Here is a 57,671-nt window from a genome sequence, read left to right on the forward strand (position 1 = left end):
AGGATAGAAAACGAAAACTCCAGACTTTCGCCAATTTTGATCTGAGGATTTAAGATTTTGAAATCTTTTAATAAAATTCCTGCATCGTCTAATCCATAATGTTTAAGGATATCGGCATGGCCTTGTTTAAGTAGCGTACGGCAACCATGTTTAATAATAGCATCTGTTTCGGCCCCCAAGCCCGACCAGTTTTTAGCTATATTTAAAACAACATGGGGATGATCTTTAGCAATATCGTTCAAGCTATTGGCAACGCTCCGCCTTACATATTCTGATGGATCTGTTTTAAGATTTTCCAGTATCGGTAAAATGGATGTCGGGTCTTTTTTCAGAAATGGAATACCCATGGCCCAAGGTAATCGTGGACGGCTGCCTTCGCTGGCGAGCCTTCTCACTTTATGGTTTTCGTGCAGCGACCATTTTTGCATCTTTAAAATCATCTCATTTCCGTATTTTAAAATAAAAGGACGAACGGCAAATTCGCAGCTTACAAATTGCGTAACAAATTCGAGCGCTTCAACTGAACCTTCTAAATCATCAATGCCATAGGTTTCGATATAATCAGGTAAAAACATATAAGCCAGGCCATCTTCCCCAATACCCTGAATCCTTAATTGTGCAATTGTTTTTTTAATGAGCACAATCGTTTGAGGATAATCTTCAGGTAAAAAATTGTGTAATACCTTTGAGGTGTGCTTCATCCGTTCTTTTAGCTCTTTCGATTTAAATTCGGGTGTGAAAATCTTTTTAATAAATATCTCTTTTTCGAAACCCGGTATGGTAACAGTCAACGCATGCGTTAATCTATCATAAAAAGAAGGTGAATATAAATCTTTAAGCAGGCTGGCCATATGGTTTGGTAATTAATTAATATAGCGCTAATTTACTAAAAAAATTAGTATTTTTAAGTAGCTCACTCAAATAATTATTTCATCGTATCATTTTTACGTAGCGTTTAAGAATTTCAGCTTTTTCTTTGGCACATTTGTTTATCATAAAAACGACGAAATGAATACAACAAAAATAGGCTGGATCGGGTTAGGGAATATGGGAATCCCGATGGCAGAACAATTGATAAAAGGAGGTTATGCGGTTACGGTTTACAACAGGAGCAAGGATAAAGAAGTTTCGCTGAAAGAAATGGGCGCATCAATTGCTAAAACACCTAAAGAGCTGATTGTAACCACTGATGTAATAATCATTATGGTATCTGATGATGCCGCAATTGATCAGATTTTTAAAGGAGAAGAAGGGCTTTTTAGTGTAGAAACTTCGGGCAAGATTATCGTGAATATGAGCACGGTTTCTCCTTCAATTTCAAAGGAAATGGCCATGTTGTGCAAAGCAAAAGGAAATTTTTATTTAGATGCGCCAGTTTCAGGAAGTGTGAAGCAAGCAGAAACCGGTCAGTTGGTGATTATGGTTGGAGGTGAAGAATCTGCTTTTAACCAGGTAAAACCTATCCTCGAAAAAATGGGAAAACTGGCCAAACTTGTTGGTGGAAATGGTGCAGGGAATAGTGCAAAGCTGGCTATCAATTCACTTTTGGCCTTGTACGCACAGGGCTTGGCCGAAACTGTTCTGTTTGCTAATGAACAAGGGATTAGAACCGAAGATTTATTAGAATTGATTAATAATGCAGCCATTGGCAATATTTTTACCAAAATTAAAGGTGATGCTATTATTGCGGATAATTACAAAGCTGCTTTCGCCCTTAAACATATTGTAAAAGATTTGAACCTAGCAAAAGAAGAAGGTATTTCATCGCCATTGGCTAAAACAGCACGGGATACTTTCGAAGCGGCAGCCTCAAAATATGGAGAAGAGGATATTATTGCAGTAGTTAAACAGCTTAAAGGATAAAGCGATCCTTTTTAATTTTAATACTAAAGTTGATAACCATAGGAGATTTTGGCTTTCTATGGTTATTTATGGGATATTACAAAGTTTCATGTATACCGTGTGAAATGAGGTAAGTTGCTATATTTTTAAGTCGCCAAAAAATACCATCGAAAGGGATGAAGTCATTTTCTTCATCTTTAAAGATATGATAATCAGGTCGATCTTGTATTCCACTTTGTACCAAGAAAAGTATTCCGCCCAATAAAACAACCAGGGTTAATCTGGTACTATTCTCTGGTCAAGTTTCAGATCGATAGGGACAGAAATAGGTTGAAAATACCATCAGGAGATATTATGCTTAATGAATGACGATATTTTTAATTAGACGCACTGTTGAATAGATGCGGTTTATATCCTGCAGTATTCAACAGCATTTTTGTGATTGTCCAACAGAGAAATTACTTTTTTTAATCTTTGATCTTAAAAATTAGCCTCTATATCTATGCTATATACATTATTTATTTGCAAGTTTTGCTTAGGTGTTAAGCTTAAATCAATATCAAGATAAGAGAGAAGCAGGTCAGTGGGGATCTGGTCAAATAGTCCAGGATAAATACGTTTAAATAGCGATATTCTGTTTTCAGTATTCTGCAGTCTAAATAAGATATTTCTATTGTTTACATCAGATATGGCAGTTTGGAGAAGATAATCATTAAATAATGAATCAAGAACAGGGTACCATGCACAGCCTTCCTCCAGCTCAGTTTGGTCTATCAAAAAAACAATAGTATCCTGTATGGCAAAAAGATTGAAGTTACCATCTGTTTGTTTAAAACCATTCGGGATATATACGCTACCTTTCGGGCCCAACCATATATTGGTCTGCTCGGCCTCTTCATTCACTAAATAGCCATTAACCAGGCCATCTGCTACAATTATAATGTTACCGTTAGCAGTTGAGCTGTTTGGCTTAAAAAGCGTTTTTCCTTTGCGAATGCAGAGAAAAGCTGTATGTCTGTACATAAAGCGAATAGCTGCTCTATCTTTCTTCCGATCTAACAATGGAAGAAATATCTTTAAAAAATATTTGATGTAGCCTACTTCCATATTGATTTAATTAAGTTTTGTGGTTAACATATTGATTTGTTTTTTATCGGGTAAATCGCATCTACAAACTGATCATGCTCAAAGACTCAAATCCTCACCCGAATTAAAAGGGTATAATTTCTTGTCAGTTACCAATCATCGGCTCTTTCTCCTTCATAGGTTTTAACGGCACTGCAAGGTGCTATGGGGTAAGACCAGTTGAAAACTAATTCATCTACCCCAAGCATCAGCTTTGGAACATCTTTGCACGTAAATAAATCGATTTAGTTTTTTTGCGCGACGATCGTTTTTGGTATTATGCTAATCTTACTTAAGATCGGCTACAACTAAATTCTGTATTAAAAATTAATTTTCCTCTGATTTTGATCAAGACGTATCTTGATCTTACTCATCGCTAAAACTAGGCGGTGATGTGGGCAAAACGATAAGTTTCCAAGTGGATATTCCAGATAAAGTATGCTAATTTTTCATTGTTTTCAAAGCGTTCATATCCAGTATAATAATGTTATTTCCGTCTTTTTCAATTAAGCCCTCTCTTGTGAAATCTCCAAGCACCCTACTCAGTGTTTCTGTTGCAATGCCTATCAAGCATGCCAAATCGTATCTGGGAAGTATAAATCTATTATTCTCTGCAGACTCGTGGTTTAGTTTAGTCAGTTCAATAATTGCCTTTGCTATCCTCTTCCTTACAGAGTAATAGGCGATATTCAGTAGCTTTTCATCACGGTTATTCAGGCTATGAACAAGAGCTTTAGCAAAAAAGCTGAATATGTCTGGGTAGTCTGTAATTAAATTCTGGAAATCGGTGTAAGGGATGGTCAGTATTTCAACAGTATCGATGGCTTCTGCAATTTCCTTATTTTCAGAACCTAATAGTGCGCCCTGCAGGCCGAAATATTCGTGCGGGCCATAAATGCCGGTGATAAATATGTTGCCGGCTGAATCAGCGACATAGGTTTTTATCTTTCCCGATAAAATGTAATGTAATCCGAGCGATCTCCTTTCTCCCCTATAATAAAGAACCTGGTTTTTTTTAAAAGATCTTGGCAAACAACCTTCAAACCTTGATCTTAACCAGGATAATTCATCTCCACTTTTATAGACATTCTTTAATTGAGTATGCCGGTTTAAAAATAATTCATGTTGAAGCCTTTTTTTTCTGAGCTTTACCTCAACATGATTAAGCAGCTCGCCATCATCAAAAGGAGCCATGAGGTAGCCATCTGCGCCCAATTCCATCACTCTGCGGGCAAGGTCGTAATCCTGATTGTTCAATATCATAATAAAACTGATACCCGCAGTTTCCATAAATTTATTAACAACACGCAATACCCCAATTCCGTCCATTTCAGCTACATTTACCTCCGAAATAATTACATCTACCGGACTTTTTCTGATAATGTCGATTGCTTGCTTACCGCTATTTGTTAATTTTACATTGTATTTCCCGATTGTTAGTATTTCGGTGATTTTTATCCTTAGATCGAAATCCTCAAGTATAATCAAGATTTTAGATCCCTCCATTTAAATTTTATGTTTAATCCTGAAGGCAATAGTTTCCTTTAGATTGGCAAAACAGGTGTTAAACCTGATTTCTGGACCTTTTTGTTACGTTATTTAAAGCTTTTCGATAGACTAAATTAAGGTCTGCGAGAAAGAAGATAGACAATTGGAAATAATAGAGATAGCAAAAAACTTCAGTCGGTGGGTGGAAAAATTATCTTGACAGAAGTGTAGATAATGCTACAGGCTTTGTTAAAAAAATGATACAGTTTTTTAACAAGCATTTTTAAAAAAGGCATTTATTAAAGGTTTTTATAGGGATTAATAGACAAATATCCAATAAAAATGAGCATAAATACGCATAACTAGATTGATAATTGTCAAATTGATTGTTGATTGTGGTCAATAATGGAACATTTAGTGTTTTTTTAGGGGCTATTTAGGTAAAGCGATTTAGTATTATTATTTATATGGAATGTGTACAGCTGCATATGTATCATATGTAATTATTTAAATTTAATCTATTTAAATATAAAGTTAAATAACTTGATTGTTTAAAACGATTCTTAATTATTTTTTGGCACAATGATGCTTCTGTGCTGTGTAGGTGAGTAGTAAAGATTAAAGGACGAGGTACTGCCTACAAAAATAACCGGACTGTTTATGGTAACCGAATCTAATTTTTCGAAAGTGCTATCTTTTTTTGTGTTGTTCAAACAATGCCGAATATCAACATCGATCCGGTTAATTGAAGTGAATATGGTTAAAAGACAGCAGCTTGCGAATAAATGGAAAGATAGGTAACTAAACTGGAACATCCTGATGTGAAAAAGAACAATCCAAAGGCAAAGCAAAAGCGTAAGTGAGATGCAGATTAATAAAATAGACATTTTCATTTCTTGGAAATTGATCAGCGCAGGTAAAAATGCGAATGGCAATAGACCGATGACAAAAGCGGCGTTTCTTGTACGACTTATGGTAGAAGTATCGCAGATCCAGGAGTGCACAATAAAGGATATTGTGATAATTAAAGGCAAAAGGACTAAAAGAGCTGATTTTTCCAAATAGCTTAATCCTCTCTGTGAGGAGGCCAGGTCGCCAAAATCGTAAAGGGTAAAGATTTCAATATTAAAACTAGCAAAAAAATAATCTTCTCCAAAGCCGATCAATAGCACAAGGAAAACGGTTGTTAATATCAGGTAGGTAATAAACAAGGTTGAAATATTGTTCGTTTTATCTGCCATCTTAATTATAAATAGATTGCGTAAGGTAAGAGCAAACGGAAATATGCGACATAGGATAGATTTTGATTCTCAAATTTGCTTAAGCATTCCCTTATTTTCATTGATAAGAATTAATGCGATTAATGATTGTTGTCAAAGCCATATCCCATTCGAAAGTTGCTTATACTTGTTAGATCTGGTTGGATTAATAAAATTGCTTGATTCTAAAGATTCAATGTCTGCCTCTCTAGGCTTTAAATAATGAATAATTTTTAATTAATTAAAAATCAGTACTTTAGTTATTTTTGTAAAAAATAATGAACATAATATTTGTATCGTACGAAAATCATCGTACCTTTAGGATGTGAAAAGTAATCAAACTGAAAATAATCTGCCTGAACCTACTAAAGCTGAATTAGAAATTCTTCAGGTGTTATGGGAGTTTGGTCCATCTACAGTTCGGTTTGTAAACGATAAATTGAACGAGCAGCGCGAGGTGAATTATACCTCAACTTTAAAGCAGATGCAGATCTTAGCCGAGAAAGGAATATTAAAACGTGATGAAAGCCAAATGAAACACATTTATATTCCTGTTGAAGCTGAAGAGAAAACCAAAGTCCAGTTGTTAGACCGTTTTGTAAATACCCTATATAAAGGATCTGCTTCGCAGTTAATGATGCAGCTTTTGGGCAATGAGAAAACCTCTAAACAGGAGATAGAAGAGATAAAGCGGCTATTGGATAGCATGGAATAATTAATAATAACAGATTCTAAAGAACCACAATGATGGAACTTAAGTTAATTAACCTTTTACCCGAAAATTGGCTTCATGCCCTCGGTGCTACTTTATTCCACTCGCTATGGCTTGGGGTAATATTAGCCTTGCTTGCTGGTTTGGTTATGTTTACTACCCGAAAAGCAAGTGCTTCAACACGCTATAATCTACTCACCATTTGTTTGATGTTGTTCGTTGTGGCCATATTCTTCACTTTTTACAAAGAACTGCAAAAGCCTATAGGCGCCGCGGCTGATCAGGTTGTAATCAATCTCTCTAGTGGGGTTACCAATCAGCCCGTAATTACAAATGTGCAACACGATATGTATTCGGGATTGAACAAAATTCTTTCTTTATGGAATGCGTATGCTTATCAGATTGTACTGATCTGGTTTTTAATTATATGTGGAAAGAGCATTCAGTTAATGGTAGGTTTAAATGGTGTATATCATTTACGTAAGCATAAAACCTATGCTGCGGGTAAAAAATGGGATGAAAAGTTAGCTATGCTGGCTGAAAAATTAGGTTTAAGTCAACCGGTTAAAATGGTGCAGTCGGGTATTGCGCAGGCGCCAATGGTTGTGGGTCATTTTAAACCCTTAATTCTGGTTCCATTAGGTTTGCTTAGCGGCCTGTCAGATGCCGAGGTTGAGGCGATTCTTTCTCACGAACTGGCCCACATTAAGCGTAAAGATTACCTGGTGAACCTATTACAAAGTTTTATCGAAATCGTTTTCTTCTTTAACCCAGCGGTACTTTGGGTATCACAATTAATAAAAACAGAACGCGAACATTGCTGCGATGATTTGGCCATTGCCTGTGTAAGCGATCGCAAAAACTACGTTCAGGCCCTCATTGTGTGCCAGGAATTTAAGCAGCGTGCACCTGCTTATGCTATGGCCATAACGGGTAAGAAGGGTAGCCTGCTGCATAGAGCAAGCAGGATGTTATTCAACACCAATTCAACTTTAAACAAAATGGAAAAGACTATATTAACCATCGCCCTGGTATCGGTAGTGGTTTGCAGTGCTGCTTTTAAAAGCGTTGACCGTGCAAAAACAGTTACCGGAAAAGAAATATCCACCTCAATACAAGTTTTACAGGATACAGCAAAAAAAACTAAACCTGTTGAAGGGAAACCTGGCGATCAATTGGAAAGGGAAATCAATTCGAAAATGGACCGTCAATTGAAACAGTTGGCAGAAAATGAGAAAATTAAACGCAATGAAACAGCAGATGATGTAAAAGCGAGAATTGCTGATCAGCAAGCCAGAAAAGACGATGCTAGAAAGGCCGTAGCAGACGAGCGCATGCGGAAAGAAGATGCTAAAGCCAGAATTGCTGACGAAAAACTTAGGATAGCAGACGAGAAACTTGCAAAAGAGGATGCTAAATTGGCCGAGGAAGACGCCAAATGGGCAAAAGAAGATGCCAAGTGGACAAAGGACGCTGATAAATGGGCACAGGATGATAAAGAGGGTAGAGGAAACCGTGTACCAAGAGCACCACGTCCGCCACGCCCACCTAGAGCGCCAAGGGCATCAGTTGCGGTTCCTGCGGTCCCTGCCATGCCGGCAATTCCAGCAGTTCCAGCAGTACCACCAACTCCGCCTACGCCCCCTGTATACAACCAAAGAACAAGTACCCGAACAGGTGTACAGCGTACCGTTACTTCGAAAACCGTAACCAATGGAGACGGACATGATTATACCAACGAAATTAATCAGGAGTTGATGAAAGACGGTATCATTAGCAGTACCAATAAACTATCGTACAAGCTCAATAAAGATGAGCTGATTGTAAACGGTGTAAAACAAAATGCAGATGTTCAGAAAAAGTACAAACAACGGTTTTTGAAAAACGATAAGCATTCGCTGATGTATAACTTCCTGATTGAAAACAACAAAAACTAAGTTCTAAAAGCGCTAATCCAATTCACATCATGAAATTTAAGATCATGGCTTTTTTAGCCTTATGGATAAATATTGCCCTTACTTTTGCTCAAGCCCAAACCCCACAATCCAGAATTTATGGTCGTGTATTGGATGCCGAAGGAAAAAATATAGAATTTGCAACAGTTGCACTCCTTAAAGATTTGGCATTGGTTAAAACAAGCTTTACTGAAAATGATGGAATGTTCAGTTTTGATAAGCTCGGTTATGGAAAATATTTGATTAAAATATCGGTGGTCGGATCGCCAATATATCAAACCGATACTTTGGTGCTAACTGCCAGCCATGCTGTTATCGCATTGCCAGATATCAAGATTAAAGCTGGAGCAACCAATTTAAAGGAAGTGAATATTTCGGGACAGAAAGCTTTTGTAGAGCGGAAAATAGACCGTACTGTTGTCAATGTTGATGCTTTGATTTCGAATGCAGGTACAACCGCACTGGATGTGCTGAGTAAATCGCCTGGGGTGAACGTAGATCAGAACGGGGCAATTTCATTAAAAGGCAAAAATGGGGTGACTATCTTTATTGATGATAAACCAACTTATTTATCGGGGGCCGATTTGGAAAATTACCTGCGTTCGTTGCCTTCCTCTTCGCTTGATCAGATTGAACTAATGACCAATCCGCCTGCTAAATACGATGCTGCAGGAAATGGAGGTGTAATTAACATCAAAACCAAGAAAACCAAAACCGCTGGGTTTAATGGTGGGATTAATCTGAGTTTAAACCAGGGCGAATTAAGTCGCTCGAACAATAGTTTCAACTTTAATTACCGAAAGGATAAGATCAACATTTTTGGAAACCTGAGTTATAACCTCAATAATAGTTTTACCGATCTCGATCTGAACCGTAAATATAAAAATGATGATGGTAGTGCGAAATCCTACTTTAATCAGAATTCTTATTTCCGCAGGCATGGCAACACTTTTAATTTAAAAACAGGGCTTGATTATTATGCATCTGACCGCACAACCTGGGGCGTAGTGCTTACCGGAATGAACCGGATTTCTAAACAGGTAAACAACAATACCAGTAATTTGTCTAATGCGTCAATGCAGTTAGATTCGGTTATCAGGGCTGAAAATATCGATCAGATTAAATATCAGAATGCGGGCGTAAATTTAAATTACAGGCACAAATTTAAGCAGGCAGGACGAGAATTAACCTTCGATGCTGATTACCTGCTTTACCGGAATCAAACCGATCAAACTTATTACAACTTTAGTTATCTCCCTAGCGGAACATTAAAATACCAAGATATTTTAACAGGTAACCTGCCTTCAAATATTGATATCTACACCGCTAAAATGGATTATTCGCATCCACTTGAAAATAAGTGGAAGCTGGATGCGGGCGTTAAAACCGCTTATACCAAAACCGATAACATTGCCGATTACTTTAATACGGCAAATGGAAAAACGAGTGCTGATTATGAAAAGAGCAATCACTTTTTATATGAGGAGAATATCAATGCGGTTTACCTGAATATGAGCCGGGAAGGAAAGCGGTTTTCGCTTCAGGCTGGTTTGAGGTATGAAAACACGGTTTCTAATGGGCATCAGTTGGGCAATCTGATCAAACCCGATTCGAGTTTTAAAAGAACCTATAACAGTTTGTTCCCAACGCTTTATTTCTATTATAAGCTGGATACTGCTGGGAACAACCAACTGGGACTAAATTACGGAAGAAGAATCGACCGGCCATATTATCAGGACCTTAATCCGTTCTTTTCTCCGTTGGATAAGTTTACCTATTATGTCGGTAATCCTTTTTTAAAGCCTTCTTTTACACAGAGTATAGAACTATCGCATATTTTTAAAAATAAGATTACCACCACATTTAGCTACAGCTGGGTGAGGGACGAAGTGAACGAAACCATCGAAATTTTAAATGGCACCTATTACAGCAGACCTGCAAATGTGGGCAAAACAAGGGTGGCCAATGTTTCGGTAAATGCGGAGATCGATCTTACAAAATGGGCAAAATTAAATGCCTATATGGAGTTTGGTAAAATAGTTTCAAAAACAGATTTTTATACTGGTTTTTTGGTTACCAATGGCAGTTATTTTAGAACAAACCCCAATGTGCAGTTTAAAATCAGTCCGACATGGAATGCAGAAATAAACATGAGCTATCAGAGTAAACTTTCTAATGTTCAGTTTTTACTGGGTTCGGTGCATGAGTTTGGCGCAGCTGTACAGAAAAAACTCTCTGCAAAAAGTACTTTGAAATTAACGGCAAATGATATTTTCAGAAACCGGATATTTAATGGCGTAATTAATAATCTCGCAGCTACCGAAGCCAGCTGGACAAACAAGCAAGATTCGAGGAATTTTGTTTTGAGCTATAGCTATCGTTTTGGGAAGGCATTTTCTTCGCCAGCAAAACACGAATCTTCTGGTGCGGATGCAGAAAAGAACAGGGTGAAAAATTAACGGAACAATTCGTTCATCCTGGCTGGAGCATAGCGAAATGGAGGGATATAGCGTTGACCATTTTTTTGGAAAGCAGTGCCTGTGGTGCTTCTGGTCATCCAGTCCCGCCCTTTGCTTAATCCTGTGAAGGACAGGATAACGCTGTCGGTCGGGTTTATTTTACCCTGGATAGTAGCACTGTTTAAGATCACTAAACCCGATCGGAGCGGGATGCCAATTCCTTCTAATTGGCAGAAGCGGGAGTGGGACTGTTTTAACCTAAAAGCTTCTACAATTGCTTTCCAAAAAAATCTTATCAATTGGTCTTCATCCTAACTGGGGCGGAATATATTTTTTCTATTTCTATTGGTTGGTGTCTCACCGACCAATAAGATAACTATTATTCTACTATTATTTTGTGTATGCTGATTGTGTATGCTGATTGGGTTTCGGTCGGTGAGACACCGACCGATAGGTGAAAGCGTTGTCAACTTCCTAGCGCCTTGGCTATTAAAAGTTGGCAACTCATTTTCCTATACAAACTGGTTAAGCAGCAGCACTCCAACAAGCCCTAAAACAGAAACCAAACTTTCCATCATAGTCCAGGTGCTAAAAGTTTCTTTCAGGCTCAGGTTAAAGTATTCTTTAAACATCCAGAAACCTGTATCGTTTACGTGCGAAAACATTAAACTTCCGGCGCCGACCGATAGTACCATTAACTCTGCGGGTGCTCCGGCCCCAATTAAAGGGAGTACCATACCCGAAGCGGTTAGTGCGGACACCGTTGCCGATCCCAGGGTTACCCTAAGTGATGCGGTAATTAACCAGGCGAGTAATAATGGCGATAAATTTAGACCGCCAGTAAGCTGTTTCACCGTTTCGCCCATACCACTATCAATCAAAATCTGTTTAAAGGCACCACCAGCTGCAATAATAAGGATAATCATGGCGATGCTTTTAACCCCTTCGGCACACGATTCCATTGCTTTTGTAATGGAAGTTTTTTGAAGTGCCAGCGCAATAATAACCGAAATTAATAAGGCAGCAGTAGGATCGGCTAAAAATATAAACAGCGGTTTACCAATGTAATCTATTTTAAAACTGCTTCCTATCGTTCCGGCGATAATTAAGAATACGGGCAACAATGCGGTAATAAAACTTTTTGAAGCAGAAGGAAGGTTCTCTTCTTCGTTGATACTGAAGTGCTGAACCGTTACCGATTGATCACGTTTGAGAATCAATCGTGGGAAATAGATTCCGGCAATAACCGCAATAGGTATGCTTAAAGTTAAGCCGTAAATTAATGTTTTACCAATATCGGCATGGAAAATACCAGCGAGTGCAACAGGACCGGGGTGAGGGGGTAAAAAACCATGTGTTACCGAAAGGGCTGTGGCCATCGGGATGCCGATGTATAATTTTGATAATCCTGTTGTGGCTGAAATGGCAAAAACCAAAGGGATTAAAACCACAAAACCAGCATTGTAAAATAAAGGAATCCCCACCAATAAACCAGTTAACAGCACAGCCCATTGGATGTTCTTTTTACCAAAAGCGCCAATCAATATGAAAACGATCTTTTTTGCCGATCCGCTATCTTCAATCAATTTGCCCATCATCGCGCCAAGCGCCAAAACCATTACCATACTGCCCAGCGTGCTGCCTATCCCATTGCTGATGGAAGTCATCACTTTAGTAGCGGGCATGCCTAATAAAAGACCTGTAATAATTGCCACAGCAATCAGGGCAATCATTGGGTTAATCTTTTTCAAGATCAGCACGAAAAGCAACAGGATACCGAAAAGTAGAATCAATAATGACATTTGGTTAGGGTTTAGGGTAATTTACTTTTTAACGGTAATGGTCCTTCCGGTAACGAGATTAAATTCGTAAACCCGGTACAGGCCGTCATCACTAATCTCTATATTTTCTACCAGGCCTGTTTTGCTGAAGGTATCGGTTACCATATCGCCAATTTTCACCTCCTGAAGAACGTCGCTTGGGGTATCGTTGTTTAATCTGATCATGATGTAAAAGTATTATAATTTGCCAAAAGCTGTATAAACAGTTTTCAGTTGGCGGTTAATAGTTTTCAGTTATGTACAAATTGCCAATTGAACGCTGAAACTGTCAACTGGACTCGCTTAACTTTCAGTCCTTAAAATCTTCAGCGGTGGTTGGTTCAAAATACTTCTCGTACTTAACACACCCGTAATTACTACAAGTGCTACAATTGAACCAAACAGCAATAAGGTTGGTACAAGTGGAGGCACAAAGGCCGCATCGAAAGTGAATTTAGCCAATGCCCAGCTTCCGCTTATGGCTAAAATTAATCCGGCGCCTGCGGCAAAAGCACCTAAGAAGAAATATTCAATCGCATTTATTGCTAAAATCTGTTTTCTACTGGCACCCATAGTCCGCAATAAAATACTTTCTTTTATCCGCTGGTTTTTACTGGTTAATACCGAAGATATTAAAACAATCCAACCGGTTACCATACTAAAGCCAGCCATAAACTGAATCACAAAACCGATTTTGTTTAACAGCTCATCTAAGAGTTTTAATACCAAATCTAAATCGATGACCGATACATTTGGAAATTTTTGCACCACTTCTCCCTGGAAACGAGCTGAAACTTCGCCCGATGGTACCTTAGTCATCAGTACATGAAACTGTGGCGCTTCTTCTAACACCCCTGCCGGAAAAACTACCCTGAAATTGGTCTGCATCCTGCTCCAGTTTACTTCCCTTAAACTTCCAACAACCGTGGGGATCATCATACCCTGCACATTAAAAAGGATTTTATCATTCAGCTCAACATGAATCTGCTGGGCATAACGCTGGTCCAGTGAAATATAAACCGTTTCGTTGGGTTTTATTTTTCCGATCCATTTACCTGATGTAATTTTCTCTGCCGCGGTTAAGGTATCCTGATAAGTAGCCCTGATCTCATTGCGATAGGCCCTTCTGTTACTGGTATCTGCACTGGCTTTCTTTCCGTTAATTTCTTCAATGCGCATGGTAACTACGGGCACCTGGTTCATTAATGGCAATTTGAAAGCTTTAGTTAAACTGTCCAATCCTTCTTTTTGTGTATTCTGGATATCGAACATCACCATATTGGGCTGATTGGCGCCTGATGAAAGTGTAACGCGACTCATTAATATCCCCTGAACAAAAAACAGGGTGCAGATAAATGCGGTTGATAAACCTATAGAAACGGTAAGCATTAAGGTTTGGTTATTCGGCCGGTAAAGGTTGGCAAAGCCCTGTCGCCATAAATAAGGTGACGAATTAGGTAAGAGTTTTCTTACCAGGAACATCAATAGTTTAGACAGTATGATCAACAGCACAAAAGCGATGGCAATACTTGCGGTAAAAGCCAGCGTTTGAATCCATGTTTTCATCTGCAAGTGCGTAAAAGCTGTAATAAAGATTGCCATAAGCAGATACACCAGCCAGGTTAGCGGATCTCTTTTTCCTGCTGCTTTTTCGAAAGATATCCGGATGGCATTTAATGGCGAAATCCTTCTAACAGATAGAAGTGATGGAAGGGCAAAGAGGACCGAGATGATCAAACCCAATAAAATACCCTGGCCAACGGCGGGCCACGAAACCTGCATGGTAATCTCAATTGGTAGAAAATCTTTCAATACCAATGGAAGCAAAAATTGTATACCTGTGCCTAAAGCTGCCCCTAAAACAGCAGCGATTAAGCCAATAAAAAAGACCTGGATAAGGTAGATTAAAAAGGCATGACGGGATTTTAATCCTAAACACCTCAGCGTGGCAATCGCACTTAATTTCTCCTGGATGTACACATGGATAGCGCTACCAACACCAACACAACCTAATAGCAAAGCAATAAACCCAGATAAAGCCAGAAAACGATTTACATCTTTGAACGATCTTCCGGTCTGTTCTTTTCTCGATTCAACCGTATCGGCATCAAAACCTTCTTTTTCTAATTTGCTGTCCTGCTTTTTTACCCATTCATCTATTTTGGATGGATCGTTATACCTGAAATAAAATTTGTTATTAATCCGGCTTCCGGTTTTAATCAGATTGGTTTTATCGAGGGTTTGTAGTGGAATATAAACCGTAGGGGCAATACTTGCACCAATACCCGTTTGGCCAGGAGCTTTTGTTAAAGTGCCCAGTATGTTGAAATTGAGATCGCCGATTTTTACCGAATCGCCAACTTTTGCATTAAACTGCAGCATCAGGGTTTGATCTACCAAGGCATTTCTTCCCGATTGAAAGTGTTTTGCTGCGGTTAGCGGAATGGTTTCTATCGTACCGTAATATGGATAATTTCCCTCTAATGCTTTCATTTGTACCAAACGGCTGCCTCCACCTTTCTGGAAATAGATCATCGAAGCAAAGGTTTTCTCCTGCGATCGTTCATCGCCAAGTGTATCGAGCATTTTTTGCATCGCTTTGCTTACACCTTTCCGGCTATCTAACACCAGATCGGCTCCTGTAAGCTCTTTTGCCTGCGCATCAATATCCTTTTGCAGGTTATCTTTAAACGAGTAAACTGCAACAAGAGCCGCAATACCCAAAACAATAGCCGAAACAAAGAGCAATAAACGTGCACGGTTTTTCCTGCTATCGCGCCAGGCCATTTTAAACAGCCACGAAAACTTAATAGATTGTTTTGGGAGGCTATTAGGCATAAGTAGGGTTTTCGTCTGAAATGATTACGCCGCCTTTAATTTTAATGCTCCTAGCTGTTCTGGCAGCCAATTCAAGATCGTGTGTTACAATAATCAATGTGGTTCCGGCATCTTTGTTTAAATCAAAAAGCAATTTGATCACTTTTTCGCTGGTTTCTGCATCAAGGTTTCCGGTAGGTTCATCTGCAAAAAGAATTGCCGGTTGATTCGAAAATGCCCTTGCCAGTGAAACGCGTTGCTGTTCGCCACCTGATAGTTGTACTGGATAGTGATGCGAACGGTCGGCAAGGCCAACTTTATCCAGCAGCTCTAATGCATGGGCACGGATGTTTTTTGCTCCCCTTAATTCTAAAGGTACCATTACATTTTCGAGTGCAGTTAAAGTGGGCAACAGTTGAAAGTTCTGAAAAATGAAACCCACATATTGATTTCTGATTGCTGCTCTTTCATCTTCATTCAATTTCTCTAAGGCAATACCATTCAGTTCAACCGTTCCGCTACTGGCCCTGTCCAATCCGGCACATAAACCAAGTAAGGTTGTTTTTCCGCTTCCCGAAGGACCTGTTATGGCCACAGTTGAGCCAGCTCCTATCGAAAAATTAATGTTATCCAAAACGGTGAGTTCCCGTCCGGCACTTTGGTAAATTTTGCTTACATTTCGGATGTTCAATATGCTTTCCAATAGCTGAATTTTTAGGGTTTGCGTATAGATTGTGGCCAAACATAACTAGGCACTGCCTGTTAAGATAATGGTTTAAACAATAATTAGATATAGATTAATTAGATATGTTACGAAAACGATTAATGGGACTATTTGTTTTGAGCCTTGTACTACTGAGCTGCGGAAACCGCGAAAATAAAAGCAATACCGATAAAACTTTAGATTCGACTGACCAAAAAACGGCTACCGTACCTACTGAGCAAAAGAATATCCTCTTTTTTGGTACCAGTTTAACCGCAGGTTACGGACTCGATCCAACGGAAGCTTACCCGGCATTGATCCAAAATCGGATCGATTCTTTACAAATGCCTTACAAAGTAATTAATGGTGGTTTAAGCGGCGAAACTTCTGCTGGCGGAAAAGGGCGGATTGATTGGCTGCTTAAACAGCGCGTGGATATTTTTGTACTTGAACTTGGTGCTAATGATGGATTGCGTGGGTTGTCTGTGTCGCAAACGGTTAAAAACCTTCAGGCGATTATTGATCGGGTAAAGGCTAAATACCCTGATGCTAAAATGGTATTGGCTGGTATGCAGGTTCCGCCCAATATGGGCGCAAAATATGCTGCCGATTTTAAAAATATGTTTCCTGATCTGGCAAAGAAAAACCGAATGGCCCTGATCCCTTTTTTATTGGATAAGGTTGGTGGTGTTCCCAGGTTGAACCAAGCCGATGGTATACACCCAACTGCCGAAGGAGATAAGATCCTGGCTGAAAACGTTTGGGTTGTGCTGAAGGATTTGTTGTAAGGCGTAATATCTGTCTGACAATAAGATCCTGAGATGAACTATCATTGATGTATTCTAAAAGAAAAGTCGTCATTGCTGACGATTTCCCTCCTCGATGCAAAGAGGACTATTTTAGGGGCGATCTTCCAGTGTGCCTAAAAATGCAATAATCTGTTTGATCTCCAGCTTGCTTAAGTTCAGCTTATCAGCAGATAAAGTCTGGTTTTCAATATTGATCCCAATGCCAGCGCCACCTCCTTGGTTATAAAAATCCATCACCTGTTCTAAGGTTTTATAAACACCATTGTGCATGTATGGACCTGTTTTGGTGATATTTCTTACGGTTGAAGTTTTAAATGCATGTTTATACTGTGGGTAAGCATAAAGGGCATATCGGCCTAGATCGGGATCTATTTTTGGTTTTAAGGTATCTGTAGTAGCAGGTACACCTAAAACTTCTGCTTCACTTTTAATAAAGAGAGGTGCCTGGGTACCATTAAATAAGGGCGCAAAATGACAGCTTCCACACTTGGCTTTTCCCATAAAAAGATTAAAACCTTCTTTTTCTTCTTGATTTAACTGTTTTTTATCTCCCTGCATGTAGCGGTCAAATCGGGAGTTAAACGGAGATAACGAACGGATATAAGATGCCAATGCATGCTGGATTTTCCATGGATCAGCTTTCGTGGTTTTATCCTGATAAGCTTTTTGAAATAAGGTTAGGTAATTTTTTGATGAATTGATTCTCGTTGCAGCCTGTGTTAATGAACCGTTCATTTCCTGTTTATGATGAACCACATCAAGCGCCTGATCTTCCAGGGTTCCTGCTTTTAAATCATAAAAGAATCCGCGCTGCAAACCAGCATAAGTTAAAGTTGGTGTATTCCTGAGTAGCGATTGTCCTTTTGAAATTCCTGCTGCTTTGCTTAAGCCATCGGTAAAGGCGAGTGATTGCTGATGGCAGCTGGCGCAGCTGCGGTTATTTCCATTAGAAAGTACCGCATCATTGAACAAGATTTTTCCAAGTGCAATTTTATCATCGTTGATAAATAAAGTACTGTTGCCTACAAATTTGTTTACGTTAAAAGCGTTTACTTGGAACATACTTGTTGCATCGTCACGAAGTGCGCTGCCGCTGGTGGCAGTTGGTATTTTTTTTTCTAAACGAAGTAAATTGATGTGCTTGCTGATCGGATCAAGATATTCAGTTATAAAAGTCAAACGATCGAAATGATCAAAATCGGCATTTTTATCTAGGTAGCTTATCGCTGAAGGTACCAGTTTATCTGACGCATTGTTTTCATACTTTGCCAGTACGTTTGCTATTCCCTGTAATGCCGAAACCGTTTCGGGTATTGATTGTAAGGCGTTTGGGGTATCAAAACCAGTAATGCCTAAACTGGTAATCCTGAAAATTTCTAAACGGATAGCGTCAAATAATTGTGCATCGGTAATCTGGTACTGTTCATTAAAACGGCTAACACGTTGCAGGTTGAGCCGCATTTTTTTTACCTCATTTCCTAATTCTTTTCGGTTTTCTGTCGTTGGGTCTTCATAGATAATTTCTTCCATTACCTGAAAGCCTGTTGGATTTTCAATGAGATTTTCACCCAGTTCAATTTCATCAATTGGTGCACCATTAAGCAGTACAGAAGTTGAAGGGAAAAAATATTCGATATAATACTCCAGCTGTTTGTATTTTATTCTCGCCTGTAGAAAAGATTGTTTAATTGCTTTTTCATCCCTGTTTTGAACGGCTATCGATAATTTTTGGTCAATAATGTTCTGAAATTCAACAAGCTGTCGGTCAAAATCGGCTTTTACCAGTTCTGCATTTGATCTGTTTTCCGTTTTACAGAAAATGGATAACAGAGTAGTAAGGGTAATCAGTACAATAAAAAAGACAATTTTTTTAAGGCTAGGCATGCTTGGGTAGGAGTTGAAATAAAACAGAAAAATCCTTCCAGCGTTTGCCGAAAGGGATAAAGAAATAAAATAGGTTATTTAGAAACGCCGCGAACGATTACGACTTGTCCACCTTCGTTATTATTTACCAATCTTGTTGTACCACCATCAGCATTTTTGTATTTATCGCTTGTCCAGGTGTGTGGGTGTAAGTTAACTATGAATGTATCAGGGATACCAGTCAGTGCAGAGATATCGTACATCGCGCCATATTCCCAGCTACTTAATTGTACATTGTTTGATGGGTTGTATTTAGCGTTAAAAGTGGCATCTGTTCTGCGGTGGTTCATTTGTAACATCGGTTTTAACGATTTTGAAGCCATTGCAAATTGCCAGATGGTTCCATCATGGTCGTTGTTTTTGTAGAACGAATCTCCATCTTCCTGGATGTACACATAGTTTTCGGTTACGCAAAGGTTATCTGGATTTACAATACTTTTTCCAGGGTTGTCATTTCCGTCAACGGCAACTTCTAATTTACCTTTTAATGGATTGTTTGCATCCAATACCAGTTTATATACGCGGCCCCACATGGTTTTTCCACTTACTGGCGTAAGTTTATCGCCCTGGCTAACACCAGTTGCAGTAAAATATACTTCCCGTCCGTTTGCTGCACTGCCTTTTCTGTAATCGATATCTTCTACGCGGGCTAGCATTAAAGCTTTTTTATCAATTGTTTGTTGCTGTAACTGTGCACCTGTACTGCTTTTTACATTGTCAAGCTCCACAAATTCCACATCATAGCTTTGTCCTTTGTCCATGTTGGTTTCAATCGGATCGTTATTGCTGCGTTTCATCACATATAACTTGCCGTTTTCCAGGTCACCTTGAGTGTTAGATACGTACATGGCCAATTGTCCATCGGTTTCATCCTCACCAATCATGATAACGGTTTTGCCAGCATATGATGCTTTAGGGAGTGGCACTGCATTTTCAGCGCTCCATCTGCCTAATGCACTAACAGTTCTCTGTTTGTTCTTTTTATCTGCTGCCGCAAGGGGATCGATGGCGTGGATCATTGATTCTGCACCACTTTCTCCGGCAGTTAAGAAAACTGGTTTAGAAAAGCCATGTTCTTCTGGTGTTGCCATTGTAGCAGAACATAAACGGGTCATGCCGCCATCAGAATCTACAATATATTCTCCTTTTACAGGTTTGAAATTTTTATCTAAGTATACTCTTGATACTGATTGAAGAATTTCATGGTTATTAATCATAATAAAACCTTCGCCAGCTGGATTTTTGATAATTCCTGCTCCGTCAGGTTGTGCACCAAAGATAAAATTTGGTGATTCTGCCAGTACGTCGTCTGAGCTGATCAGTGTGGTAATATTCAGGCTTTCGAAACCAGGCATGGTTTTTACCAATGAAGGGTTTACCGAGTAATCTTTAAGTGTAATGGGACTGGTCTCTGGGTTTTCTGCCTCATTATTCTTTTTACAGGCACTGATCACAACTGCCGAAGTAACGAATGCGGCAACAGCAAGGGCTAATGCCTTTTGCTTTAATAATGTTTTATTCATAATTTTTGTTTTCCGTTTGAGGCAAAATTACATGGGCTATGTTTCCGGAAATTAAAGTATATGTTAAGCTAAGCTGCGTCTGCTATTTAGAATTGTTCTTTAGATCAACAAATTAGGTAGGACTCGATAAAAATTTCAGTTCCTATTTAACTTCAGGTATATTGCATTTAAATAATCATCCTGCAATGAAAACGCATATTGTGAAAATCTTTGTTTTCTTTCTAATGGCCTTTGCCTTCGGTTGTGGAGGCAGCACTTCAAATAAAAGAAGTAATATAGTTATTGAAACCTCTGGCAAAAACATGCTTAGCGTAAAAAGTATGCATGATGATCTTTCCGTTTTGTGGTCGGCGATTAAGGAACTGCATCCCGGTTATGGATTTTATACTTCTCCTGCAGATTTGCAAAAAGCTTACGATAGTACTTATGCCTCAATTAAATCGCCGCTTACCGAAAGTCAGTTTATTGATCAGATTTATCCTTTTATGTGTGAGTTGAGGTGTGGGCACACGCAGTTAAAGCATGCTGAAGGATATAAACCTTCTATTAATGATACGGCCTCGCATCTTCCTTTTAAGGTGCTGGTTAGAAATCATCATGCCTGGATAACTGCACATCAAACTGCGGAGCTTCATACGGGTGATGAAATTATGAATATAAATGGCATACCCGTTTCAGCAATAATTAATCGGGGTTATGGCCTGTATTGTGGAGATGGTTATGGCGAAACATTTAAAGAATTATTTTTAAGCGAATATGATGGTTTTGAAGATGCCTGTAATAAATGTTACCATTGGAAAGGTCCCTATCAGATAAAACTACACACCGTTAATGGGGGCATAAAAAACATAAATGTGAAACCTGCAGAAAGCGGGGCAGTAACAACAGATCTAACATTAAAGCCCGTTGATAATTTTGCCAACTGGACTGTTGTTAAAGGTATTTCTGATGCTAGACTGAGGTTTTTCAATTCATCATCTACAGCATGGTTTTCGGCAACTCCATTTGCTTATGCAGATACCCTTGTCTATAAAAAGGCTTTCGCGGCAATCAAACAAAAAGGAATTAAAAACCTGATACTGGATTTAAGGCATAATACAGGTGGCGATATCAGGGTGGCTACACAATTGCTGTCTTATCTTGCCGATGGACCTTTTAATGTGGTAAAAGAAGTGAAATCAAGAGTTTCCGACCTTGCCAACAACCGTTTTGCAAAATATTTTGATAGTACCATAACGCAGGGTTTTATTCAAGGCTATAAAACGAGCAGCAAAACCGGCGATTGGTATCGTATTGAAGCCACACCGGCGTTCGGCCAGATTTATGGTCCTTTTCAATTGGCAAAAAAAGATCATTTTAATGGGAAGCTCCTTGTTTTAATCGATGGTGCTACCTTTTCATCAGGAGCACTACTTACTGCTGCTTTAAAGGCCCAGCGGAAAGGCATAAAATTTATCGGAAGAGAAACCGCAGGAGCAGAAGAAGGCTGCAATGGGGTAACTCTTCAGCATTTAACCTTGCCCAATACTAAAATTGTGGTCGATTTTCCATGGATGCGCGTAATTTCGATGGCTAAAAATCCAGTTAAAGGGCGAGGTATTATGCCCGATTATGTTGTAAACTACAAACCCGAAGATGTGGTACGCAATAACGATGTAGATTTAAGAAAGGCAATGAGTTTGGTTAGGTAATAGCAGCTTTGTAATTCATTCTGAATTTTGAAAATGGCTGATGTTATTAAAAGTATAAACAATATTGTTCTCATTCTTGCCTAAAGCTTTTTAGCGTACCGTTGTTATTGAATTGCAGGTCGTAGCGCTCACGACTGCCGTTAATGCTTGATGGAAACCAGCGCATACCATTATCCCAAATAGAAATGTAGGCCGTGGTGGTAGGCTTTGCACCTTCAATCTCAGCTGCCTTTTCGTTATAGATTTGTATCACTTTTTGTGCAGCTGCGAAATTTATTTTACTCAATGGAAATGTTCTGCGTTCGATGTTTCGGGCCAGTACTGGCTTTTGCTCAGACCAGGAACCATCTTTGTACTGGTAGGCATCTACATATTTAGGGTTTTCGGGATGCTGTAATGACAGGTTAATGGAGCCATCTTCATAAAAATGGACAGACTCATAAACTACAATTTCTTTGTTGCGGTACTTTGGCAGTTTTCTTAGTTTTTCCTCTGCGCTTTCCAGCTCAGCGGCACGTAGTATTCCTTTTCTGGCTTTTATTGCTGGTTTTTCTGCATCAATATTTTTTGCCCCGGTTTGTGGCAAGTTCATTTCCTTTAAAAATTCATTTACCCTTTTTTGGATTTCCTTACTGTTTGCTGGTGTTTGCTTTTGTTTTAGCAATTCAATATCATGAAAAAGATCTTTTGCCTTTTCCTGTATTTCGGGTGTATTAACTGTATCGCCATTTATAACTATAGTTTTTTCCTGCTGTTGCTGTAAGGTTGTTGTGGTAGATGTTTTTGTATCGCCTTTATACCCTCCATTTTCTCGAAGGCCTTTTTCCTGATCATATTTTTTAACTAAAGAATCATTAGGATGAAAGGTTTCATCTACACTTTTGGTAATCTGTTTACAACCAAGGCAAAGGAAGAAGCACATCATCACCAGACAGAAAATATTGTTTAAGTTCTTCATCAGAATTCTCCTTTAAGTTCGTTCAGGTCTTTTTCAAAAGCAATTTTTTGCGGATCTTCTTTGAGGTAAAAAATAGAATAGTATTCCTGCCTAACGCTGTCCAGATCAAGTAGATCTACTACCTTTTTAATGTTTGCCCGGTGCTTGTGATTAAAATCATCGGTAAATTCGAGTTCAAAATTGATCATTGGTTGCTCGTTGATATAAGTTCCGCTTTGGCTGACTTTGAGCACCCGGGCAGTAGTATGCGTACCTTTAAATTTGATCAGGTACAATTGACTGGGTTTGCTGGTAAACTTATGAGCGATAAAAGTGCCGAAAACACGGTAAACAAGCAGCATAAAGGCGCAAGTTAATAAAGGATGGCTAATACCCATAAAACGCCAGCCCATGCCTCTGCTTTCTAAATGATAAGAATAAACATAATACCCAACAACAATGGAGGTAAAGATTAGCCAGGCCAGGTTGGTAAGAAATATGATCATTTTTTTAATGCTTACTTCTGTAGTGGCAAAAATAAAATAAGGAACTTTGTTTACCTCTTTATCTAACAGAATGCCAACTGTTTTACCTGTTTCGTAACGGCGTTCATAAGGTTTTGCATCATTTACAGTGGTTTTATGCATAATTGTACTTCCCCTCAGGTTTTTAAACCGTAAGATAAGTTCGTAGGTATCGTAAGCCGCGCCTCTTTTATATATTTTTGATGACTCCAGTATTTTGGCCTCCCGGGGTTCGCCGGTAATTTTAAGTTTTTCTATATTACGTTTAATCGAAAAGGTGCGGATCACCCATTTCTGGTAATAACCGATTAATAATATAGCCCAAAGGAGTACGGATATAGCAAGCATGGAGAGCGGATACCAGGGATTCTCGCCCATCAGGTTGGATACGCTGTCGTCTTTAGTGTTGTAATAGATCAACATGGGGAACGGAATAGCGAAAAACAACATGTAAATGATCCAGAATATCGAAAATCCTCTCATGTTTTTTAGGTTAGATCGTGAATCTTTTTATCTTTTATTTAATTGTATGTTTGAGATTTCTAATTTATTGTACGCTGAGATGTATCATTCTTTCAATTTCCTTTAACACTTCTGTTTCAAATACTTCTTGCCTGATCTGGCTTTTGCGGTTGGTGCCAAATGGCTGGCTAATGGCGAAGCTTTTACCATATTTATTCTGTTTGTGCGATAAAGCGTAATGCAACAGGCCATCTTCTTGTACATGAAGGATATGTACATCTTCGAAAGCCATAATTTTACGGGTAAATAAACCAGGGATTTTTTTGTATACCTGCCTGGTGTATTGATCGAAAATATAGGTAGCGTTAAAATGAAAGATAAAATCGTAAACCGCCGTAAGTGCCGATACAAAACCTATGGCCATTATGCCCCAATACGTATTATAGTTGAGATCGAACATGGGCGTAACTACAAATATTCCTGCTGCCAGGAGTGCAAAAAATAAAATCTTGCCTTTGTAATCACGCTCAGGCTGAAAGCTGAGTTTGCCGTTTTCTATTTTTAAATGATATGCTGCCATGTTTTATAATTTCTCCTGTTTTTAGGTATTTAGGGTTGGCCTACAGCCAGGTGAAGGGAGCAGGCCTGTTAAATGCCATAGCTGTATATTTTTAAGTTTGTGGCAAGCCCATTATCGTACTTATTTCTTCGCTAAGTTTTTGAAGGGGTTTTGCTGTAAATAAAGTTTGTGCCAGTAAAATATGTCTGGTTTTATTGTCCTTTCTCATTACCATAATGGCCTGGATACTCACGGTAATAAAATAACTTTTTTGTTTCGAGATGAGAAAATGGTCAAAATCATCAAAACTATAGCTTACAGGAGCACTGAAGAAAAAACGTTTACGCTGTATTTCACGGCTTTGGTTGTCAAAAGCAATAACACCTGTTGTACGCAAGATACCCAGTACACCTACAAAGGCAAAGAAGGCAACGTATAAAAATGTCGCCTTGCTGGTGCTATATATCAGTAGAGCGATGATGGCAGCAATACAGCCCAAAGTTATGGTATAAAATAGTCCTTTTTGCACCTTTAATTTATAAGTATTACCTTCTTGTTCGAAATATTTAAATGTTTGCATGTTGTTTTAATTATTTGAAAATGAATTCGATATATTTTAATATCGATACTTCTTTTAGCCTCATTAAAGTACTGTCCAAACCATTTATCGAAGTTCTCTTTGTGTTTCTCCCGGGTAATTTTAATCAGAGTGTTTGATTACTTAAATGAAGCAACTACCTGATGATGGAGTTAGCGCATACGTTCAATGATTATATTTTCATTTCCTTCATCATCGGCTTCCAGGTATAAATTCCAGTTTAATTTTTCGGCTATTGCTAAAAAAGTTTTAAGGTATAACTGCTGATCTATATTTTTTTCTTTGCTACAAATAATATCAATCAAATTAATAAAGCCTGTTTGCCTTTTAGATGAAGAAAAATTTCCTTCTTTTGCTTCAACCAATGTGATGCTCGTCCACGGGAAATGATCGGCATTACATAGGCTTTGATGATCTTGCTTCACAAAATTTCCGGTCTGTAACAGCACATCCATTACGCTTCCGGTTTCTGCCTTCTTTTTGTGCTGCAGGTCGCTTTTAATGCTGTAATAGTTGTATCTGTCACTCCACATCATTTTTCTTTTTTAAAGTACAGTTAACGGTAGGGTGAATGATGGATCTACTAAAAAGGCATTTTTTTTACTTCAATTTTATTATCCTTGGCATATGTTTCTGCAAGTTTCCAAAGCGTACTGTACTTCTCTATAAATACATCGTACTGGCTGGTATCCAGTTCTGTTAAGGCCTTGTTAATTTCCTGCTCCGGCTCATGATTATCGATCATTTTAGCTATTTTAAGGTGCTCGGCTTTATAGCTCGTTAAAACATATTTGTACAATGTTATTGATGCATCAAGCATGGGTTTTGTTTCTGGAGTTGGCTGTAGTTTTTTTACCTTCTCCAAGTTCTTTTCAGCTCTGGCAATCGAATTTTTCAGGTATTCTTCGCAGCTAGTAACTTTACCTGGACCAGATACGTTTTTAAGATATTTCTGGTAACCTTCGAAATAGTATGTGCCGAAGCGCGATATGTCATTCGTGTTTAGGGCTGCCTGGTCGAAATATTCGTCAGGGTATTTACCATAAAGTTGCATGCGGTGATGGTAAAAACCATCACCATTAACATGACATTTTTGATGTTGAGGCGCATAAACTTCTTTTTAGTATTTACCAACAAATGAAGACTTGTCTTCAAACATTTTACCGATCAGCGGAATAGGTTTTAATGCACCATTAGCCGCATTGATGATGCCTATAATCCAAAGAATGATAAATGCATAACCCACAAATCCTAAAAAGGATAAACTAGGTACTATACTGGCAATGATGGTAAAGGCTATATTGAAAATAATACTTACAATGGCAAGACCTAGTGATTGCCTTAAATGATATTTAAGCAAAGCATCGGCTTTATCTTTTCCAGTAAAATAGGCTACTAACCAACCAATAAGGGTGATGTAAGAAATGATTGAAAGTGTTTTGTTGTCCATGATTTCTGTTTTTTAGATTGAAAATTATTTGAGTCAAATTTGGAGTTAATCATCATTATCTAAAAGAATTGGCCACCTACAGAGCATCTACAATGTTTTAATAAAACGTCTACAATACATCTACAGGTATTTTTAATGTATTGATTATTAGTGTTTTGTGTGTTTTGTTGTTTTTTGTTTTCGTCTACAATATTGTCGCGACTTCAATCTTTATGCTAATTTTACGGTATGAAGCATCAACATTTTAAAAAGATATTTCTCTTAATCGGCATTTGCATCTGTTGTTTTATAACCTATGCGCAAACTTTATTGGATAGTACTGCACTTGAAAAGTTAAGCGATAAAGATAAACCGGCATTACTAACGCAGCTTGCGGAGCGAAGTAGAATTAATGGCGATTATAAAGCAGCGATACGAAAGGCTCAACTGAGCGCAGCTTTAGCTTTAAAATTTAAAAATTTAACAGAGGCTGTAAAAGCCAGGACAATACAGACAAGTGTATATGCCACGACCAAAGAGTTTGTTTTATCAAAAAAAGCTAGCGATACCACGTTACTCCTTGCGCAGCAATCGCGACAGCCCGTTGCAATGGCCTATGCTTATTATGCGCAGGCATTATTTTATAATGCGATTGATAATTCGGAGCAGATTACCAAATATTGTCGGCTTGCACTGAAGTCGTTGGAAAAAGTATCCGACCCTTATCTCAGCGCCAAAATATATTACCAACTCTATATGATCAACTCACGTTGGGATGATGTTAAAAATGTGAACAAGTATGCCTGGGCAGCTACCCAAAATGCTTTAAAAACCACTGATTATAACCTGTTGAGCAATTGTTATATCGCTTTATCTGTTGCTGCCGATTATAATTATGCCGGTACTAAAAAAGAAGTGTTCCGCGATAGCATCATCTATTATTTGAACAAGGCCCAAAACCTTTACATCCAGCATCCGAAATATGTTGCGCGAAAAACTTATGGTATTGCCTGTATCAACAGTGCCGATTATTACCTGAGGTATTTCGCGGATACCGATCAGGAAGCAAAAAACAATGCTATCCGTTACGCCAGTATGGCCAACGAAGTGATGAAAGGTGCAATAAACGGCGAAGAAATAAGGGCGAGTAGTTTGGGGATTCTGAGCGAATACGCCAGGAGAGATAAAAATCTAGTAATGGCGGAAGGTTACCTGCAAGAAGCCTATAATGTAATGATAGGTAAGAAAGTGCCTTATTATTATACCTTGATTAATGTGGTAACTGCACTTTCTAATTTTTATGAGCAGAATGGAAATTATGTAAAAGCACTTGAATTTCAGAAAAAAGCAACGGAATATGGCAACAAACTTTTTGATGAAAAACGGACATTAAATGCTCAAAAACTGGAGGTTCAGTATGAAGCTGAAAAAAAAAACAGTGAGGTTAAGTTATTAAAACAAAGCGAAAAATACGCACAGCAACAAAAATATCTATATTTCGGTATTGCAATAGCCTCCATTTTAGGGCTTATATTTATGTTCCGCTCTTACCACTTCAGGCTAAGGTACTCCTTACAGCGCGAGAAGCAATTGCATTTAGAAAAACAGGATGCCGAACTGCAGATGAAATTCGAAAAAGAGGAGCAGGCCAGGTTAAAGGCCGAGCAGCTGCTATTGGAAAGCCAGCAGCAACAATTGCAGAAAGAAGTAATGGCCAGCCAGTTACAGCTCGAGCATAAAAAAGAAATGCTGTTCCAGATTAAGGAAAAACTTAGTGATAACCACCAGTTCAACATCAATAAAATCTGGAATGAAGAATTGCTATTGGATAACGATTTCGAAGAAGCCAAATTTCAGATCCAACAGGTACATCCAGAGTTTTTCTCTCTGTTAAATCAACGGGCACAACAAAAACTTACGGCACTCGATCTGAAGCTCTGCGCTTACCTCCATTTGAAGATGGATACTAAAAAAATTGCCCAGCTGATGCATATCGAAGCCAAAAGTGTGCGTATGAGCCGTTATCGGATTAAACAAAAGCTGGGTTTGGGGAAAGAAGACGATTTAAACTTGTTTTTGCAGAATATAGGTTAAAATATAATCTAAAATTAAAAGGCTGTATCATAATATATAATTTCGTTCTATTTGTCACGTTGAGCCTGTCGAAACGCCTTTAAAAAGGTCCTTCGACAAGCTCAGGATGACAATTTTAGATTTATGATACAGCCTCTTTGGTATTAATTTTTAGCCAGTGTTGGGCTTGGCTGGTAATAAAACTCCTCTTCTTCAAAATCTTCGTTTGATTTATTCTGAATGGGAGATGCAGGAGTTGGTTCATCTAACCTCACAACCGGGCCATCTTTTGCCAGTTCGCTACCGGCCACTTTCGATTTGAATATTGGCCACAATAGCTGTGCATACCATTGGTCGCCTTCATAATGTGAAATGCCATAAGCCTTAGGGTATTTTCTGCTAATTAAAGCTGTCCCAAAAATAATATCCCATAAGAAAAACATATTGCCAAAGTTACCCTTGTAATAACCCACGCCATCATCTGTTGTCGCTGCATGATGCGCATGGTGGGTAGCAGGTGTAGAAATTGTTCTTTCCAATACCCAGGCCAAGGGGTGCAGGATTTTGTATTTATAGAAAGGTTTATCCCACGGAATGCTCGAGTGCGCCAGGGTGGTGATGGTACCTTTAATTCCCTTACCACAATGGCAGGTATGCCTAGTCCTAAATACACCAACGCTGTGGTAAGGTAAGTTTGCGAAAAAAACAGGGTATAAATGGCATTCTGTCTGCTGGCCATGGCCATGCCCATATACGGTGCTGAGTGGTGCGTACGGTGAAAACGCCATAACCAAGGAATTTCGTGGTGCAGCCTATGGTACCAATACTGCGTAAGGTCATCGGCAATGGCTATAATAATACAGCCCCAAAAGAAAGGTACCCACTCAAAGGTGTTTTTTAAACCTGGTAGTACGGCCGGTAAAAACTTTAAACCGTAATAGGCCACAACAGGTCTGATGACCAATCTTGGCAGGGTAAAGCAGGCAATATCAACAAAACGTTCGTTTTTCGGCCACTTGCCTTTATACAATCCAAAAGAGAATTCGAGTACGCCAAGAAAGAATACTAAAAAGGGGAAACCGAAACCATTCAGGTTTTCGATTACGCTTTTGATAAAATTAATCACTGGTTCCATTGTTTGATGAATTTTTAGGGTTTACAGATTTGGTTTTTTCAGCTTTATGCTGTTGTTTTAGCCAGGGCCTCTCGCCGGTAATGTAAAAGGTGGCAAACATTAAGACAATGGGCAACACATAGATAAAGAGGCTCAATACCGCATTTCTAATGATTTTTTGCCGGGTTTTTTCTTCGATTTTCATGGTTCATGATTTAGTTTTTGTGAATAATCTGGGTTGCTGGTTCATCGCCCAATAAACGCTGGGTAAGGTAAAGACCACCAACAATGATGATAAAGGGGATCAGCGTTACAATGATGCCCACCAATATCTTTTTGCCTAAGATGTTAAAGTCTGATGCTGTCATTTTTTCTTTAGTTTTATAAATGAATAATTAATTATATCCCGGATTTTGGGTAAGCAGCGTATTGAGTTCTCTTTCGGTCTGTGGAATAGGGAACAAGATATTTTTTAAGGACACAGCCGATTTTTCTGGAATTTTTTTGAGTGCATCTACATAAATATTTCCGCCCTGCCGTACCAGATCGAACCATCTATGCCCCTCCTGGATAAATTCTTTTCTGCGCTCCAGGAAAACCGAGTCTCTAAATGCATCTGTAGATAAACCAGGTGTTAAATCTGCAATTTTTGCCCTTGTCCTTACTTTGTTAATGGCATTGTAGGCTTCGGCAGTTGGCCCACTGATATTGTTTACTACTTCGGCATAAAGCAACAATATATCTGCATACCTGATTACCGGATAGTTTATCCCGCTCTGGGCCTGGGTATTTAAGGGTGTCAGCGTATAATCAACAAATTTGTTAAAATAGGGTGTATAGGCATTTTTAAAAACCACATACTTGCCAGTTGCTGCGTTATAAACCGAATCGTAGAAGGTGGTTTCGCGCCTGGTATCGGCCGCAGAAAAAAGCGCGTAAACACTTTTATTGGCGGGCACATCAATAGGGAAGGTTCCGGTATTAAATGAGGTAAAACTCTGACTAAGGTTTTGTACCACATTTTTCGCCCCAAGATTGCTTTCGAATTGTACAGAAAATATATGTTCGATGCCGTTTTTTGTGGCTTTTTGAAAAACATCCTTATAATTGGCGAATAAGGCATAACCATAACCACCATTAATTACGGTGTTGAGCTGGGCAAGTGCATTTGGCCATAGTTTTTGCGTAACATATACCTTTGCCAGCAGCGAATGCGCTGCGCCTGATGTGGCCCTGCCTAAATCTGCACTGCCATAACTTTTTGGTAAGTTGGTGGCCTCAGTCAGGTCGGCAATAATCTGCTGGTATACTGTTGAGGTAGCAGTTCTCTTAACCAATAAATCTTCAATGTTTACACTTTTAGGCTCGTGCAATATCAATGGTACATCGCCGTATAACCTCACCAGGTTAAAGTAAAGCAGACCCCTTACAAATTTGGCTTCGCGTACCAGCCTGTTTTTTAAAAGGGTATCGGTTGTAACATTAGGAATATTATCAATTGCGATATTCGCCTTATTGATGCCATAATACAGCTGTTGCCAAACTTTTTGTATCCTGCTGTTAGAAGGGATGTAGGTTGATACGCCAAGTGCCCTTACATCGGGGTTGGTGTTGCTCGGGCTAAAAATCTGGTTATCGCTTGCATTTTCGACTAATAAATTGAGCTGGCGGCCATACAAGGGGAAATCGCCGTTCGGATCACTGTTCAAAGAACTATAAACTGCATTAACTGAGGATATGGCATCAGATTGTGTTTTGAAAAATTGCGAACTTACAATAACTGAACTTGGGTTTTCTTCGAGTTTTTTGCAGGCCGCTGATGTAATTATTATGACTGCTAATAACCAGATTATGGGTTTAGTGATTATTCTTTTCATTTGTACATTATAATTATAGGGTGATGGATAAACCTGCCAAAAAGGTTCTTGTGGCCGGGTAAGTCCCAAAGTCTATTCCCTGTTTCGTATTATCGTTATCGTAAAAATTCACTTCAGGATCGAGACCGGTATATTTTGTAATGGTGAACAGATTTTGGGCAGATATATAAAACCTTAAATTTTTTAACTTGATCTTATTTGCCCATTCAGTTTTAAAGGTGTAGCCTAGTGAGACGTTTTTAAGCTTTAGGTACGAAGCATCTTCTATCAGGCGGTCGGTTACCTGTGGTACTGGCGAATTGGTTACACGGGGAACAACAGCGCCTTGATTTTGGGGTGTCCAACGGTCTAAAAGCGTGGCCGATGCATTTTGGGTAAGCGTTGGCCGCTCTAAGCTCTGCTGTAATAAATTGAATACTCTGTTGCCGTAAGAACCTTGAAAGAATATCGACAGGTCTAAACCCTTATAATTAAAAGTATTGCTTAAACTGCCGGTAAACTTTGGCTGCGCACTGCCAAGGTTATGTTTGTCGGTTGTGGTTATAACCCCGTCCTGGTTGGTATCTACATATTTCGTATCGCCAGCCTGTTGCGGTACACCGCCCAATAACGGGGTGCCATTGCTAAGATCGGCACTGGTTAAAAGCCCGTTGGTATTATAACCCCAAAATGTGCCCACAGGTAAACCCACCTGAACAATTACAGGCGATACCTGTCCGGTTGGAGCCACAGGGAAGAAACTTTTTACATTTTCGCCCAGGCTTAACACCTTATTACGATTGGCACTAAAAATTAATGTGCTCTTCCAGTTAAAACCAGGTGTTTTTATATTCTCGGTATTTATAGAAAACTCAATACCACGGTTAGATACACTTCCGATGTTTTTTAAAGCACTGGCATAACCCGTATATAAAGGCAATGGCACATTAAGTAATAAATCGGTGGTTTTTTTGCTGTAAACATCGAAAGTAACAGAAATGCGGTTGTTTAAAAATCCCAAATCCAGACCAGCATTATATTGGGTGGTGGTTTCCCATTTTAGGTCGGGGTTCGCAATCTGTATGGGCGATATTCCGGTAACCAATTTGCCGCCCAGATAATAATTACTGGGTGATAATGAAGAAAGTGAACTGTAGGGCGGGATTTCCGAATTTCCTGTTTGCCCTGCACTTAAGCGAATTTTAAAGTTGTTCACTACATTTTGCAATGACTTGAAAAATTCCTCGTCGTTTACATTCCACGAAACGCCGACAGAAGAAAAGAATCCCCATTTGTTTTCTTTACCCAGTTTGGAAGAACCATCGGCTCTTTCAGATAGAGTAATATTGTAGCGGTGCAGATATGAATAATTAACACGTGCCAAAACAGAATTCAGGCTCGAGCTATGTGCAGCAGAGCTGGGCAGGTTGGCAATGCCCGCATATGATAAATTATCAAAGGTGGTTAAATCGTTCGGAAACTGTTGTGCAGATGTGGTAAAAGATTTACCATTTTCGTATTGTGTACTATAACCGACAAGCGCATTAAGGAAATGTTTATCATCGAAAGTATGGTTATACGTCAGGGTATTTTCATTCAGCCAGCTCAGTGCATTGCCCGAACCGAGTGCAGCATAACCTTTGGTAGCGTAGCCGGTTGATGCCCCAGCTGGCGAAGCGGTGAAGGAGGGGGCGTAGTATTGCTGATTCGTATTCAGGATATCTACTCCGGCAGTCACTTTTAACGTCAGTTCTTTTAAAATTTTATATTCTGCAGCGGCATTACCCAATATGCGGTTTAGGGTATTTTGGTTTGTAGTGGCTGCTATATCTTGCAGCGGATTGGTTGGCGTAGCATTTAAAGGGTTACTGGTATTATAACTGCCATCGGCATTTTTAATCTGGGCAATAGGAGCAGTAAGAATTAAATTCGCATAAGCATTGCTAAAGTTAATGCTGTTGTAGGCGCTTCCTGCTAGCTTGTTTTCTATTGATCTGCTCCCGAAAAAATTAGCGGTAACCTTAAATTTTTCAGAAATGTCTTTCTCATAATTTATCCTGGCCGAATACCTTTCATAACCCGAATTGATGATTACACCATCCTGCTTAAAATAATTGCCGGAAATTAAATATCTCGATTTTTCATCTCCGCCCGAAACGGAAAGTTCTTGATTAAGAATTGATGCGTTACTTAATGCCGAGCCTTGCCAGTCTGAGCCTATGCCAAACGCAGCGATCTGCGCATCGGTATAGGTTTTTGGAACACCATCACTCGTGTTAATGTCGTTTATTAATGCCGCCCACTGGCTGCCATTTAATAAATTCAATTTTCTGGCTACCCGCTGCGTGCCATAATAACCGTTATAATTTACATTATTTACACCTTTCTTTCCTTTTTTTGTTGTGATGATAATTATACCATTGGCTCCTCTCGATCCGTAAATGGCGGTTGCAGAGGCATCTTTTAATACTTCTACTGATTCAATATCGCTTGGATTGATAGTAGATAGGGCATTTGAGCTGGTGCCAATGGAACCAACGTTAACATTGTCGTTATTGTTGTATACAATAAAACCATCTATAACGTAGAGTGGTGCATTTCCAAAGGAGATGGAATTCCCACCTCTAATCCTCACCGTAGCTGTGCCGCCTGGTTGCCCGGAGTTTTGTGTTACGCCGATACCGGAAACACCACCCTGAAGCATATTATCAAAACTTGCTGCGGGCTGTGCCAGTAAATTTTTAGAAACCGAAGCTACCGATCCGGTAACGTCGCTTTTTTTCTGGCTGCCATAGCCCATTACCACAACATCATTCAGGCTGCTTGCTTTTTCTGCCAATAAAATGGTAATCGGACTTCCATCCACCAAAATCTCTTTGGTTTGGTAACCGATAAAACTTACAATAAGGGTATAAGGGAATTTTTGCCCCGTACGAAATGAAAAGCTTCCATCAGGTGCGCTGGTTACGGCATGCGTAGTTCCTTTTATGGCTAAAACCACATTGCCTATAGGCTGTTTAGTTATCGAATCTTTTACTGATCCGATTAAGGTGGAGTTAATAATCGGGGTGTTTTCCTGCTGCGCCTTCGCATTTTTAGTAAGCATAGCAATGGCAAGAAATGTCATCAGCCTGACGGCAATTTTTTTTCTATGGATAGATTTTTCCATATATTTATACAGTTTTATTTAATGATTTGAATTGTTAGTAAAACTTGGTAACCAGAAGTGATTGGCGTTACGCTGGTTATCAAATAATATCCGGCAGGGCTTCCCTGTCGGTTTTGTTTTTTATGATAGACGCTATTTCATTTTGTAAGTTGTTTAAAAAAAGGCTACACTTCTACAGTTAGCCTTAGGCCAGTATTGTTTTATAGAAAAGAGGTAATGAGCGCTGCCGTATTAGCAACAACAGGAAAGATACACGCGCATAGAAAAAATAAATAGATCTGGCATCATATTTTTAGTAAGCTTTAATATTACTCAACATGTTTGGACAAATATAAAAACTTTTCTTAAAAAGACTATAATAACTATAGGATTTATAGATATTTTTTTCAAAATCCATTTTACGCTCAAATAAAATTTAAGATTTTCTTTGGATTAAGAATGGTAAGGGGTATTTATTCTAAGTTTTTAAAACGTGGTGCTGAGGAGGATATTCTCACTTCTTTACGCTCTTTGGGAGAGGAGAACTTATAAAATAGCAGCCAGTAAGTGATGGCCATAATCAACATACCTAAGAGCGCACTGATTATATCATTCCTTTTCATACACACTTTGTAACAAAAAAGATGCCGACTCGGGTACGAAGTTATTAATAGTTGTAAGCTATTTTGTTTTTTGCCAATTTCTAACTTTCTTGATCGGGGATCGGAAGCCTGAATTTTAGAAAAGTGTACAATGTGAATCACTTTCCAAACAGAGAAAATAGAAATAATAAAATTTACTGTTGCTAAAAACCAACAGCTTTCAATGCAATATCGGTCACGAGGTCTAGTTCTATTTTAAGAAAAATGACGCTGCATTATATTTGTATTTCAGATCTAATTTGTCACGCTGCACTCAATCTGTACTGATCTTAGAAATATCAGAATGCTTTTAAGACATTTAAAAGAGGTGCTTCGACAAGCTCAGGATGACAATATTTACATTTGTTAAAACAACGGACATTTCAAATTTGATATTCAATAAAGCAAATTGTTTTATGAATTGGATAATTTTTGTTCCAATAAATTATTATGCCATCGTTGCCGGAAGTCAAAAAATTATGAAAACCGTAATTTTTGTTAAAAATTTGTGGGACATGCCAAGATAATATAATTTTGACTACTAATACTATAGATTATATATGCTTTATGCTTGTTAAAACCTTCATTCCTCTTCTTAACTCCTATCTCAATATCCCAGATACAGTCCTATCTAAATTGCAGACAAACTCTTATTCAATATTAACATGTAAATAAAATGAGATAAAAATTCTATTAAGAAAGGAGCATACAAAACAGGAGATACTTACTGAATACAATAAGGGGAAATGCATTTCTGCATCCTCCCCAGATTTCGACCATTTAACCGGAGATCAATTGGCGTTGCATCCGGTCAATTTATTTAATGATCATGTTAAATTTATGAATTCTACACGGAATTTTTCATAATAAGTGGAAATAACCCATTGTAATTTCATGATTGACATAAACCAATATAATTATGAAAATAAGCGGAAAGTCCTGGAAGGATTCTCATATCGCAGCTTTATCGAAAACATTTTTGCTCACAGGCTTAACCGGAATCTTTCTGATTTCCTCCATTTTAGAAGCTTCTGCAAAAAATAAAGACAAACACCACCACCTCAATCATCATACTCTTTCTGGCGTAGCCATAATGGCGGAACCGAAAATACTTAATGCTGTCCCTACAAGATTAACCACGGTAAAAGGAAGGGTAACAGATGAAAAAAATCTTCCCCTGCCCGGCGTAAGTGTCAGGCTTAAAGGAACAGCCCAGGTAGTATCTACAAACCCTGGTGGCGAATTTCAGATCGTTACCGAACAGAGCCAGCCCACTTTAATTTTTACCTATGTGGGATATAAAACACAAGAAATACTTTACAAAGGAGAGGTGCTTTCTATAAAACTTGATCCAGACCAAAGTAAGCTGGAAGAAGTACTTGTGGTAGGTTACGGAACGCAAAAGAAAAGTGATGTATTGGGTTCTGTGGCTACATTTAATGCCAAGGCTGTTGATGAAAAACCGATTTCGAGGGTTGAACAGGCATTAATTGGACAAATGGCAGGTGTGCAGGTGAGGCAACAAAGTGGTATACCCGGAGCAGGATTGAGTATTCAGGTACGAGGAGCAGGATCAATCACTGCTGGCAACGAACCGCTTTATGTTTTAGATGGCTTTCCTTTGGATATTGCCGGTCAAAATGCTGCAGGAGGCATCTCAAACAGTCCCCTCGATAATCTTAATCCTAACGATATTGAAAGTGTACAGGTATTAAAAGATGCAGCCGCAGGAGCTATTTATGGTTCGCGCGCTGCTAATGGCGTTGTGATTATTACTACAAAGAAGGGTGTTTCAGGAAGGCCCAAAATTAGTGCAAATGCAAAAGCAGGAATCAGTTCCGTATCACGAAAGGTTGATATGCTGAGTGCTGATGAATGGGTTGCACAGGCAACAGAACTTGCCAACTCGGCCTGGGTAGCTTCGGGTACGGGCAGAACCGCTAGCCAGACCAATGCTGAAAGGGCTGCGGTGCTTGGACTTGCTGCCGGAACGATCAATACCTCATATATGACTGATCCAAGATGGGCGCAGGCCGGACATCCCGGACTTGATTACGTAGACTGGCAGGACGCCGTTTTTACACAAGCACCTTATCAAAATTATGAAGCCTCAGCAAGTGGAGGTACCGAAAATGTCACTTATTTTATCTCAGGTAATTACCTGAATCAAAATGGAACACTGCTCAATTCTAATTTTAAAAACTACGGATTGAGGGCAAATGTTGAGGCCAATGCGGGTAAAAAGTTAAAGTTCGGCATTAATCTCGCTCCATCATATTCAATTAATAATGCACCACCTGCTGAAGGAAAGGATAACCAGCTGATGAATGCACTACAGATGGTGCCTGTTGTAGAAAGTTCGGCCGGACTCAATACTGGTGCGTATGGAAACAGTACCTATACCTGGGCAAGTCCAAGACTCATCAGTCCATACGCATATCTGGAAACTGCCATAAATAATGTTAAAACTTCGCGGTTGCTGGCTTCAGTGTATGCAGATTACCAGATTATTAAGGGCTCTCATTAAGATCGAGTGTAAACTATGATAATGTAGATAGAAATACATCACAGTATACATCAGATCAGGTAACCGTGGGGGCTGCATCAGCCTTGTTAACCAATCCCGGACTTTATTCAACAGGTGCTTACATTGTAAATAAGAAACAAAATTTTTTAAATGAGAATACTTTGAGTTACTCGACTACAATAGCTGGTGTTCATAAAATTTCGGCTATTGCAGGGGTATCTTATAATATTGTACATGCTGAAGGTGTAAGGCTTGCTACAGCCGGCGGTTTTGCCAACGATATTATCAAAACATTAAGTAATGCAATTGCCAATTCGGCAGGGGTAACAACTACCGGAACTTCTACCGCAGCTAACAATACACTGTTTTCTTATTATAGCAGGCTCCAGTATGCTTTTAAAGATAGATATCTATTGTCTGGTACCATTAGAAGAGATGCCTCTTCTAAATTTGGTGCTGAGAACCGCTGGGGAACCTTTCCTTCGGTATCTGCAGGGTGGAAAATTTCAGAAGAGTCTTTCTTAAAGGATGTAAAAGCAATTAGTGAGCTAAAACTTAGACTCAGCTGGGGTAAATCTGGTAATAATAACATTGGCGATTACAATGCAATCAGTACGCTCGTAAATTCGAATTATGTTTTCGGCGGTAATACGCCTACAACCGCCACTGGTCAGGTAGTTTCCGGACTGGCCAATAAAGCACTAAAATGGGAAACTTCAAGTACTTATGATCTTGGCTTGGATTTGAGTTTGCTCGCTAACCGGATCAATTTCACTTTTGATGCTTATCATAAAAAAAACAGTGATCTTTTACTTAATCTGCCCGTGTTATCTGCAAGCGGTTTCAGTACAAGTTTGCAAAACATTGGAGCAGTAGTAAACAAAGGCCTCGAATTTGGCGTGAATACCGTAAATCTAAAGACAGCACGTTTTACCTGGGCAATGAGCGCCAATATCGCATTTAACAAAAATACGGTTACAGACCTGGGGCCAACGCATGCAGATATTGAGATTGCTTCTGCTTACAGTGGCAGCAATGCACCTTATCTGTTGCGGGAAGGGCTTCCTGCATTCAGTTATTATATTACCAAAACGGATGGTATTCTGACAGCTGCTGATATTGCCAATCCCAATGTAGCAAAAGTATCTGGGCAAAAAGCCGGCGATGCAAAATATGTTGATAATAATGGAGATGGAAAAATCAGTGCGGCTGATAGGGTAGTGGGTGGTCAACCTGCTCCTAAGTATACCTGGGGTTGGACCAATACATTTAAATATGACAACTTTGACCTTGCAATACAGCTGTACGGCCAGCATGGAGGTTCTATACTGTCGTATCTCGGTCGGGCAATCGACTTTTCGGGCAGCACCACAGCTAACGTTCTGGGAGTTTGGAGAGATCACTGGTCAGCTTCCAATCCTGATCCAAATGCACCAAGGGGTAAACTAGGCGCGGGTTATACCTACCCAAATGTAACCTCCGACTGGGTGTATTCTACCGATTTTCTGCGGGTACAGAACATCACGCTGGGTTATAACCTTAAAAAATTATTTAAAACCCCAGCAATTTCTTCGGCAAGGATATTTGTGTCGCTGGAAAATTATTTTTCTCATGATAAATATAAAGGAGGAGCAAATCCAGAGGCACAGAACACAAACGTAAGCGGCGATGCCAGTTATGCAATTTCTGGTGACTACGGCTCGATGCCGCTGAGTAAAACAGCTTCAATAGGTATAAATATTGGCTTTTAGTAACAATATAAGATGAAAACGAAAATATACTTAATACTGTTCTCGCTATTGCTGTTATTGGGCAGTTGCGAAAAACAGTTAAATCAAACTCCAGTGTCAAGTTTGGCAACTGATAACTTTTTCACCAATAATAACGACTTTCTTCAGGCTGTAAATGGGGTCTACTCGCAATTAAACAATTACCCGAGTCAGGCGTTGTTCCTTAGTGAAATGCGCAGTGATAATATAAATGCAACCTCCGATGGTAACCGTGATTGGGATGGGATCAACAACTTCACTCCAAGTATTACCACCACAGGATTTATTTCTACCGCCTGGAAAGCCAACTTCAATGGAATTTATAATGCCAATACGGTTTTGGCTGCACTGGAAACCAAAGGAAGTGTATTAACTAGTGCAAATGCGACACGGTACACCGCAGAAGTACGTTTCTTAAGGGCCTTCTATTATTTCTCATTAGTAAGAACTTTTGGGCAGGTTCCATTAATCTCGTCGGTGAAGAGTGCCGCTGAAGTAGCAAGCATTCCGCGTAGTCCTGTGGCTGATGTTTATGCATTGATCGAGTCCGATCTGCAGTATGCAGCTGCTAATTTACCTGCTACTTTTACTGGACCTGATTTGGGAAGACCTACTTCTTATGCTGCAAAGGGACTTTTGGGCTTGGTTTATCTAACCAAATCCGGACCAACCTATGGTATTAATGGGCCTGGCATTAATAGTAATGAATATGATAAGGCTGCGGCATTGTTTGAAGCTATAATTACCGGAAGCCCATATAGTTTTATATCAGATTATGCATCGATTTTTTCGTATGCAAAAGAAAACAATAGTGAAGTGGTATTTGATATCCAGTTTGCTTCCAGTTTAAACGGCGCAGGTTTCCCATCGCACCTGGTGCCAGTAGCCTACTGGACCAGTAATGGTATTTCCAATAGCTTTGGAAATGGTTATGGAGCAAGCACGTTTCCTGTATCGAAAAGCTTAGTGACCTCCTACACTACAAATACGGTAAGTGGAACAGATATCCGCTATCCTTTCAATGTGGCTACCACTTATACCGCTGGCCCTTTCATCAAAAAATATATCGATGTGACCAAAAAGGGTTTGTCAGGGAAAGATTGGCCAATTAATTTCATTGTATTGCGTTATACCGATATCTTGTTGATGAAGGCCGAATGTATTCTACATGGTGCACCCGGCACTCAGGCAGATGTTGATGCGATTGTTAATAAGGTGAGGGCCAGGGCCGGGGTTGGTGCACTATCTAATGTAACCATACCCATACTTATGCAGGAACGGCAGCGAGAATTTTTAGGTGAAGGGCTCCGTTGGAACGATCTGGTAAGGGAAGGTTTGGCCGTTTCGCAGATGAATGCCTGGAGAACTGCCGATGCAATAACAAAAATTAACGAAATTGTACCAAACTATGTAATTTACCCGGTTCCGGCAGCAGAAATTCAGACCGCACCAGGTCTTTATGTTCAAAATCCCGGCTACAATTAGGGGTATTTATTGAGATTAAAAATCAAAAGAATAAGCAATGAGAAGGAAGTTATTAATAATTGGTTTTTTGCTAGCCTGTAACGCAGCAATTTTTGCACAACGGGCGCCTGGACAAAAGCCTAATATAGTTTTTATTTTGGCTGATGATTTGGGTTATGGAGATGTTGGTGTTTATGGACAACAAAAAATCCTAACACCCAACATTGATAAACTTGCAAAGGAAGGGACACAATTTACCGATTTTTATGCAGGGGCTCCGGTTTGTTCGCCATCCCGGGGCTCGATCCTGACAGGGCTCAATACCGGGCATGCCACCATTAGGGCAATGCCACCGAACAGGGTGGTATTGCTGGAAAAAAAGGTAAAAATATTGTGTACAGGGCTAACCTGACCAAAGATGATTATACCATTGGAAACTTATTACAGGATGCCGGATATAATACTTCACTGGTAGGGAAATGGCACGTTGATGGATACGATTCTTTAGCTACGCCTTTACAGCGGGGCTTCGACAAGTTTTCGGGTTGGCTGATTAATATTCCTTCTACTTACACAAATACCTACTGGCCCGATCACCGTTATATAAACGGAAAACTCGTAACTGTAGCACCAAATACCAATGAAAAAAGAGGTTACTATGAAACCAATATGTGTACTGATGAGGCGCTAGCTTATCTTGAAACTCAAAAGGATGGTAAGAAACCTTTTTTCCTGATGCTGAATTTCAATAACCCACATTCTCCACTTGATGTACCAGACCAGGCCATTTACAAGCACATGAACTGGCCCGAGGATATGAAAACCTATGCCGCTATGGTTTATTATATGGATCAGGCCGTAGGTAAGGTTAAAGATTATTTGATTAAAAGTGGCTTATCAAAAAATACGATTGTTTTTTTCGCCTCTGACAATGGACCCAGGTCTGAACCCACAAGCCAACTCAAGGCTGTTTCAGAGTTTTTTGATTCAAACGGGAAATTAAAGGGATATAAACGAGATATGTATGAGGGGGGAATCAGGATCCCGTTTATTGCATGGGCTCCATTTCTCAAAAATGCCCCCAAAATAAGTAATGTACCTGGCTATTTTGCCGATATTATGCCAACTTTTGCGGATATTGCCGGCAAAACCACGGGATTCAAAACTGATGGGCTGAGTATTTATCCGGCTATTAAAGGTGAAAAACCTAAAAAAAACCGTTTCTTATATTGGGAATTTTTTGAACTGGGTTTTGAACAAGGGATACGTTACGGGCGATGGAAAGGAGTGAAAAGACACCACAAATTGGAACTCTATGATCTGAAGACCGATATCGGCGAAACAAATGATGTAGCAGCAAGCCATCCTGATATTGTTAAGCAGATTGAGGATTATCTTTTGACTGCAAGAACGGACTCTCCCTATTGGACTGTGAAGTAGTTTAATAAGGAGGGCTACTGTTTTTCTGAAATTCCTGTTAATTTAGCTTTTATTTTTTGTGAACCAGGGTTTAATGCAAGTGCCTTTTTGTAGCAAGTAGATGCTTTTAAACGATCGCCCTTTTTTAGGTACGCATCGCCTAATTGGCTAAAAGCAGTGGGCGATGCCGGATAGTTTTGAGTATTCATTTCAAGTAAATCTATTGCATTATCAAGTGCTCCGGGCTGGGTTATTAAATACATTGCAGTGTTGTTAATATTTACTTCTGTTGGTATAACAGCATACCCATACCGTTGAGATAGTTGCCGGTAATGTTGCTTTACAGCAGTGGCGTTCAATAATTTTGGATCCATCTGTGGCAGATCCCATTGCTTGTAAATAAATCGTAAAGCATCATAATAGGCTTTTATCGGCTCCGTCATATGTATCTCTTCAGGATAATAAACATATTTATAGTCTAAACCTGTTATCTTCTTTTGGGTTATTATAGAATCGAATTTTAAAAGATCTCTATGAAAGGTTGATTTATCTGAGCCCCCTTCGTTCGCATCACTATAAAAGACCATTTTATTTATAATCTGATTGTTTTTTAGCTTTTTATCTGCGAGCTTAAGTAAATATTCCTTATCCCACCAAAATGAAGGGCTTATGGCTACATAAGCACCAAACATATCTGGTTGCGTTAGTAGGCAATTTATTGTGGCGATGCCACCGAATGAGTGTCCTGCAAAAATTTTAAAAGCTTCTGTTTTGTAGTGAGCATCAACATAAGGGATCAATTCACTACCAATAAACTGTAAAAAATTATTGCCGCCACCACTTGGCTTAAACCTGGAATTTGAACTGGTATCAGGCTTTCCATCATAATCAAAAATACTATGAGTTGGCGTAAGATCTCTTGTGCGGTTTGTATTAGGGATGCCGACTATAATCATCTCGGGCATTACATTTACGTCCAAACGACTAAGGTAACGGCAATATTCTGCAAGCATGCTAAAATGATTATCCCCATCAAGTACATATAATACAGGGTAACGCTTAGCGGGCCGTAAAGTATCCACAGGCGGTACATAAATATAAATTTTCCGGTCTTCACCCAATACTTTAGACGGAAGTTTGATGATATCTGCCGATATGGGTTTAAATACCGGATCGGTTTGAGCAACTAAGCTTTTGGGAATTAACAGTATAAAAAATACATATACGATGTTATTTCTAAAATAATGCCTTAAGTAGTCGCTGTAAATCATATCGTTGAGTTTATAGACCTGCGATTGAAATTACTATATTTTTAGGAATAAAGAATTATTAGAATGCAATATTTTACTGTAGAAAAAAGTAATGAATCTTTTGGAAGGCTTTATAATAAAAAAACTAAATCATTGATTTAAGGGGCTAATGAGCATTTGAACTATATCCATAGCGACAAGATAATTAATGATTTAATTTTTCTCTTCTTTAAATAAAAGAATAAGCTTTTAGGCGAAGACGTTGGGAGAAAATCATTTTAATAACTGACGCTACTCATATTTTTAACATGGGCTTTTTACAAACTTTATACCTATCAAAAAAGACCCATTATGAAAAAGATCCTGGTCCCTGTTGATTTCTCTGCAACGGCAGAGAACGCAGCCGATTATGCAACTGATCTGGCCCATGGTATTGGTGCCAGGGTAGAATTGTTAAATGTTTTTCAGGTTCCTGAATTTTCTCCTGCTGCCGCATCTTTGGTATGGCCGCTTGATGAATATAAGCTTATAGAAGACGATGCTAAAAAAGCCTTGGGCAAACTGGTTGAAAAAGTTGAAGAAAAATATAAAAAAGCCCATCATGAGCTTGGTTTTAAAGCAGAAGTGTTTGGGCGATTGGTTTGTGGCGAGGTTGAAAAAGAGGTTGGTAAATATTTTACTGAATGTAAAATGAACCTCGTTGTGGCCGGACTAAACCGTGCAGATAAGTTAACCAAAACGCTTATGGGCAGTGTGGCCAGAAAAATTATCGAGCAGGAAATACCTGTTTTGCTTATACCTGCGGGATATAGCTTTAAGAAACCTAAAAAAATAGCTTTTGCCACAGATTTTAGCCATAGTGATGTCTCCGTTTTATGTACACTTGCCGAATTTGCAAAACCTTTTAATGCCGATATACTCATTACACATACCGGTAATTCAAAATCAGAACCAGAAGGCTATAAGCATACAACCGAAGATTTTTTAAACCGGGTTGCCGATCGGGTTAACTATAGAAATATTTACTATAGACATATAAACAGTGAACGGATTAAGGACGGTTTAGATTGGATCGTAGAAAACGGACAGATCGATATTCTGACCATGGTGCATCGAAAACATAGTTTTTTTCATCAGCTGCTTAAAGGCAGTTATACCCTAAACATGTCAGATCATATTCAGATCCCGCTTTTGGTTTTACCGCCATCACACAACGTTCCGATGTAGTAGCGCATCACTAGATAAAATTCAATTATTATAATCTATTGTAAAACAAAATATATGTATCCTAAAACAATGAAAGCTGCGGTTATCCACGAATATGGAGGACCTCTGGCCATAGAAGAACTTCCGGTTAGACCGCTCCATCAATATGAGATTTTAGTTAAGGTAATTTCATGTGGGGTATGCCACACCGATTTGCATGCCTGTAATGGAGATTGGCCTGTAAAATCAAAAATGCCGTTGGTGCCAGGCCACGAAGCCATTGGGTTGGTAGCTGCAATGGGACATGATGTTAAAAGTGTTAAAGAAGGAGATGTGGTTGGCGTACCATGGTTATATAGCGCCTGTGGCTGTTGCGAATTTTGCTTAACAGGTTGGGAAACGTTATGCTATGAGCAGCAGAATGGAGGCTATAGTGTTGATGGAGGTTTTGCAGAGTATGTAATTGCCGATTCGAGATACGTTGCCCATTTCCCTTCGCATGTAAATTTTACAGAAATGGCACCCATTATCTGTGCCGGGGTTACCGTATACAAAGGTTTAAAAGAAACTGATGCAAAAGCAGGTGAGTGGGTAGCCATATCAGGCATTGGCGGGCTCGGCCATCTTGGGGTTCAGTATGCAAAGGCCATGGGCTTTCAGGTTGCCGCGATTGATATTTCAAACGATAAACTGGAAATGGCCAGAAAACTGGGGGCAGACATTGTTGTTAATGCGCTAGAACGTGACCCGGGTGAATTTCTTAAAAAACAAACCGGTGGCATGCACGGTGTATTGGTTACGGCAGTAACACCTGTTGCTTTTAGTCAAGGGCTTTCGGCATTACGTAGAAAAGGTACTTTATCTCTAAACGGACTACCTCCGGGCAGTTTTGATCTGCCCATATTTGATACAGTACTTAACAGGATAACCATTAGAGGCTCTATTGTAGGCACAAGAAAGGATATGCAGGAAGCCATCGAATTTGCGGTAGATGGAAAGGTAAGGGCACAGGTTAAAAAAGCAAAACTGGAAGACATCAATAATGTGTTCGATCAAATGAAAAAGGGTGAGATTGAGGGGCGGATTGTTTTGGATATTTCAGGTACTTAATTAATTATAAATATTCAACATTAATTCTTGTAAGATGTTAGGAAAACTAGAAGATGAGGAGATAGAAAAGCTCCTTAAAGAACAATACATTGGTCGTTTGGCCTGCCATGCCCATGGGGTAAGTTACATTGTGCCTATCAATTATGTATACAATAACAGCACGGTTTATGCTCATTCTGCTCCGGGGCAAAAAATCAGGATGATGAAAAGCAACCCTCAGGTATGCTTTCAAACCGATCAGATCCGCGATACCTTTAACTGGAAGAGTGTGGTGTGTTGGGGCAAATTTGAAGAAATAACCGATGCTACAGAAAAACAAAGAGCGCTTCAGGGGATTATCCACCGGATGATGCCTTTAACCAATACCCCTTCGGAGCAACCATCGCATGGAACAGGCAAAACAGATGTTTATGATGAAGACGTTATTGTGTTCAAAATTATCTTTCACCTTAAAACAGGTAGATTCGAGATAAACGATCGTGCTGAATAAGTGGTTTTAGCAATATAAATAAATCATACTTTCCAAGTTTGGTATTATAAATTGTTGGAAAGTGATCTCCCTCACTTTTCGTTTTGACTGGCATCATGGTCTGACTGGCTCAACTGCAATAGTTTTGCTGTCGAAACCATTTGGCTTTTGTATAAAAGCCAGATTTACATAACGAAATACAATGCCACATTCATTCCATATCCCCGTGTTGGGCCTCGGCTATTCCATTGATACGCCACTAAAAGTTGCCAGGTACGGTATTTCATCCGTGTTATCCGTTGTTGATGACGAACTCATCGAACGCATGCGTGCCTATCACTCGCAGAAACGCTCCATTTCCTTTCATGCCATACCTAAAGGGGAGGCCGATAGCCGCAGTAAACGCATCACAGCTGACCTGGATTTTTTGCAGGAAACCATAACCTCAGATTTTAAAACCCTGAAACAACAGGATTTTGCCATTGGTAATGATATTTGCCGTTATTTTGAACTATTGCCCGATACTGCTAAATTAAAGCATGGTTATGACCTGATGTTGCAATATCCTGAAGGTGAAACCAAGCAGGCTTTCCAGGCGCTTTTAAAAAATGCGATGCAGATGGGCGCTATTGATGTGAATATCATGGCCAAGGTAGATAAAATGAATTATGTTGATGGCGAATATTCGGGTGATACCAATACCGATGCATTAGCCGCACTCCGTGGTTTTGCCGAAAGTAAACTAAATGCCTCTGTTGTACTCTCTGCTGGTATGAACCCGAAATTGTACAGCTATATGGAAAATTTTGAAGACTTTTTTCCTGATGAAAATGGCAAGCTGAAAAAGAAAATCATCCTAAAAGTAAGCGATTTCAGGTCGGCACTGATCCAGGCTAAATTTTTGGCGAAAAAGGGTTTATGGGTTTCAGAATTCAGGATTGAGTCGGGCTTAAACTGTGGTGGCCATGCATTTGCAACAGAAGGATATTTACTGGGGCCGATTTTGGAAGAATTTAAGCTCAAAAAAAACGATATGCTTGCTGAGCTTTTTAAAATGTACCAATCTGCAGTAGAGCAAAAGGGAATCCAAATAGAAAAACGGCCCAAACAGAGAATCAGTGTTCAGGGTGGGATTGGTACCGCCGCGGAACACAATTTCCTCCTTAAACATTATAATCTCGATGCCACAGGCTGGGGAAGCCCATTTCTATTGGTACCAGAAGTAACTAATGTTGATGCCGAAACATTGGCGCAATTGGCCAGCTCAACAGAAAGCGATTTTTATCTAAGCGGGGCTTCTCCGCTGGGTATTCAGTTTAATAATTTTAAAAACAGCAGTATAGAAAAGCAACGAGTTGAAAGAATTGAAAAGGGCAGGCCAGGAAGCCCGTGTACCAAAAAATACCTTTGCAACAATACCGAATTTACTGAGCAAGCCATTTGTACGGCATCCCGCGAATATCAGCACTTAAAAATCAAAAGCCTTAAAACTGCTGGCCTATCAGCAGATGAATACCAAAAACAGTTTAATCTGGTTACTGAAAAAGTTTGCCTTTGTGAGGGCTTGTGCGCCGCTACCTATCTGAAATATGACATGGCTAAACCAAAAGAAAGTACCGCAGTAGCCATTTGCCCAGGGCCAAACCTGGCCTATTTTTCTGATGTATATTCTTTCGATGAAATGGTTGGCCATATTTATGGAAAAATTAACCTGCTGGCGCAAGTGGAAAGGCCACATGTTTTTATCAAAGAACTTAACCTCTATATCGATTATCTGCAGAATGATATTAAACAGCAGCTGCAAAATTTCAGCGATAAAAAAATAAAACAGTTAAACGGATTCAAACTACAGTTGGCCGAAGGGATTAACTACTACAAAAAACTATTCAGTGAAGTTGCCGATCAGGCATCGGGCGAGTTAAAGGGATTATACGAACAGTTGGCAAAGTCGAAAGACAAACTGGACGGATTGATTGTTGAATAAGAGAAAAAGATCGGGAATAACTTTTCTATATTTACAAGGATATACTGATGTGTTACATGGATAGGTCGAAATTTTTAGATGCAATTATTGAAAATGCCATTGATGGGATTATTACCATTGATGATAAGGGACTCATAGAACATTTAAACCCCGCTGCACTTGAGCTTTTTGGTTATGGAAGGGATGAACTGGTAGGCAAAAATGTATCGGTTTTGATGCCAGAGCCTGATCATTCACGTCATGATGGCTACTTATCCAGATATGAACATACCGGGCAGAAACACATTATCGGAACCGGGAGAGAAGTTTCCGGTAAACGTAAGGATGGCTCGGTTTTTCCCTTTAGGCTTGGGGTAAGCGAAATAAAATTTAGCGACCGTAAAATTTATACTGGTTTTATCCACGATCTGAGTAAAGAAAAGGCCAATGAAGAGCAGATCAAAAGCTACACCGAAAAATTAGAGGTAAAGATTAAGGAACGTACACACGATCTGGTAAAGCTGGTGTCTGAGCTCGAAATGGCCAAAGAAAATATGCAGGCGCTTTTTCAGAAAGAGAAGGAACTCAATCAGCTCAAAACAAGGTTTGTGTCTATGGCCTCGCATGAGTTTAGAACACCACTCAGTTCGATACAATTATCGGCTTCTTTGATCGATAAATATACCTCCAAACATGATGTGGCCAGCGTAGAAAAACATACACTGAAAATCAAAAATTCGATTAATAACCTTACCACAATATTAAACGATTTCCTCTCGCTCGAAAAACTCGAGGCCGGAAAAGTAGAAGCGTCCGCTCAGTCTTTCAATATCATCAGCTTTGCTGAAGAAATAGCTGAAGAAATGCAGATGATGACCAAACAGAACCAGCATATTATTTACGAACATACAGGTACAACCGCCGAAGTTTACCTCGATCCGAACCTGTTGAAAAACTGTGTGATCAATCTGATTTCCAATTCGATAAAATACTCCGGTGCAGATACTTTGATCCAGTTCAATTCCATTTTAAAAAATGATGAGCTTATTTTAGAGGTGAAAGATAATGGTATTGGCATTCCAAAAGTCGACCAGCACAATCTGTTCGAACCATTTTTCAGGGCGCATAATACGGGCGATATCCCTGGCACAGGTTTAGGTCTGAACATTGTAAAAAGATATGTGGGTCTGATGAATGGTACAGTAGCCTGTCAGAGCGAACAAAATTCAGGTACAGTTTTTACGCTCAGCTTTGCACTTGGTAAATAATTTACAATTAAACACGCAATCTCCATGAACAAGAAAGTTTTGATTATTGAAGATAATGACGACATCAGGGAAAGTACAGCTGAGGTGCTGGATCTGGCCGGTTATGAAACTTTTACCGCGAAACATGGTAAGTTAGGGGTAGAAATGGCTTTGAACCATTTGCCTGATGTAATCCTCTGTGATATCATGATGCCAGAACTGGATGGTTACGGGGTTTTGTACCTACTGAACAAAAACCAGAAAACGGCAAATATTCCTTTTATTTTCATTACCGCAAAAACCGAGCGGGCAGACATGCGAAAAGGTATGGAAATGGGTGCCGATGATTACCTCACCAAACCGTTTGATGATATAGAACTCTTTAAGGCCATAGAAAGCAGGTTTAAAAAGAAGCAACAATCAGCTGGCTTTAATGCCCCATCGGGCAATAGCGAAACGGTAATGGACGAGCTCCGTAAAAAGGGCAAATTAAGGCCAATTGCCAACAAGCAGATTATTTATGTGGAAGGGGATGAACCTACCCATCTTTATTATGTAGTTAAGGGGCAGGTAAAAACGTACAAACGTTTTAAGGATGGTAGGGAGCTTTCGTCGAGCTTGTATCATGACGGCGATTTTTTTGGATATGAGAGTTTGTGTAATGGCGAAGTATACACAGACAATGCAGCAACCTTAACCGAATCAGACATTATACAGATCCCCAAAGCCGATTTTATGGAGTACCTGCTCAACCACCAGGCCGTATCCAAAACATTTATCACTTTGCTATCAGGAAATGTACGCGATAAAGGAAAGCAAATGCTTCAATTGGCCTATTCATCGGTACGAAAACGTGTAGCAGAAGCATTGCTACAAGTAGCTGTTAAATTTGGTGATGGTGTTGAAGATAGCTGTACCATCCGGATTTCCCGCGATGATCTTGCTGCATTGGTAGGTACAGCCAGCGAAACCGTAAGCCGAATGCTTGCTGATTTTAAAGATGAAAAACTGATTGATAAAACAGGCAATGCCATAAATATCCGCTCAATCGAAAAACTCAAAAACATTAAACAGTAAGGCAATCATTAGTTCACTTGGCCATTGCGGGGCTGGGCTTGAAGGAGTTGCAGCAAGTTATCTCGATCAGCAATGTGCTTAATCGATTCCGCACTGCCAACTTCAAACTAAACTTATCCCGGGTAATACTTTATATTTCCCGGGATAAGTTTTTTTTTATGGTAAAGTGCTTAAATTAACGCTTGGGGCTATGCCAGTAGCGCTTCTGTTCAAAGCTGTTCCGTAAGCCGTATAAGTGGCAAAAAAACCGCCATTTTTCAGATAAAAGCTATTACCTGTAACACCACCCTGGTAATCCATACGTTGCTCAGCTGATGCGGTGGCATCGTAGCTAAAACTGGCATTGGTAACCTCTGTCCAATTGCCACTACTGGTTTTATACCATTGATTACCGTAGTTACAACTTCTTTGCAGGTAGCCCTGGTCTGGGTTAAAGTTCTCAATAAACGAATACATTCCTGTTAAATATGCCGTTGTATTTGGACGTTTCCATTGTGCTATGATCTTCCATGTACCATTCTCGGGTGCGTAAAACCAGGCCGTATAATCCGATCCGCCCGCACCATCGGGTTTGCCCCGCAATAAGAATTTATAGGTAGTACCCGCTACCCAGTTAAATAAGAGATAAGATTGTCCGCCCGTGCCTTCCCCACCGAATCCATTAGAGGTGATATCACTTCCCTTCCTTACCAAAGTAGTGCTGCCGGTTGATGGATCCCATACCGAGAATAAAACCCTTCTTTCTGTAGCTGAGTTAACTTGCATGCCAAAGTAACCCCCGCTAAAACCATCGGCCATGAAATAAGAACCGATTTTGTCTTCTCCGCTGGGCACATTCAGCTCACTGTAAAACCATTCTGTGCCCGATGGTACGGTGTAATTTAAATGGCACGATGGGCCTCTTCTCGACCAATAATAATCGGCTACGGTATTGGCATATTGCACATTGGAAGCCACAGCAGGCCCGCTAATCACCAGGTCGGAAATGTCGCCATAGTAACTGCCTGTTTTACTCACGCCCTGTATATCTACCCGTACATAGCCAGCAGCTGTAATATTTACGGTACCAATGGTAGTTGTGGTGGCAGTGGTACCGGTAATGGTTTTATTAAATACGGTACCATTAATAGTTACCTTGATGTTACTGCTTCCTGAAGGTACGGTGCCTTTTACTGCTACCGTTAAACTTCCTGTAAGTCCTAAACGGAACCATACACTGGTAATCGTGCTGGCTGATGTCCAATTATGTAAACCAGTATCATTAATTAAACCACCCGTGCCAGCGGTATAGGCATTGCCACCTAAACCGACGTTTAGGGACGAACCGCCCAAACTTTCGGTAACTGCGATGGCGTTTTTAATTTTTGATGTCTCTGTTTCCGTGAGGTTTTCTGTTTTTTTACACGAATACAAGCTGAGCAATAATAGCAGGCCTGTGGCAAGCGAACTTGTTTTTTTCATTTTGGTTAGTATATGGTTGTTTATAATTAAGTTTCACCCCATTTTACCAATCTGTAATGCAGATGTTTTTTTGCTTAACCCAGCCTCATTTTCAACTGTCGGTTTTATAATTATCACAAATGGTTGCCAATCGAACCCAAACACATTAATGCAATAAAAAACAAGGAATATTTTGCACTAACTAGAATTGAAGTTAACGACTAACAATTGATAAAAAATTAAGATTCTCAGCGCAAACGTTTGCTTAATACAGCTATATTTCCAAGGGAAAAGGGCATCATTTTATTGGGTAATACAGCTTTTATAAAGTTTGTAGTTGTAAGCAGTCTTAATATGGGTTTAATAAAATATTTTTGTTGAATACTGTTTTAAACTATTTGATTTTAGTGTTTTACAGCTTTGTTTTTGAGCCTTTTTTGAATAAACGCAAACGGTTGTGTGAAGAAATGTAATTAATTTATTGATCATTGGCTCCCTGGTAATTAGCCAATGGTTCATCGTCATATTCTTCATTGCGGGCTTGGAAGCGTGCGCTAGCCTGTGGCGATTTATCGGTAAAGCAATCTCATTAGGCGATTTACTTGTTCGTTGTTTAAATCGCTTAATTGCCGCTAAACGCCAAATTAATAAATGTAATAAAAATCATTTTTTTCTCTAAGCATCCTCACCTGTAGCACCTGCCCAGGACCATAGTTTTGTATATATAAATTCTGTATATGAAAGCTATAGCTTACAACATCAAACCCGATGAAAAGGAATGGTTGGTACTGGCCAATTATAAAAAACACGACATTACCATAATTGCCAATAGTTTAACTATTGATACGCTTTCATTCGCAACCGGAAAGGAAGCGTTGCTGGTTTTTAACAACGATGAACTAAACGAGGCGATGATTCTGGGGCTAAAAGCCCTGGGTATAAAATACATCGCAACCTCATCATTCCAAACAGATCATCTTGATTTAAAAGCTGCAGGTTCTGCAGGGATCAAAGTGGCAAACGTTCCTTTGGCATCCGGCGGTGCCGACGCTAAACAGCGGATGGAACAGGTGATCAAAAACCTTGATCAATGGGCTGCGGGTAAATGTGTAGGTAGCGCGTGCTGCTGTCAAAATGAGTGTTCTAAAGTAAAAGTGATGAAATAATGGAGGCATCTGCACTACTTAAAAAGTACAATGTCCCCACACCCAGATATACCAGCTATCCGACTGTGCCTTACTGGGACATCGAAAAATTCAATGCAAATGGCTGGTTGGCCAATGTTGCGAATATCTACGAAAGCCGTAAGGATGAGGGGATCAGTCTTTATATCCACCTTCCATTTTGCGAGAGCCTGTGTACTTACTGTGCCTGCAATACCCGTATTACCAAAAACCATGGTGTAGAGATACCATATATCAAGGCCGTACTTGCTGAATGGAAAATGTATGTGGAAGTTCTCAGGGAGAAACCCAAACTAAAAGAACTGCACCTTGGTGGCGGAACACCAACTTTTTTCAGCGCAGAGAACCTGGGCTTACTGATCAATGGCATTCTGCAAAATTCAAGTTTGGCTCCTGATGCAGAATTTTCTTTTGAGGCACATCCAGCCAATACCACCAGTGCACACTTAACCACTCTGTACAGCCTTGGTTTCAAAAGATTAAGCCTGGGAATCCAGGATTTCGATCCTAAAGTGCAGTTCCTGATCAATCGTTTTCAAACGCCTCAACAGGTAGCTGAGATTACCACAAAAGCAAGAGAAATCGGTTATACCTCTGTTAATTTTGATTTGATCTACGGCCTTCCGGGACAAACAATTCCGGGCTTAGCTGATACCATAAGAGCGGTAATCGATATGAAGCCAAACCGCATTGCTTTTTACAGTTATGCCCATGTGCCCTGGTTAAAACCAGGCCAAAGACATTATACAGAAAAAGATCTTCCCCTGGGCGACGAAAAATTTGCGCTTTACCAATTGGGTAGACAATTGCTTGATGCCGCAGGATATAAAGATGTGGGAATGGACCATTTTGCACTGAACAGCGATTCTTTGTTCTAGGCAATGACTGAACAGAAGCTGCACCGCAATTTTATGGGCTACACCAATAAACATACCCATTTACTTATCGGCCTTGGCGTATCTTCTATCAGCGATAGCTGGACAGCTTTTGCACAAAATCCGAAAACGGTAGAAGATTATCTCGATAAAATCGAACGTGGTTTACTACCTGTGGAAAAAGGCCATTTCCTTACAGGTGAAGACATCGGGGTAAGGAAACATATTCTTAACCTCATGTGCAGAGAAAATACAATGTACAACGAAGGTATTCCAGAACAAGTATATGGTAGGCTGTTACCCTTATTACGCGATAAGCTGATCTGGGTAACCGAAAAAGAAATTAGGATTACCACGAAAGGGAAATCTTTTTTGAGAAACGTGTGCATGGCTTTCGATGAGAAACTATGGCTTAAGCAGCCCAAAACCCAAATGTTCAGTTCATCAATTTAAGTACAGGTTAAAAATGGAAGATCAAAATAAAACCACAACACAGGCCCTTTGCTATCATTGTGGAGAAGATCTGCCCGCGATAAAATACCAGGCAGGAGATAAAGATTTTTGCTGCGCAGGCTGCATGGCTGTTTTCAAGATCCTCTCAGAGAATAACCTTTGCAATTACTATGTGTACAACAATAATCCGGGCCAACAGTTTAAAAATGAGCTTCATTTAGAATATCTGGACGAGCCTAAAATTATTGATCAATTGCTCGATTACAAACATGAAAGTTCGAGCATCATTACATTTTACATTCCGGCCATTCACTGCAGTTCATGTATCTGGTTGCTAGAACACCTCTATAAAATCAACCCCGCTATATTCAGCTCACGGATTGATTTCCTTAAAAAACAGGTTACCATAAGTTTCAATCACGACGAAATTTCGTTAAGGCAGTTGGTGGAAACTTTAGGCCAGATCGGTTATGAACCTTTGATCAGCCTGCAGGATGTAGTACAGGAACACAGCAGTTCGGTAGATAAAGCTTTGGTGTTAAAAATAGCCGTTGCCGGATTTTTAATGGGCAATGTTATGCTCTTTAGCTTTCCGGAATATTTTGGTTTATCGGGTTTCGAGAAACAATTTCAATCGCTTTTTGGCTGGCTAAACCTTACGTTCGCTATTCCTGCAGCTTTTTATTGTGGCCGCGACTATTTTACCTCAGCAATAACAAGCCTTAAACATAGGCACATTAACCTCGATACCCCTTTAGCATTAATTATTGCGGTACTTTTCTTGCGCACTGCTTTCGAAATCCTTTTCAGTACAGGCCCGGGTTTTGCCGATACCTTAACAGGATTGGTGTTTTTGCTTTTAATGGGCAAATGGCTTAAACAGCGCACCTACCATCACATTTCTTTTGATCGCGATTATCGGTCCTATTTCCCGATTGCGGTAACTACCCTGCAAAACGGTAAAGAAAAGCCTGTATCCATAAACGAAATCAAGATCGGCGACCGGCTGTGGATCAGGAACGGTGAGCTGGTTCCTGCAGATGCAATTTTAATGAAAGGTGAGGCCTGGATGGATATGAGTTTTGTTACCGGCGAATCAGACCCTGTACATAAAGTTCTGGGCGAAATTATTTATGCAGGTGGCAGGCAAACCAGCGAAGCGATAGAACTTGAAGTGATCAAACCTGTTTCACAAAGTTATTTAACCGGTTTATGGAACAACGATAATTATAAGAACAATACCGAAAAACAGAACTTTAATGATACTGTAGCCAAATACTTTAGTCTGGGTGTTTTCCTGATTGCATTTGCCGCTACTGGGTATTGGTTGCTTCAGAACGATAGCCACAAAGCATGGGCGGCATTTACCGCCGTAATTATTGTGGCCTGTCCCTGCGTACTGGCCCTAAGTACCCCATTTACACTATCTGCAATTTTATCGGTTTTTGATAAGAAAGGATTTTATGTAAAAAATACAGATGCCGTTGAAGAACTTAGCAAATGCGATACCTTGATTTTCGATAAAACAGGCACCCTAACCAGCAATGAACATGCAGAGATCGGTTTTAGTGGAACGATATCAGGCGAGGAAAAGATTATTGTTGGTTCCCTCTTGCGAAATTCTATCCATCCTTTGAGCAGGCATATCTTAAAAACTTTAAATGTTGATCGGTTTTATTCAATCAGCGATTATAAAGAGGTGGTAGGAAAAGGTTTGACCGCTAAAATAAATAACCACAGTATTTATGCCGGACATCTTTCTATGCTGCCTATGGCAGTAAAGTCTGCTAGCGAAAGCGGCGTGCATATTGTGATTGACCATGTTTATAAAGGATGTTTTGATATCAAACAGCAGTGGCGCTCAGGATTAGCGCAGTTGATCTTAAAACTTTCGAAATTCAAGCTGCTGGTTTTATCAGGCGATACCGATAAAGACCGTTGGATGTTGGATACAATATTCACCGAAAAAACAACCATCAGGTTTCGCCAAAGCCCTCACCAAAAGCTCGATGCAGTTTTAAAGCTTCAGCAGGGTGGGAATAAAGTAATGATGCTGGGCGATGGGTTAAACGATGCCGGAGCCCTAAAACAAAGTAATTTTGGAATCGCATTAACGGATAACATCAATAATTTTACGCCCGGTTGTGATGCCATTCTCAAAGGCAGCGCCTTAAATTATCTGCCAGATTTTATCCAGTTAAGTAAGGATGGGCTGAAGATCATTAAAACAAGTTTCGCTATAGCCATCGCGTATAACTGTATTGGTATTTATTTTGCCGTTCAGGGTACACTTTATCCTTTGGTGGCCGCAGTACTGATGCCGATTAGTACGGTTACCATTATCTCCTTTACCACCATGGCAACCAGATGGTTTGCCCGTAAAAATAAACTGATATGAACATTCTTTACTTTTTGGTTGGCTGCAGCGTTTTAATGGCACTCATTTTTTTGGCAGCGTTTTTCTGGGCCTATAAAACCGGTCAGAATGATGATGTACATACTCCAGGTATCCGTATGCTCTTCGATGATGAAGCTGCTGCCGAAAAAAGTGAAGAAGATCACTTTTCTAGTTAACCGTTATCACCCTTTATCCGCCTACTGCCAGATACCTTTGGCATATAAAACATACAAAATTCTGTTTCTATTATGCAGTTAGAAAAATTTACTTACGATAACAAGATTGTCAGGAACTTTGGTATTGCCACCCTGGTTTGGGGAATAATCGGGATGACTGTTGGTTTGCTTGTAGCT

General features: G+C 39.5%; 49 protein-coding genes and 1 pseudogene (2 of these 50 running past the window's edge). 23 read left to right on the forward strand and 27 right to left on the reverse strand.

Going from position 1 to position 57,671, the window contains the following annotated elements; genetic code table 11:
* Positions 1–851: the 5' portion of a DNA alkylation repair protein gene (locus H9N25_RS01535; RefSeq protein WP_190327718.1), read on the reverse strand. Its footprint begins 253 nt before the window's first position; only the first 851 of its 1,104 coding nucleotides appear in the window; its start codon is at positions 849–851; its stop codon lies off the left edge, out of view.
* A gap of 157 nt (positions 852–1,008) precedes the next feature.
* Here H9N25_RS01535 and H9N25_RS01540 point away from each other — a divergent pair, with 157 nt between their 5' ends.
* Complete coding sequence (locus H9N25_RS01540; protein WP_190327719.1) at positions 1,009–1,863, forward strand: NAD(P)-dependent oxidoreductase; 855 nt, start codon at positions 1,009–1,011, stop codon at positions 1,861–1,863.
* A 459-nt stretch (positions 1,864–2,322) separates the two neighbouring features.
* Here the strand turns inward: H9N25_RS01540 and H9N25_RS01545 are convergent, their stop codons facing one another.
* The 3 genes from H9N25_RS01545 to H9N25_RS01555 all read right to left on the reverse strand — a co-directional run bounded on the left by H9N25_RS01545 (position 2,323) and on the right by H9N25_RS01555 (position 5,696).
* Complete coding sequence (locus H9N25_RS01545; RefSeq protein WP_190327720.1) at positions 2,323–2,949, reverse strand: hypothetical protein; 627 nt, start codon at positions 2,947–2,949, stop codon at positions 2,323–2,325.
* A gap of 459 nt (positions 2,950–3,408) precedes the next feature.
* Positions 3,409–4,473: a response regulator gene (locus H9N25_RS01550; protein WP_190327721.1), complete on the reverse strand. Its 1,065-nt coding sequence runs from the start codon at positions 4,471–4,473 to the stop codon at positions 3,409–3,411.
* Positions 4,474–5,018: 545 nt separating this feature from the next.
* Positions 5,019–5,696 carry a hypothetical protein gene (locus H9N25_RS01555; RefSeq protein ID WP_190327722.1) on the reverse strand — a complete coding sequence of 226 codons (678 nt, stop codon included), beginning with the start codon at positions 5,694–5,696 and terminating at the stop codon, positions 5,019–5,021.
* A 343-nt stretch (positions 5,697–6,039) separates the two neighbouring features.
* Between H9N25_RS01555 and H9N25_RS01560 the strand changes: the two genes are divergently transcribed.
* From H9N25_RS01560 to H9N25_RS01570, 3 genes are read left to right on the forward strand one after another with little or no spacing between them, the layout of a single operon-like run.
* Positions 6,040–6,429: a BlaI/MecI/CopY family transcriptional regulator gene (locus tag H9N25_RS01560; protein WP_167293024.1), complete on the forward strand. Its 390-nt coding sequence runs from the start codon at positions 6,040–6,042 to the stop codon at positions 6,427–6,429.
* Positions 6,430–6,458: 29 nt separating this feature from the next.
* Entirely contained in the window at positions 6,459–8,363 is a 1,905-nt protein-coding gene (locus H9N25_RS01565; protein ID WP_190327723.1) for a M56 family metallopeptidase, read from the forward strand.
* A gap of 29 nt (positions 8,364–8,392) precedes the next feature.
* On the forward strand, positions 8,393–10,840 hold the full coding sequence (locus tag H9N25_RS01570) for an outer membrane beta-barrel family protein (RefSeq protein ID WP_190327724.1): 2,448 nt from the start codon (positions 8,393–8,395) through the stop codon (positions 10,838–10,840).
* On the opposite strand, the gene H9N25_RS01575 is transcribed toward H9N25_RS01570, so the two are convergent.
* From H9N25_RS01575 to H9N25_RS01595, 5 genes are all read right to left on the reverse strand, one after another.
* Positions 10,837–11,139, reverse strand: a complete 303-nt coding sequence (locus tag H9N25_RS01575; RefSeq protein ID WP_190327725.1) for a hypothetical protein — start codon at positions 11,137–11,139, stop codon at positions 10,837–10,839. The genes H9N25_RS01570 and H9N25_RS01575 overlap by 4 nt on opposite strands.
* 213 nt (positions 11,140–11,352) lie before the next feature.
* On the reverse strand, positions 11,353–12,642 hold the full coding sequence (locus H9N25_RS01580) for a gluconate:H+ symporter (protein WP_190327726.1): 1,290 nt from the start codon (positions 12,640–12,642) through the stop codon (positions 11,353–11,355).
* A 21-nt stretch (positions 12,643–12,663) separates the two neighbouring features.
* A complete protein-coding gene (locus H9N25_RS01585) occupies positions 12,664–12,846 on the reverse strand; it encodes a hypothetical protein (RefSeq protein ID WP_167293028.1) in 183 nt (60 codons plus the stop codon).
* Between the two features lie 117 nt (positions 12,847–12,963).
* Positions 12,964–15,498 (reverse strand): ABC transporter permease, encoded by a 2,535-nt coding sequence (locus H9N25_RS01590; protein WP_190327727.1) that lies wholly within the window; start codon positions 15,496–15,498, stop codon positions 12,964–12,966.
* Positions 15,491–16,180, reverse strand: a complete 690-nt coding sequence (locus H9N25_RS01595) for an ABC transporter ATP-binding protein (protein WP_167293030.1) — start codon at positions 16,178–16,180, stop codon at positions 15,491–15,493. Before H9N25_RS01595 ends, H9N25_RS01590 begins: the two co-directional genes overlap by 8 nt.
* A 122-nt stretch (positions 16,181–16,302) precedes the next feature.
* Here H9N25_RS01595 and H9N25_RS01600 point away from each other — a divergent pair, with 122 nt between their 5' ends.
* On the forward strand, positions 16,303–16,968 hold the full coding sequence (locus H9N25_RS01600; RefSeq protein ID WP_223833537.1) for an arylesterase: 666 nt from the start codon (positions 16,303–16,305) through the stop codon (positions 16,966–16,968).
* Between the two features lie 111 nt (positions 16,969–17,079).
* Here H9N25_RS01600 and H9N25_RS01605 read toward each other — a convergent pair whose 3' ends face one another.
* Entirely contained in the window at positions 17,080–18,873 is a 1,794-nt protein-coding gene (locus H9N25_RS01605; protein WP_190327729.1) for a cytochrome-c peroxidase, read from the reverse strand.
* Between the two features lie 74 nt (positions 18,874–18,947).
* Entirely contained in the window at positions 18,948–20,435 is a 1,488-nt protein-coding gene (locus H9N25_RS01610; protein ID WP_190327730.1) for a PhoX family protein, read from the reverse strand.
* Positions 20,436–20,620: 185 nt separating this feature from the next.
* Between H9N25_RS01610 and H9N25_RS01615 the strand changes: the two genes are divergently transcribed.
* Positions 20,621–22,126 (forward strand): S41 family peptidase, encoded by a 1,506-nt coding sequence (locus H9N25_RS01615; protein ID WP_190327731.1) that lies wholly within the window; start codon positions 20,621–20,623, stop codon positions 22,124–22,126.
* A 70-nt stretch (positions 22,127–22,196) separates the two neighbouring features.
* On the opposite strand, the gene H9N25_RS01620 is transcribed toward H9N25_RS01615, so the two are convergent.
* From H9N25_RS01620 to H9N25_RS01650, 7 genes are all read right to left on the reverse strand, one after another.
* Positions 22,197–23,084, reverse strand: a complete 888-nt coding sequence (locus tag H9N25_RS01620; protein ID WP_190327732.1) for a hypothetical protein — start codon at positions 23,082–23,084, stop codon at positions 22,197–22,199.
* The gene (locus H9N25_RS01625; protein ID WP_167293035.1) at positions 23,084–24,070 is read right to left on the reverse strand and encodes a hypothetical protein; all 987 of its coding nucleotides are present in this window, start codon (positions 24,068–24,070) and stop codon (positions 23,084–23,086) included. Before H9N25_RS01625 ends, H9N25_RS01620 begins: the two co-directional genes overlap by 1 nt.
* A gap of 64 nt (positions 24,071–24,134) precedes the next feature.
* Complete coding sequence (locus H9N25_RS01630) at positions 24,135–24,629, reverse strand: hypothetical protein (protein ID WP_190327733.1); 495 nt, start codon at positions 24,627–24,629, stop codon at positions 24,135–24,137.
* Positions 24,630–24,720: 91 nt separating this feature from the next.
* Positions 24,721–25,188, reverse strand: a complete 468-nt coding sequence (locus tag H9N25_RS01635) for a hypothetical protein (RefSeq protein WP_190327734.1) — start codon at positions 25,186–25,188, stop codon at positions 24,721–24,723.
* Between the two features lie 170 nt (positions 25,189–25,358).
* Entirely contained in the window at positions 25,359–25,742 is a 384-nt protein-coding gene (locus tag H9N25_RS01640; protein ID WP_190327735.1) for a hypothetical protein, read from the reverse strand.
* A gap of 47 nt (positions 25,743–25,789) precedes the next feature.
* Positions 25,790–26,260, reverse strand: coding sequence for a hypothetical protein (locus H9N25_RS01645; RefSeq protein WP_190327736.1), 471 nt, complete (start codon positions 26,258–26,260; stop codon positions 25,790–25,792).
* Between the two features lie 66 nt (positions 26,261–26,326).
* On the reverse strand, positions 26,327–26,656 hold the full coding sequence (locus H9N25_RS01650; protein ID WP_167293040.1) for a DUF4870 domain-containing protein: 330 nt from the start codon (positions 26,654–26,656) through the stop codon (positions 26,327–26,329).
* Between the two features lie 228 nt (positions 26,657–26,884).
* On the opposite strand from H9N25_RS01650, the gene H9N25_RS01655 reads away from it, so the two are divergent.
* Positions 26,885–28,729: a helix-turn-helix transcriptional regulator gene (locus H9N25_RS01655; RefSeq protein ID WP_167293041.1), complete on the forward strand. Its 1,845-nt coding sequence runs from the start codon at positions 26,885–26,887 to the stop codon at positions 28,727–28,729.
* 143 nt (positions 28,730–28,872) lie between these two features.
* On the opposite strand, the gene H9N25_RS24840 is transcribed toward H9N25_RS01655, so the two are convergent.
* The 7 genes from H9N25_RS24840 to H9N25_RS01685 form a co-directional block, all read right to left on the reverse strand.
* Positions 28,873–29,151, reverse strand: a complete 279-nt coding sequence (locus tag H9N25_RS24840; protein ID WP_255524662.1) for a hypothetical protein — start codon at positions 29,149–29,151, stop codon at positions 28,873–28,875.
* Positions 29,112–29,843 carry a sterol desaturase family protein gene (locus H9N25_RS25215; protein WP_330221077.1) on the reverse strand — a complete coding sequence of 244 codons (732 nt, stop codon included), beginning with the start codon at positions 29,841–29,843 and terminating at the stop codon, positions 29,112–29,114. Before H9N25_RS25215 ends, H9N25_RS24840 begins: the two co-directional genes overlap by 40 nt.
* Positions 29,827–30,027 carry a hypothetical protein gene (locus tag H9N25_RS01665; RefSeq protein ID WP_190327737.1) on the reverse strand — a complete coding sequence of 67 codons (201 nt, stop codon included), beginning with the start codon at positions 30,025–30,027 and terminating at the stop codon, positions 29,827–29,829. Before H9N25_RS01665 ends, H9N25_RS25215 begins: the two co-directional genes overlap by 17 nt.
* Positions 30,028–30,037: 10 nt before the next feature.
* The gene (locus H9N25_RS01670) at positions 30,038–30,190 is read right to left on the reverse strand and encodes a hypothetical protein (RefSeq protein WP_167293043.1); all 153 of its coding nucleotides are present in this window, start codon (positions 30,188–30,190) and stop codon (positions 30,038–30,040) included.
* Positions 30,191–30,217: 27 nt separating this feature from the next.
* Positions 30,218–31,699 carry a RagB/SusD family nutrient uptake outer membrane protein gene (locus H9N25_RS01675; RefSeq protein WP_190327738.1) on the reverse strand — a complete coding sequence of 494 codons (1,482 nt, stop codon included), beginning with the start codon at positions 31,697–31,699 and terminating at the stop codon, positions 30,218–30,220.
* 13 nt (positions 31,700–31,712) lie between these two features.
* The gene (locus H9N25_RS01680; protein ID WP_190327739.1) at positions 31,713–34,847 is read right to left on the reverse strand and encodes a SusC/RagA family TonB-linked outer membrane protein; all 3,135 of its coding nucleotides are present in this window, start codon (positions 34,845–34,847) and stop codon (positions 31,713–31,715) included.
* 452 nt (positions 34,848–35,299) lie between these two features.
* Positions 35,300–35,449, reverse strand: a complete 150-nt coding sequence (locus H9N25_RS01685; protein WP_169501964.1) for a hypothetical protein — start codon at positions 35,447–35,449, stop codon at positions 35,300–35,302.
* 1,111 nt (positions 35,450–36,560) lie between these two features.
* Here H9N25_RS01685 and H9N25_RS24270 point away from each other — a divergent pair.
* The 4 genes and pseudogenes from H9N25_RS24270 to H9N25_RS01705 all read left to right on the forward strand — a co-directional run bounded on the left by H9N25_RS24270 (position 36,561) and on the right by H9N25_RS01705 (position 42,667).
* A pseudogene (locus H9N25_RS24270) lies at positions 36,561–39,745 on the forward strand (SusC/RagA family TonB-linked outer membrane protein).
* A 12-nt stretch (positions 39,746–39,757) separates the two neighbouring features.
* The gene (locus H9N25_RS01700; protein ID WP_167293046.1) at positions 39,758–41,248 is read left to right on the forward strand and encodes a RagB/SusD family nutrient uptake outer membrane protein; all 1,491 of its coding nucleotides are present in this window, start codon (positions 39,758–39,760) and stop codon (positions 41,246–41,248) included.
* Between the two features lie 37 nt (positions 41,249–41,285).
* Positions 41,286–41,639: a sulfatase-like hydrolase/transferase gene (locus H9N25_RS24855; protein WP_255524542.1), complete on the forward strand. Its 354-nt coding sequence runs from the start codon at positions 41,286–41,288 to the stop codon at positions 41,637–41,639.
* Positions 41,621–42,667, forward strand: a complete 1,047-nt coding sequence (locus H9N25_RS01705; RefSeq protein WP_255524543.1) for a sulfatase-like hydrolase/transferase — start codon at positions 41,621–41,623, stop codon at positions 42,665–42,667. The genes H9N25_RS24855 and H9N25_RS01705 overlap by 19 nt, the downstream gene beginning before the upstream one ends.
* Positions 42,668–42,681: 14 nt before the next feature.
* Here the strand turns inward: H9N25_RS01705 and H9N25_RS01710 are convergent, their stop codons facing one another.
* Entirely contained in the window at positions 42,682–43,917 is a 1,236-nt protein-coding gene (locus tag H9N25_RS01710) for an alpha/beta hydrolase-fold protein (RefSeq protein WP_190327741.1), read from the reverse strand.
* Between the two features lie 330 nt (positions 43,918–44,247).
* On the opposite strand from H9N25_RS01710, the gene H9N25_RS01715 reads away from it, so the two are divergent.
* From H9N25_RS01715 to H9N25_RS01740, 6 genes are all read left to right on the forward strand, one after another.
* On the forward strand, positions 44,248–45,123 hold the full coding sequence (locus tag H9N25_RS01715; protein WP_169501965.1) for a universal stress protein: 876 nt from the start codon (positions 44,248–44,250) through the stop codon (positions 45,121–45,123).
* Positions 45,124–45,177: 54 nt separating this feature from the next.
* Positions 45,178–46,212, forward strand: a complete 1,035-nt coding sequence (gene adhP / locus H9N25_RS01720) for an alcohol dehydrogenase AdhP (protein WP_169501966.1) — start codon at positions 45,178–45,180, stop codon at positions 46,210–46,212.
* A 34-nt stretch (positions 46,213–46,246) separates the two neighbouring features.
* On the forward strand, positions 46,247–46,702 hold the full coding sequence (locus H9N25_RS01725; RefSeq protein ID WP_190327742.1) for a pyridoxamine 5'-phosphate oxidase family protein: 456 nt from the start codon (positions 46,247–46,249) through the stop codon (positions 46,700–46,702).
* A 181-nt stretch (positions 46,703–46,883) separates the two neighbouring features.
* On the forward strand, positions 46,884–48,665 hold the full coding sequence (locus H9N25_RS01730) for a hypothetical protein (protein WP_190327743.1): 1,782 nt from the start codon (positions 46,884–46,886) through the stop codon (positions 48,663–48,665).
* 56 nt (positions 48,666–48,721) lie between these two features.
* The gene (locus tag H9N25_RS01735) at positions 48,722–49,912 is read left to right on the forward strand and encodes a PAS domain-containing sensor histidine kinase (protein ID WP_190327744.1); all 1,191 of its coding nucleotides are present in this window, start codon (positions 48,722–48,724) and stop codon (positions 49,910–49,912) included.
* A 24-nt stretch (positions 49,913–49,936) separates the two neighbouring features.
* Positions 49,937–50,968, forward strand: coding sequence for a response regulator (locus H9N25_RS01740; protein ID WP_190327745.1), 1,032 nt, complete (start codon positions 49,937–49,939; stop codon positions 50,966–50,968).
* Between the two features lie 156 nt (positions 50,969–51,124).
* On the opposite strand, the gene H9N25_RS01745 is transcribed toward H9N25_RS01740, so the two are convergent.
* Positions 51,125–52,429, reverse strand: a complete 1,305-nt coding sequence (locus tag H9N25_RS01745; protein ID WP_190327746.1) for a DUF3472 domain-containing protein — start codon at positions 52,427–52,429, stop codon at positions 51,125–51,127.
* A gap of 716 nt (positions 52,430–53,145) precedes the next feature.
* On the opposite strand from H9N25_RS01745, the gene H9N25_RS01750 reads away from it, so the two are divergent.
* The 6 genes from H9N25_RS01750 to ccoN form a co-directional block, all read left to right on the forward strand.
* The gene (locus H9N25_RS01750) at positions 53,146–53,574 is read left to right on the forward strand and encodes a Rossmann-fold NAD(P)-binding domain-containing protein (protein WP_167293056.1); all 429 of its coding nucleotides are present in this window, start codon (positions 53,146–53,148) and stop codon (positions 53,572–53,574) included.
* Entirely contained in the window at positions 53,574–54,470 is an 897-nt protein-coding gene (locus H9N25_RS01755) for a coproporphyrinogen-III oxidase family protein (protein WP_330221078.1), read from the forward strand. Before H9N25_RS01750 ends, H9N25_RS01755 begins: the two co-directional genes overlap by 1 nt.
* A 3-nt stretch (positions 54,471–54,473) precedes the next feature.
* Positions 54,474–54,920: a hypothetical protein gene (locus H9N25_RS25220; protein ID WP_330221079.1), complete on the forward strand. Its 447-nt coding sequence runs from the start codon at positions 54,474–54,476 to the stop codon at positions 54,918–54,920.
* Positions 54,921–54,933: 13 nt separating this feature from the next.
* A complete protein-coding gene (locus tag H9N25_RS01760) occupies positions 54,934–57,318 on the forward strand; it encodes a heavy metal translocating P-type ATPase (RefSeq protein ID WP_190327747.1) in 2,385 nt (794 codons plus the stop codon).
* Complete coding sequence (gene ccoS / locus H9N25_RS01765; RefSeq protein ID WP_190327748.1) at positions 57,315–57,494, forward strand: cbb3-type cytochrome oxidase assembly protein CcoS; 180 nt, start codon at positions 57,315–57,317, stop codon at positions 57,492–57,494. The genes H9N25_RS01760 and ccoS overlap by 4 nt, the downstream gene beginning before the upstream one ends.
* A gap of 72 nt (positions 57,495–57,566) precedes the next feature.
* Positions 57,567–57,671: the start of a cytochrome-c oxidase, cbb3-type subunit I gene (gene ccoN, locus H9N25_RS01770; protein ID WP_190327749.1), read on the forward strand. The gene runs 2,037 nt beyond the window's last position; 105 of the gene's 2,142 nt are visible here — the first part of the coding sequence; its start codon is at positions 57,567–57,569; its stop codon lies beyond the right edge, outside the window.

The organism is Pedobacter riviphilus, from assembly GCF_014692875.1.
Taxonomy (GTDB): domain Bacteria; phylum Bacteroidota; class Bacteroidia; order Sphingobacteriales; family Sphingobacteriaceae; genus Pedobacter; species Pedobacter riviphilus.

Coding starts and splice junctions, on each gene's coding strand:
- H9N25_RS01645 (WP_190327736.1), bottom strand. CDS start 26,260: ATGCAACTTTATGGTAAATACCCTGACGAATATTTCGACCAGGCAGCC.
- H9N25_RS01550 (WP_190327721.1), bottom strand. CDS start 4,473: ATGGAGGGATCTAAAATCTTGATTATACTTGAGGATTTCGATCTAAGG.
- H9N25_RS01750 (WP_167293056.1), top strand. CDS start 53,146: ATGAAAGCTATAGCTTACAACATCAAACCCGATGAAAAGGAATGGTTG.
- H9N25_RS01555 (WP_190327722.1), bottom strand. CDS start 5,696: ATGGCAGATAAAACGAACAATATTTCAACCTTGTTTATTACCTACCTG.
- H9N25_RS01685 (WP_169501964.1), bottom strand. CDS start 35,449: ATGAAAAGGAATGATATAATCAGTGCGCTCTTAGGTATGTTGATTATG.
- H9N25_RS01570 (WP_190327724.1), top strand. CDS start 8,393: ATGAAATTTAAGATCATGGCTTTTTTAGCCTTATGGATAAATATTGCC.
- H9N25_RS01735 (WP_190327744.1), top strand. CDS start 48,722: ATGGATAGGTCGAAATTTTTAGATGCAATTATTGAAAATGCCATTGAT.
- H9N25_RS01590 (WP_190327727.1), bottom strand. CDS start 15,498: ATGCCTAATAGCCTCCCAAAACAATCTATTAAGTTTTCGTGGCTGTTT.
- H9N25_RS01715 (WP_169501965.1), top strand. CDS start 44,248: ATGAAAAAGATCCTGGTCCCTGTTGATTTCTCTGCAACGGCAGAGAAC.
- H9N25_RS01755 (WP_330221078.1), top strand. CDS start 53,574: ATGGAGGCATCTGCACTACTTAAAAAGTACAATGTCCCCACACCCAGA.
- H9N25_RS01730 (WP_190327743.1), top strand. CDS start 46,884: ATGCCACATTCATTCCATATCCCCGTGTTGGGCCTCGGCTATTCCATT.
- H9N25_RS01545 (WP_190327720.1), bottom strand. CDS start 2,949: ATGGAAGTAGGCTACATCAAATATTTTTTAAAGATATTTCTTCCATTG.
- H9N25_RS01700 (WP_167293046.1), top strand. CDS start 39,758: ATGAAAACGAAAATATACTTAATACTGTTCTCGCTATTGCTGTTATTG.
- H9N25_RS01585 (WP_167293028.1), bottom strand. CDS start 12,846: ATGATCAGATTAAACAACGATACCCCAAGCGACGTTCTTCAGGAGGTG.
- H9N25_RS01650 (WP_167293040.1), bottom strand. CDS start 26,656: ATGGACAACAAAACACTTTCAATCATTTCTTACATCACCCTTATTGGT.
- H9N25_RS01610 (WP_190327730.1), bottom strand. CDS start 20,435: ATGAATAAAACATTATTAAAGCAAAAGGCATTAGCCCTTGCTGTTGCC.
- H9N25_RS01540 (WP_190327719.1), top strand. CDS start 1,009: ATGAATACAACAAAAATAGGCTGGATCGGGTTAGGGAATATGGGAATC.
- H9N25_RS01675 (WP_190327738.1), bottom strand. CDS start 31,699: ATGAAAAGAATAATCACTAAACCCATAATCTGGTTATTAGCAGTCATA.
- H9N25_RS01630 (WP_190327733.1), bottom strand. CDS start 24,629: ATGGCAGCATATCATTTAAAAATAGAAAACGGCAAACTCAGCTTTCAG.
- H9N25_RS25220 (WP_330221079.1), top strand. CDS start 54,474: ATGACTGAACAGAAGCTGCACCGCAATTTTATGGGCTACACCAATAAA.
- H9N25_RS01725 (WP_190327742.1), top strand. CDS start 46,247: ATGTTAGGAAAACTAGAAGATGAGGAGATAGAAAAGCTCCTTAAAGAA.
- H9N25_RS01615 (WP_190327731.1), top strand. CDS start 20,621: ATGAAAACGCATATTGTGAAAATCTTTGTTTTCTTTCTAATGGCCTTT.
- ccoS (WP_190327748.1), top strand. CDS start 57,315: ATGAACATTCTTTACTTTTTGGTTGGCTGCAGCGTTTTAATGGCACTC.
- adhP (WP_169501966.1), top strand. CDS start 45,178: ATGTATCCTAAAACAATGAAAGCTGCGGTTATCCACGAATATGGAGGA.
- H9N25_RS24840 (WP_255524662.1), bottom strand. CDS start 29,151: ATGTTTTTCTTATGGGATATTATTTTTGGGACAGCTTTAATTAGCAGA.
- H9N25_RS01665 (WP_190327737.1), bottom strand. CDS start 30,027: ATGAAAATCGAAGAAAAAACCCGGCAAAAAATCATTAGAAATGCGGTA.
- H9N25_RS01640 (WP_190327735.1), bottom strand. CDS start 25,742: ATGATGTGGAGTGACAGATACAACTATTACAGCATTAAAAGCGACCTG.
- H9N25_RS01620 (WP_190327732.1), bottom strand. CDS start 23,084: ATGAAGAACTTAAACAATATTTTCTGTCTGGTGATGATGTGCTTCTTC.
- H9N25_RS25215 (WP_330221077.1), bottom strand. CDS start 29,843: ATGGAACCAGTGATTAATTTTATCAAAAGCGTAATCGAAAACCTGAAT.
- H9N25_RS24855 (WP_255524542.1), top strand. CDS start 41,286: ATGAGAAGGAAGTTATTAATAATTGGTTTTTTGCTAGCCTGTAACGCA.
- H9N25_RS01600 (WP_223833537.1), top strand. CDS start 16,303: ATGGGACTATTTGTTTTGAGCCTTGTACTACTGAGCTGCGGAAACCGC.
- H9N25_RS01670 (WP_167293043.1), bottom strand. CDS start 30,190: ATGACAGCATCAGACTTTAACATCTTAGGCAAAAAGATATTGGTGGGC.
- H9N25_RS01580 (WP_190327726.1), bottom strand. CDS start 12,642: ATGTCATTATTGATTCTACTTTTCGGTATCCTGTTGCTTTTCGTGCTG.
- H9N25_RS01605 (WP_190327729.1), bottom strand. CDS start 18,873: ATGCCTAGCCTTAAAAAAATTGTCTTTTTTATTGTACTGATTACCCTT.
- H9N25_RS01680 (WP_190327739.1), bottom strand. CDS start 34,847: ATGGAAAAATCTATCCATAGAAAAAAAATTGCCGTCAGGCTGATGACA.
- H9N25_RS01740 (WP_190327745.1), top strand. CDS start 49,937: ATGAACAAGAAAGTTTTGATTATTGAAGATAATGACGACATCAGGGAA.
- H9N25_RS01760 (WP_190327747.1), top strand. CDS start 54,934: ATGGAAGATCAAAATAAAACCACAACACAGGCCCTTTGCTATCATTGT.
- H9N25_RS01635 (WP_190327734.1), bottom strand. CDS start 25,188: ATGCAAACATTTAAATATTTCGAACAAGAAGGTAATACTTATAAATTA.
- H9N25_RS01565 (WP_190327723.1), top strand. CDS start 6,459: ATGATGGAACTTAAGTTAATTAACCTTTTACCCGAAAATTGGCTTCAT.
- H9N25_RS01745 (WP_190327746.1), bottom strand. CDS start 52,429: ATGAAAAAAACAAGTTCGCTTGCCACAGGCCTGCTATTATTGCTCAGC.
- H9N25_RS01655 (WP_167293041.1), top strand. CDS start 26,885: ATGAAGCATCAACATTTTAAAAAGATATTTCTCTTAATCGGCATTTGC.
- H9N25_RS01625 (WP_167293035.1), bottom strand. CDS start 24,070: ATGAGAGGATTTTCGATATTCTGGATCATTTACATGTTGTTTTTCGCT.
- H9N25_RS01710 (WP_190327741.1), bottom strand. CDS start 43,917: ATGATTTACAGCGACTACTTAAGGCATTATTTTAGAAATAACATCGTA.